Consider the following 41464-nt stretch of genomic DNA (forward strand, 5'->3'; position numbering starts at 1 on the left):
AAGCTCGCGTCAAAATTTTTGCAAAGTTTAAGCATTAAATCCGCGAATTTGCGCCCGCCAAACATCGCGCCGCCGAAGATCAAAACATCAAAATCCTCTTTGCGCTCATCCGCCAGATCGCTTAAAAAGTAGCCCAAACTATCGAAAAATCCGAACGCAAACAGCTTCTCATTGGCGCTTGCGAGCGCATAGCTCATCGCCGAGCGCAAAATTTTATCCGCTTGCAGGCAGCCGTGTTCGTCCGTGCAAAAATCAAGCCGCACCCCTTTGCCGCCCGCAAAATCCTCCGCAGCGGCAATCAAAAACGCCGCATCGCGCCCCCATATAAGCTGCGCGGCGACGCTAAAGATGGTGTGAAATCCCGCGTTTGCGCTTTTTAAAATTTCATCGATTTTTGCGGCGTTTACGTTAAATTTGGCGCTGAAATTTTCAAGCAGCTTCGCGCCCGTCTCATCCGCGCAAATTTGAGCCTTAAGTTCGTCGAAACTGCGCGACAGATTAAATTTCAGCAGAATTTTTTTAGAGCTTTCGCCGTAAATTGCGATCTCATCGTCTGCGCCCACGCCCAAAAAGCAGCGCAAAACGCGTTTTTTGGAGTCGTTCAAAACCCCCTTCTCGCGGCACGTAAGCGCAAAAAGAGCGGAGTTTTTGTCGTTTGAGTTTTTCAGATAGGAGCTCGCGCTGCCGCTTAAAAAATCCTCGTTTTGCACGATCAAAAAGCCGTTTTGCAGCGGCGCGACTTTAAAAATTTTATCTTTTTGCGCCGCGCTTTCGCATTTTGCGCTTAAAAAATAGATCCCGTCGCTTGCCAAAGCACGCCCAAGCGCAAACACGAATATATCGCCCGCAAGCTTTACGTCAAAAAATTTAGGCGCGTCCTCGTGGTTTTTTCTAAAGATCGCATTGGTTTTTAGGCTTATGAGCGGCTTTTCGAAGGCTGCGAGCGCAATTTTGCTCTTTTCGTCGCTCGCAAAAATCCCATCCAGCGCGCCCACTCCCGCGGCTATCAAAAAATCGGTGCTAAAATCCACATCCGCCTTGAGCGTGAAAGTTGCGCCGCCGCGCTTAATCTGCACCTGCTGAGCATGAAATAAGTTTATGCGGCAAAACTCCAGTAAGCAAGCAAAATTCTCCCTACCTACCGCTTCAAATTTTCCGTCATGAAGCACGCTGGCGCCGCTTATTATTCCGAATTCGTTTTGAGACGGCTCGGCGTGAGCGAGGTATTCTTTCATCACTCGCGGGGTAAAGTTATTAAATTTAGCCTGACTGGCTGCGTTTGAAATTTCATCCTCTAAAAATTTGCTTAAATCGCCCGAGGAGGCATCTTCAAACGTGCCGTTAAATTTCAGAGCTTTCGCTTCGGCGCCGCCCTCGTCCACCACTCGCACGGAGGATTTTGCCAAAAATATAGAGTTTGGAATCAGCGGCATCGCCTCGTCGCTAAATTTTAAAATTTCATCCTCGCCGCCGCGCACGAAAAGGCTTATTAAGCTCGCCTCTTTTTTCAGGCAAAACTCAAGTGCGCTTTTGCGAGCATAAAACAGCAAGAAGTGCGCTATTAGCGCATTTTCATTAAGGTAGTTAAACTCATATGCTACTATCATCTCGCCCCTTTTTTGCAAATCGATCCGCGATATCTTGGGCGCTGAGATCGGCGATTTTTTCATGCGCGAAACCAAGATTCGATAGGTACCTAAGCGCCGTTTTTTCCATGATTTTTGAGGACTGCAATATCACAGAACTTAGCTTAAAGCTTGCTTCCTCGATGCGGCGCGGCACGACCGCTAGAATTTTAACGTGAGGCAGATCGCCGCAAAGATCCATCATCTGCAGGGTTTGAAGCATTTCGACCTCGTGCGCCGAGCCGCTCCAGCTGATCTGCTTAGGCATCGCGTCGTAGTCGAAAAAATACACCTCGCCGCCCTTTGCGCCGTCCGCGTCTATGCAATCTACGAGCAAAATTTCATCAAATTCCGCCATCGTAGGCATCAAAAAGCTAGCCAGCGTCCCGCCGTCGATAAAGCTGATCTGATCCGCACTATCGCTCGGCACGGCGAGATTTTTGGCAACGAGGTTCGCATTGATAGAGCTTTGCGCTGCGGAATTTATGGCGGAATTCTGCGAAGTAGAATTTGAAGCGAAATTCTGCTTTGCGGAATTTTCTGAAGTAGAATTTCGGTCTAAATTCGCTGTCGCGAAATTTTGCTTAAAGATAGAATTCTCATCTGCAAAATTTTGCAAGGAGTTGCGCTCTATGGAATTTTGCGAGGTAGAATTTTGTATCGCAGAGACTTGGGCGGAATTTTGCATGAAATTCTGCGCCGCGAAATCCTCGCCCGCCTTAGAATTTCGTGCGGCGGCTTTAGGATAAAATTTATAGTTCTGCGCGAGCGCGCGGACGAAGTGCACGCCTATGCCCTCGTCCGCGTAGATGACGTTGCCGATACCCAGTACCAGCACCCTCAAGCGTGCTCTTCCTTTTTAAATTTATAGCCGCTTACGATCGCATCCATCGCGCCATCCCTGCCCTTGACGGCGTTAAAGACCGCCATATAGACGTGGATCGGCACGAAGATTATGATGATATTCATACAAAGATGATGTATCATTCGCACTTCGCTTAGATCGCCCATCGCAGCTTCTAGCGGGCGCAAGAGCCCGTATAGCGCGCCGCCGAGCCCTTCGTGATAGACGTGAACGTATAAGATCATACCCGTTAGGCAGATTACGAACAGCACTAGATAAAAGCCCAGATAGGAAATGAACTGTAGCGGGTTGTAAACGCCGCGAAGATGCGGGTGCTCGCCCAAAAAGATATAGTATTTGATCTGAGCGATCCAGACGCGCGGGCTAAAAAAATCCTTGATGCTTAAAAGCTCTTTTCTACTCTTTTTATCGAAGAAGAAAAGATAGGTTTTAAAGATCGCCGCACCGATCATCGCAAAGCCGAAGATCAGATGCACGAATCTAAATTTAGCCTGCATGAAAAGCACCGGCTCGGGACTCACCTCGGGCGCGGTGAAAACAAAGGCGATGTAATATCCGGTGATCACCAAAATCGTAATGCAAAGCGCACGCAGCCAGTGAGTGAGCCTAAGGCCGATTGAGAACTCGTATTCCGCAAATCTTTTTTTCATCGTTTATCCTTTGCTGGGATCTACCCTATAGCAGCCAAGCTCCGCCCCTTTAGCGTCCATCACGTGCACGGCGCAGGCTATGCAAGGATCGAATGAATGGATGCGGCGGATGATCTCTAACGGCTTGGAAAGATCGGCAAGCTTAAGTCCGATCAAGCAGGATTCGTAGGCGCCCATAGCGCCGTCTTTGTCCTTTGGCGTGGCGTTCCAAGTAGACGGCACGACCGCCTGCCAGTTTTTGATGACACCCTTTTCGATCCTGCACCAGTGGCTAAGTGCACCGCGCGGTACGTGGCCGATATAGCGACCTTTGTACTCTTTTGAGTTATCGATTACATATTTTGCGCAGGTTTCGGTATCGCCGCTTTTGATGTTTGCGATCAAATTTTCTAGCGCGATCAGTCCGTTGTCGGCTACGACTTTAGCCTCGATCATACGGCACGCCGTTCGTCCAAGCGTTGAAAATACCGCCTCAAGCGGCAAGCCGGCGTCTTTTAGGAATTGATCCACGACCTTTACTACGCGCTCGTTTTTCTTGGCGTAATTTACTACGATATTTGCAAGAGGCCCTACCTGAAGCGGTTTGCCGTCGTATCGCGGAGCCTTGATCCAGGTGTATTTGCCCTGAGTATCGAGCACCCTCGTATGCGCTTCTTTGCCGTGCGCGTCGATGCTCTGCCCGTCCTGAAGGCCCGTATAATTCGGCTCCTGTTCTCCGTCGTAAGGATGAAGCGCTGCATCGTTTTTATACCACGCATGCGTTGCCTCCTCAGTAATCTTGTTCTCATCAAGCTCCAAAACCTTGCTAATATCGCCGTTCATAATCATGCCGCTTTGAAATAGCCATTCGTTCTTTGAAAGCTGAAATTCTTGATGAGTCCATAAATTTGCCACGCCGATATCATTTAGCACGCTAGGTTCGTTACCGTAAGCTTTAGCAGCCATTACGAGATCAGGATAATAGGCGCGATTTACGAAGTCTGCGACCTCTTTAAATTTAGACATATATTCGCCAAGTCTCGCAGGACTTAGGATATCCATCACGCAGGTGACGCCACCTACGGTAAGGCTTTGCGGATGAGGCTGCTTCGCACCGAATATCGCCATCATCTGAGCCGCCGTACGCTGAATGCGCAAACACTCAAGATAGTGCGAAAGAGCGATCAAATTTTGCTCCGGGCTAAGCTTGTATGTAAGATGGCCGAAGTAGGCATTGGCAAAAGGCCCCAAAGCGCCCTTTTTAACAAAAGCGCCCACGCGATCCTGCACCTCTTTTAGCTTATCGGCACCGCACGCATAAGGGGTGTCGCAGTATTTAAACGCCTCTTCGCTTGCTTTTTTAGGATCGGCGCTAAGCGCGCTTACTACATCTACGAAATCAAGCCCGTGGAGTTGATAAAAATGCACCGGATGATCGTGTAAAAACAGCGCGTTAGCCATCAGCGTGCGCGTTAGCAAGGCATTTAGCGGCGGAGTGATACCGAGGGCGTTTTCTACCGCGACGATGCCCGCTTTGTAGTGCGAGAAGGTGCAGACGCCGCAAATTCTTTGCATAAAAAATCCCGCGTCGCGCGGATCTCTATTTTTTACTATGGTCTCAAGCCCGCGCCATAGCGTCGAGCTGCTATAGGCCTCGCGGACGACGTTTTCGTCATCCACTACGACCTCTATTCTTAAATGTCCCTCTATTCTGGTTATCGGATCTATTACGATTCTTTGCGACATGATTATTCCCCTTTATCTTTCTTAAATGACGCAATCGCCGCGTGTGCCGCTACCGCAACACCCGTGATCGCTAAAATTCCGACACCTATCTTATCTGCGGTAGCATCAGCGCCTAGCCCGCCAAAAACGCTTTCGTAAAGGCGATCCGCCAAAGGCTCCTCAAAAGGCCCCATATGATCCCAAAAATCAGGCTCTGAGCAGCCTATGCAGCCGTGACCCGCTTGTACCGGCCAGCTAGTGTGGGAGTTGAAACGCTCGCGCGAGCAGTTGTTAAACGTATAAGGACCCTTGCAGCCTACTTTATAAAGGCAGTATCCGTCCTTCGCACCCGCATCTCCGAAGCTTTCTACAAACTCGCCCGCATCGAAATGTCCGCGGCGCTCGCACAGATCATGTATTCGTAGCCCGTAAGCCCATTTAGGCCTATTATAAACGTCTAGGCTCGGAAGCGTGCCGAAAAGGATGAAATTTAGCACGTTGCCGACGATATTTTTTTCATTCGGTGGACAGCCTGGGATGTTGACGACAGGCTTACTTATGATCTTTTCTAGACCTACTGCGCCGGTCGGATTCGGAGCTGCGGCTTGGATACCGCCGAAGCTCGAACAGGTACCGATCGCAAATATTGCTGCAGCGCCTTCGGCCGCGTCTTTGCAGTGTTGAGCTCCGCTCTTGCCCTCAGGACCCACGGTTAGGAAAAATTCATTCTTGCCGCTTGGGATTCCGCCCTCGACCATTAAGATATAGCGCCCCTTGTATTTTTCGATCGCACCCTCTAAATTTTCCTCGGCTTGCCAGCCTGCGGCAGCCATTATCGTCTCGTGATATTCAAGGCTGATGTAATCAAATATTAGGCTGTCGATGCTAGGCGTCTCGGTGCGTAGCAAGCTCTCGCTACAGCCCGTGCACTCCGCCATATGAAGCCAGATTACCGGCAGGCGATCCGCAAGCTCCGCAGCTCGCGCCACGCTCGGTACAAATGCGGCCGGAAGACCAAGCATCGCGGTCATCGCTCCGCTCCATTTCATAAAATCACGACGCGAAAAACCTTTTCTCTTAAGCCTTTCTTGTATGCTTTCCTCCGCTTTTATTCGCGGCAAACGCTCAACGGCATCAAGTCTAGCCGAAATTTGAGCTAAATCAACCATATCGTCCTCCTGAAATTTAGGATATTTTTAAATGGCATTCTATCGAAATTTAGAATTCATGCACCTTAAATTTCATTAGATTTAATTAAAATTTTATATTTATTCATCGTCTAGCAGGTTTTAAATTTAAAAATAAAAGGCGGATTAAAATTTGATTCGCCGGGCGAAACGTTAAATTACGACAGAGAAAGCATTAAAATTTATGAAGCGTTAAAATTTATAAAGCAGTGAAATTTTATCCAAGAATTTTATAGTAGCGGAAAGTATTTTAGGATAAAGTAAGCGTAGGTCGGATGATTTTGTGCGATACTAGCAGGCGCACTGTTTGTGCGCCGCGGCGAAATATTTTTGCAAAATCATCCGTTAAATCTTTAGAAATTTCTCAAAGATCAGCTTACCAATCTCGTTGCATCTTGGATATTGATGTTTAGTCCGAGCTGTTCGTTGCTTAGCCCAAGTGCAAGGCCTACCAGCTGAGATAGGTGGATGATCGGCTTTCTTGCCTTTGAGTTCATCGCTTCTTGGTATCGCTCCTGATAGATATCAAGCTGCATCTGACATAGCGGACAAGGAGTAACTACGACGTCCGCTCCGTGCTCGGCAGCGTCATTTACGATCTCGCTTGACATTTTAGATACTGATTTTACCGCTGGATAGCTAGCGTGAAAGCCGCAGCAATCAAGGCGCTTTTCAAAAGGCACTATCTGAGCACCAAGTGCGCTAACTACCGCTTCAAAGCTTTTCGGATTGGTCGAGCTTTCTTTTTTAAGCTCGCGCTCCGGTCTTAATGAGTGGCAGCCATAAAATAGCGCTACTTTTAAATTTGAAAGCGGTCTAACAACCTTGGCTTTTAGAGTGTCTAAATTCTGATATAGCACCCAAAGCAAGCTCGTTATCTCGGTACTTCCCTGATACTGCATACCGCCCTCTTTTAAAAAGGTATTGATATAGCTTTTAGCACCCTTATCCAAAGTTAGCTTTGCTTTAGTTAGAGTTAGCATACAGGTGGAGCAGGTAGTTAGCAGAGGCATATTCATACCCTCGGCTAGCGCGATGTTTCTGGCATTGGCTACCAAGCTTGCCATAGGATCGACGCATTGAGCTTGACTAGCCCCGCAGCAGCTCCAACCTTTTATCTCGTGAAGTTTAATACCCAGTACCGGAGCGATCGCTTCAAGTGAAATTTTAGATTCCTTTGCGGCTTGACTTAAAACGCAACCCGGGAAAAATGCAAATTCGTTATTCATACTCTCCTCCTTATTCTATCTCGCCGCTAGCTTGAGCCTTGCGTGCGGCCTCTATCATCTTAACGAGCCCCGCATGTCCCTCGATCTCCTCGCCTCCGAATACGTGCAAAGGATTCATCTTACCCGCAGCCATTAAATTTGCCGCTACGTCCATCTTGCCCATATTTGCAAATACGCCTTCGCTTCTTAAAGCAAGCTTGATCTCGTTTAGCCTTCCGCTTCCCTCTACGATATCTAGCAGGAACGCCTCTGCGTGAGCTGGACCGCTTCCTGCGGTTAAGCCTTTTTTCATCGCTAGAGCGCGAAGTGCGGTGATGTCGCTTTGAGCGCTTATGCCTTTAGGGCAGCGATCGGCACACTCTTGGCAGTGCACGCATAGCCATAATCCGTTTAGTACCGCAGGCTTTAGATGAGGCATAGCATCCCTGCTTCTTGAATCAAACGCGGCGCGGTTAGCATGCGTAAAAACAAAAGGTTGCATATAATCGCTCGCATCGGCTCCAAGCTTATTGCATTCGCTAGCGCAGCAGCCGCAAAGGATGCAATCCCACTGCTTTTTGACGCGCTCCATCTGCTCCGGGCTTTGCTTACAGCCCTTATCGGCGCTAAATTCTTTCTTAGGGGTAATCGTAGGTTTGATCTTTCTTAAATTCTCGATACTAGGCTCCCAGTCCACCACTAGATCCGAAATCACTCGGAAATTATTTAGCGGCGAGATCGTAAAGCTATCCGGGTTCTCATACTCCGCAAGCAAAGCCTCCATCTTGGTATCGCAGGCGAGATATGAGTGCCCGTTTACCCTCACGGCACAGGCTCCGCATATCGCCATACGGCACGCTGCGGTAAAATTTAAAGTGATGTCTAAATTTTGCTTAATAAATTGCAAAACTCCAAGCAGGGTCTTTCCTTTGATCTGCTCCAAACTAAGCTCGTAGGCTTGCTTATAATTTTTGCTTCCGTCGAAGCGGTCTATGATAAATTTCATTGAGGTTTCCTTCCGTCAAGAGAGAATTCCGTAACGACAACCTCTTTGTAGCCCAAGCTTAGCTCGCCTGCGTCGTTCATCGTCACGATACTGTGCTTTAAGAAATTTTTATCGTCGCGCTTCGGATAATCCTCTCTGGTATGCGCGCCGCGGCTTTCCAGCCTCTTTTGCGCAGCCAAACACGCACAGCGCGCAAGCAGGATCAAATTTCCAAGCTCGACATAGTCGGTAAATGCGGTATTCATAACCGGATTTACATCCGCGACGTGCAGCTCGTCGTAGCGCGCTTTAATACCCTCTAAATTTTGCGAAAGCAGATCGAGCTTCTCGCCTGTTCTAAAGATGCCCATATTGTCCCAAAGCTGCGCGCCTAACTCTTCGCGTAACTCATACATCTCGTTTGCCTTGCCCGAGCCGTTTGCGATCTGCTTAAATTTAGCCTGCCATTTTTGCGCGAGCTCGCTCGCTCTTTTACCGTCACCAAAACCGCTTTGTTTTGCAGCATAATCCGCTGCGCCGAGCCCTGCGAGTTTGCCCGTTACGACGGCGTCGGTTAAAGAATTTCCGCCCAAGCGGTTTGCGCCGTGAATCGAGATACAAGACGCCTCGCCCGCGGTATAAAGCCCCGAAATTTTAGTGCTCATATCGTCAAATTTTGTGACTTCAATGCCGCCCATCGAGTAGTGTGCGGTAGGACGAATCGGAATCGGCTCCTCGATCAGATCAATACCCTCAAATAAAATGGCGGTGTGTCTGATCTTAGGAAGGGCTTTTAAAATTTTATCTTTTCCGAGATGTCTTACGTCAAGCAGCACGTATGCGCCGAGCCCCTCGCCGTAGCCCCTGCCCTCGCGAATCTCGGTTTCGATCGCGCGAGCTATGACATCGCGCGGCGCAAGCTCCATCTTTTCGTGGTAATTTTTCATAAAGCGCTCGCCTTTGTTATTGAGCAGATATCCGCCCTCGCCGCGCGCAGCTTCGGTAATGAGCGCGCCGCCGCTTTTGATACCTGTGGGATGAAACTGCACCATCTCGGGATCGCTAAATCCAAGACCTGCGCGCAGTGCCGCCGCAATACCGTCGCCGGTAGCGATATAAGGCACCGAGGTGCGGTTGTAAAACATCCTCGTGTATCCGCCCGTAGCGATTACCAAGGCTTTGCAAAGCACCGGATAAAAATCGCCGGTTTGGATATTTCGAAGCACGACGCCCTCGCATTTGCCCTCAGGCGCGCTGATCTCAAGCAGCTCATGATCGATTAAAAATTTCACGCCGTTGCTGACCGCATCGTCAAAACAGGCGTGCATCAAGATATGACCCGTCTTATCGGCGGAGTAGTTGCATCGTTTTTTAGACGCGCCGCCCATGAAGCGCTGCGCTACGCCGCCCGGGACGCCGCTTTCTTTGCCGTCCACGCCGCCGCTAGCGTTTCTGGAAAACAGCGTGCCGATGTAATCCATCTCGGCAATCGTAGGGCCCGCAAGCTCGCAAAATTTAATCGCGGCGTCCTGATCTACGAGATATGCGCCGCCCTTTACGGTGTCATAGGCGTGAAGTTTGTATGAATCGCCGCCACTGAAGCTCGTAACGCCGTTGATACCGCCTTCTGCCATACAGGTGGCGTTGCGCGAAGGCATCATCTTTGTAGCTACGACTACGCTGAGATTTGGATTACTCTTTCTTACCGCTACGGCTGCGCGCAGACCCGCGCCTCCCGAGCCGATAACGAGTACGTCCACACTAGGAAGGCCGCCTTCGTTGCCGCCGTCTGCGCTTTTACTCTTGTCGGTATCCACGCAGCCGCTAAGGCTAAGCGCGCCGACGCCGATACAGGCCGATTTTAAAAAATCGCGTCTGTTGAAATTTGATTCACTCATTTTCCTCTCCATTTGAGAAATTCTTAGCTTAAGTTTAAAGTTCTAAACTAAAAACGTAATTTTAGTTTCATTTTTAACATAAGTCAAATATTATTTAGTGTATCATTTCATAAGAATTAAATTATCAATTGGAGAGGCTAAATGAATTTGCATCGCATGGAGCTAGTATTAAAAGTAGCAGAATTCCGCAGCTTTACTAAGGCTGCCGAAGCACTTAAAATCCCGCAGCCGTCGCTATCGCAGAGCATTTTATCGCTGGAACGCGAGCTTGGAACGCAGCTTTTTAACCGCACGAGTAATCCCATTTCGCTTACGCGCGCGGGAAAAATTTATGCTAGTAAAGCCAAAGTCATTTTTGACGCCATAAACGACCTAAAAAGCGATATCTCTGAAATAAGCGACGTAAAAAATGATAAAATTCGCATTGGTTTTTCGCAGAACGGCTATAATCTACTGCCATCGCTGCTGCCGATGTTTTGCAAGAAATTTAAGGATTCGGATCTGCAAATTACGCAATTTTCTTCTGCGCTTAGCATTCGTGAAATGCTACTTCAAGGTGATCTTGATGTCGGTATGCTGATACTGCCCATCGATATGAGCGGACTTGACGGGGTTAAAATTCTAACGCAAAAAACCTATGTCGCTCTAAGCTCCGCCCATCCGCTCTCGCTTGAGTTTAAAAACGAATCTGTTCCCAAAATTGACATTTCGCGCTTAAAAGAGGAAAGATTTATCCTGCCTAATCAAAGCCTAAGGAGCGCCGAGCAGATAGATGCATTCTTTGCCGCCGCAGGCTTTGCGCCGAAAGTGCTATGCCGTACGGAGACTTTTGATATCGCCAATGCCATCGTCGCAAGCGGCGCAGGAACGTGCTTTAGCATACCGCAGATGATAAAAGAAGATAAGGCAAGTAGGATAAAGCTCTTTGACGTAGGCGCGCGCGAGCTCGATAATACGCTGATAATCGCCTATAAAAAAGGCAAACGCCTAAACCATCTAGCGCAGGCTTTTATCAAAACTGCATATAAAATTTCTAATGAAATTTAAAATTCATAGCTCGCAACGATAAATGAGAGATTGAGTTTTTGCGGCACTTTGCCTTTCTTTTAGCTTTTGCATAAAAATTTTTAGAGTAGATTTTGCTCAAGTTTAGGTAAAATTTCAAACTAAGCTTAAATTAGAATTTTGCCAATAGAATTTTTTGCTGCTAAAATTTCACTCACAATTTACGACGGAATTTAGCGCGAAATTCTAATTTTTACTCCGCTTAAAATATCCAAATCCTTGTTATACACCTTTGTATCTACTTCAAAAATTCCAAGCAGCGTGTGAAAAAGATTATCGTGCGAAAAAGCGTCGTCCTTATGCGATTTAAGCGCGCCTAGATCGTATCTTTCGCGCATTTTTCCCTCACCTAGCCAAACAATAGCACCGATATGCTTTTGCGCCTCGGGAGCGAAAAGATAGGGCATGCCGTGCAGATAAACGCCGCTCTCGCCGAGGCTCTCGCCGTGATCGCTCATATAGATCATCGCCGTTTCGTGCGTCTTAGAATGCGGCTTTAAAAAATCTATAACCTTGCTTAAAAAATAATCCGTGTATAAAATCGCGTTGTCGTAGGCGTTTGAAATTTCTTGCTGCGAGCAGTTTTCAAGCTCGTTATCGCGGCAAACGGGGCTAAATTTTTCAAATTCTTTCTTATAGCGCTTGAAATACGCAGGCCCGTGATTGCCCATCTGATGCAGCACGATTAATACGTCTTTGCCCGCGTTTTCGGCGACAAATTTATCAAGCCCTGCAAGCATCCCCTCATCCCTGCACTCTATGTCGCAGATAGGATTATTTTGCGGAATTTTAAAATCCTGATATTTTACGCGCAGCGCCACACCTTTGGAATCGGAATTATTATCGCGCCACAAAATTGCCATGTCATCAGCGCGGCTTAGTATGTCCAATACGTTTTGCTCCTCCGCAGCCTTTTCGACGCTAAATTCCTCGCGATTTAGCAGCGAAAACATGCACGGCACGCTTTGCGCCGTCGAAGTGCCGCAAGAATGGGTATTGCTTAGGCTTACGACGCCCTGCTCTTTGGCTAGTAGCGGATTAGTATCTCGCTCGTAGCCGTTTAGCGAAAATCTATCCGCTCTCGCCGCTTCGCCCACGACTACGACGACGAGTTTTTTTGGACTTGTGGAATTTTTATCGATATGCGCGTCCGTAGCGATTTGCATCAGAGGCTGCGAGCCTTGCTTTTTAGATTTTGCGATAAATTTAACGCCGCTGTAGATCCAATATCCGGGATTTGCGTAGCTACGTAAAATTTTATGCTCTCTGAAAAATGACGCGTAGTATTTGCTAAATCCAAAAAGCAGCGCCGCAATGATTATTATGCAAATGCCCGCTACTTTGAGCTTAGCTAAAATTTCAAATTTAAGCGGACGGTAGCTAACGCGCGCGCGAGCAATCAGCACGCAGGGCAAGACGCCCAGCACCAGCACGTAAATCGCTAGTCTCGGGCTAAAAAGATCCGCTGACTCGGCAAAGTTCGTCTGGGCTGCGTTACGGATCATCTCCGAATCGATTACGACGTTATAGCTATCCATGAAATACGCCGTAAACGACGAAATAAAAAAGCATATCATCAAAATCGGCTTTGTCGTATAGCGCGAGCTAAAAATCGTAAAAAATAGCGTCAAAAAAGCGATCAAAGCTGCCATGTCGCAGACAAGATAGATAAAATTTAGCCCCGAGATTCCGTAGGCATTTATGATATTTTTAAAAAACGAGAAGTTAAAAAACATCACAAAAGCAAGCGAGCTTAGAAAAATAAGCTTCTGCTGCGACGGATTTTTAAAAATGCTAGGCACAAAGCGTTCCTTGAGATAAAATTTCAAGTTGAAATTTTACGGCGTTTTGGTAAATGCTCGGAAATTCTGCGCTTCGTATCTCACAAATCGCAGCAAAATTTTTGTGAAATTTTAAAATTCTTCGCACATTCATCTTAGCTTCATCTTGAAGTTTTAAAATTGCGCCATCCAAAATAAATTTGGAAATAAAATTAAAAGGATTAAAGATGAAAAATCTTAAAGCTTTAGGCGCACTCGCCGCTACATTCGCCCTTGTGGGCGCATTAAACGCAGGAAGTTTTAGCGAAAAAGACGCTAAAGTTTCATTCGATCAAGCGATAGGGATCGCGCAGCAAAACTTTGGTGACGCGACTATAAAAAGCGTAGAAATCGACGATGAGCACGGAAGGCTCGTCTATGAGATCGAGTCGTATAAAGAAGGTAGCGAAAGCGAGATCAAAATCGACGCTCAAAGCGGCGAAATTTTAAAGACTCAAACGCAAAAGAAGCTAAAGCCTAATAAAATTGATTATTCGCAGGTCAAAATCAGTGCCGCAGACGCTCGCACTAAAGCACTTAGCGCAAACGCCGGCTGGGATTTTCGCGAGGTCGATTTGGAAAGTAACGGCGGTAAGCCTGTATACGAAGTCAAACTACGCCAAGGTATGAGCAAAAAAGAGGTGCTAATCGACGCCGCTACGGGCGAACAGATCTCGCAGCGTCAAAAATAAGCAAAGGCGTGAGATGAAAAATCAAAGCTTAAAGGGTGGAGCAGATAACTCCGCCCAAACTAGTGAGGCTTTGAACGCTAGGGATTTTAGCATAAACGAAAATGCTGATGCTATGACTTATGGTGCCCAAAATGCAGACGCGGCTAAAAATTTAGATGAAAATATGCAAGATTTTTCGGTAAATTTAGCAAGCGAAACAAGCGAGCGGAATTCTTCGCAGACGCAAGACTTATCAAGTGCGCAAAATTTCGCTAGCGAGCAAAATTTAGCCGATACGCAAAATTTTTCAGATACAAGTAATTTCGCAAGCGCGCGAGATTATGCCAGTGCAGCAAGCTGCGCGGAGGTTTGTAATTCTTGCAAGCCAGTGCTTTGCAGCCGCTGCAAACGCGAAATCGCTAAGCAAAATTTTAAGCTTGGCTGCGTAGGATTTGGGCTTTTTGCGCTAAATATCGCAGCAGGCGCACTAAATTTTTTAGGGTGGTTAGGAGGCGTAGCGGATAAAAAGGCAAGCGAGATTAGAGCTAGACAAAAGGCGCCTGCGAATTAGTGCAACTCCCTAACGCTACTGAAATTTAGCGGTGCGTAAAATGAGCGTGTTTACACATCCAAGGCACCGCAAAATTTATGCGTTTTTGGCTAAAATGGCGGATTGGAATTAGCAAAATTTTAAAGGAGCGCTTTGAAAATTTTACTTGTCGAGGATGAAAAAGATCTAAATAAAATCATCGCAAAATGTCTGAAAAAGGACGGCTACAGCGTAGATTGCGCCTTTTGCGGCAAGGAAGCACTAGAGTTTTTGGATGTCGCAAAATATGACGCTATCGTGCTTGATGCTATGATGCCCGTGATGGACGGCTTTGAGTTTTTAAAGGCGGCGCGGACGCGTGGACTGGGAACGCCGGTTTTATTTTTAACTGCGCGGGACGCCAAAGAAGATATCATCGCAGGGCTTGATCTGGGCGCAGATGATTATATGGTTAAGCCCTTTGATTTTCGTGAGCTTTTGGCGCGGCTTCGCGCAATTATTAGGCGTAAAAACGCTACTGCTGATAACGAAATTATCATAGGGCAAGTGCGCCTAAATCTAAGCAAAAAATCGGTCGTCTGCGCAGGCGAGGTAGTGGAGTTAACGGGTAAGGAATATAGAATTTTAGAGCTTTTGATGCTAAATCGCAGTGCGATTTTAAGCCGAGAACAAATCGGCGATAGCATTTGGGATTTTAGCGACGAAGCGAGCTCAAATGTTATCGATGTTTTAATCAAAAATATCCGCAAAAAGCTAGGCGAACACGGCAATATAATAGAAACGAAGCGAGGGCTTGGCTATGTCGTGGCAAGATAGCAAGATTTGGATTAAAATTTCAGCGATTACGAAGCAGATTTTTGCCGCTACGGCGCTTTTCATATTAAAATTCGTGCGAAATTTTAAACAGAATTTTACGCATAATTTTGCGTGTTTAAAGAAAAGCCGCAAGAAAAATCCCATGCAAAATATCGAGTTAAACCAGGCTCTAAATTCTACTCAAAGCCAGGCGTCAAATTTTAGAAGTAATTCCACGCAAAATCCGGCATCAAATTCCGCGCCAAATTTTTCTGCTACAAGCGCAAAGCCTGATCTAGCGCAAAATTCTAATAGCGTCCTCGCGCAAAGTCAAGGACAAAATTTCGCGTCTAAAATCGCGATAAGAAATTTTACTCAAGTCTTATCTAGAGTATTCGCAACTGCTAAAGAAAATTTTAGCTCGCGCGCGCTACCTATCAGCCTACGCGTGACGCTTTATTACAGCGTATTTATTTTGGTGCTTGCAGGCGCTATTATCGGCATTTGCGGCTATATTTTAGACGAAGTATCAGGAAGCTCCGTTAGCCAAAAAAAGCTTGCCCACCTAGTGCAAAAAGCCGCGCGCGAGGACAAGCTAAAAAGCTTTGATGACGGTGTATTTTTCTACGAACATGACGGACAGGGCGGCGTGATCGCGGGATTTGTGCCTAAAGGCTTCGATCCTGCGCTGCCGCTCTCGCCTCAAGGCGCGCGCGAGGTGGAGCTTGACGACGATGAGTTTTTCTATTACGACGCGCAGATCAAAGGGCGCAGCGCATGGATACGCGGCGTAATCGCAGTTAGCGAGTTTGAGCTTGCGATGAAGCGCGTGATGCTAATCGCTCTTATCCTATCGCCGCTATTTGTGGCGCTCGTCATCTACGGCGGCTATGCCATCATAAAAAGAGCGTTTAAACCCGTGCGCACTATGTCGCGTACAGCTAGCGAGATCGGAGCTAGCGGCGATTTTACGCGGCGAATAGAACTACCGCGAGGCAAGGATGAACTAAGCGCGCTTGCAGCTACGTTTAATGAAATGCTAGCATCGCTGCAAAGCGCGTTTGAGCGCGAGCGGCAGCTAAGCGCCGATCTTTCGCATGAGCTGCGTACGCCCGCTGCCGTTATACTGGCTCAAAGCGACTACGCCCTAGCCTACGAGCAAGACGCGAGCGAGGCGAAGGAGAGTTTCGCGGTCATCAACAATCAAGCGCGTAAAATTTCGGCGCTAATAGAGCAAATTTTAGAGCTTGCCCGCTTACAGCGTGGCGTGCGTTTGGCACCCGTAAGCTTAAGCAAAATCGCAAGCGAGTGCGCGCAAGACTTTCAACTTTTGTGCGCACAAAAGGGGCTAAGCTTTAGCTCGCAGATAGCCGAGGGCGTGCGCGTAAACGGCGATGAGCTGCTTTTGATCAGGCTGATTAACAATCTTTTAAGCAATGCTTTAAAATTTACGCGCAGTAGCGTCGCTTTAGAGCTTTGCGTCAGTGCAGACGCGTGCGAACTTAGCATAAGTGACGATGGAGAGGGCATAGAGCCTGCTTTGCAAACTAAAATTTGGGACAAGCTCTATCAAATCGAGCGTTCCAGAAATCGCGAGCAAAATAGCGGTGCAGGGCTCGGGCTAGCCATCGCCTCACAAATCGCAAAGATCCATGGCGCGCAGATTTCGCTGCGTAGCGAAGTAGGATGCGGAAGCAAATTTAGCGTGGAGTTTAAGAAGGTTTAGGCGGTTTTGTGGGCTTGGTGGCGTAAAGAAATGCTGGGCGGCGAAATTCTTAAAATTTTATCGCCTATCGTTGCTTAAATTTAACGGCTATAGCACAGTATATAGGGGCGATGGTGTAATTTTAAAATTAGGCCGGCGTCGCCAATAATATCGGATGATTTTTGCGATAGTCGTGCGCTTTTAAATTTAAATGGGCCAAATTAAATGGGCCAAATTTTAAAATTTAGTTTTACCGCGAAATTCCACGGCGAATTAATAAGGCAAGGCGCGGCATTTTGCCCTTGGGCGAATTAATAAGGCAAGCGCTTTAGAGCTTAAGTAGGCCGGCGCGGGTAATTTAAGAATTTTGAGATATGCGGTAAAATAAGCCTTCGCTGAAATTTCACGGCGCAGTATTGCAAAATAAACCTTTGCTAAAATTCTAAGACGCCACATTCGGCTCTAGAGAATTTAAATTTAGGAGTATCTAGCGACCGAGTAAAAATTTAAATACGGAGCAAAAAAGACGGACTGAGATTTAAGGCCGCTTACATAAGCGAAATTTCTCTTTTTGCCCGCCTCTCTCTTGCAGCTTACGGCGATATAGCCGTTTGCCTTACCTCGCCCGCCGTTTATTAGTATGACCCTACCGCGCTCGTCGGTCTCGTATCCGTAGCGAGTGCTGTAGCCAAATTTTACGAGGATCTTGCACGGCGGTAGGTTAAATTTTACTAGCTCGCGGCGAGTTACTTTTTTGCGCCATATTCGTTGCAAAATATCGCACCTTAGCCGTGCGAAGCGCTGTTAAAAAGTAAAATTTCCTCGCCCGTTTTCATGTATTTGATTGCGAACTTGCGAGGTATGAGCTCGCCCTCATAAGTCTGCGGCGATGGACTTTTCTAAATTTTTCGCCCTGCCTAGGATCGTAATCGCCTTGTGCTCGCATATATTTACGCACCTGTAGCAAAGCGTGCACTCATCGCCGAATTGCGCCTTTTTGCAAGCGAGCTTTATGTTACGCATCGGGCAGGGTTTGACGCAAGCCCCGCAGCCGCTGCATCGCGATGGATCGAGGCTCGGCCTGCGCTTAGCAAAGGGGCTTTTGTCCCAAATTTTCATCCAAAGCCGCTGTCCTAAAAACCCTGCGATACGACAAAGCGCACCTAGCCCCTCTTGCGGCGGACGGCCTGCGATAAGCGCCTCCGCAACGCGTCTGACTTTAGCGTCCGCCTCTTTGATTATGCGCTCGTTTTTCGCTTGCGAGTAGCTAAAAATCGCCACATCGAGGATGAACGCGGGCATTTTGATATGAGCGCCGCCCGTTATGTTTGCGCCGAATTGTTTTAAAACTCTAGCCGCGCACCCTGCCCCGTCGCCGCTGAAAATCTCCATCGTAGCGAGGATGAATACGTTTTTGCCGCTAAAGCTCGCGCCGTTTCGGTAGAGGAAGTCGCGCACGATACGCGGCAGGTCGCTAAAATAGACGGGATATGCCAAAATGACGTCATTGTGGTGCTTTAAAAGCTCATTGCAAGCCTTGCTCTCGATCGAGACGCAAACGCCGCCAAGATGAGCGATAAGCCTATCCACGCAGTGCTTCGTGTTGCCCGTGGCGCTAAAATAGATCGCTATCATGCCCGCCCCCCAAACTATGTGAATTTCGGTGAAATTTAACCCTTATCGAACGAATAGAATTTTACGTTTCTTTTGCATAAAATTTTAAAATTTAGACGCGACAGCGAAATTTAAATATGCCGTCGCACCCTAAATTCAGATATTTTCTGCCGCCACCATGCCAAAAACCATACAATCAGCCATGCTCATAGTACCGAGCCTACTTGCGCCGTGAACGCCACCGGTGATTTCGCCCGCTGCATATAGCCCTGCGATCGGCTCGCCGATAGCCGCGTCAATAACCTGGGCTTTGGTATTGATCTGCACGCCGCCCATGCAGTAAAGAATTTTTGGGCTTGTTTGGCACGCATAAAATGGAGCTTTTGATACGTCGATACCGCCTACATCGGCTTTTGTCAAAGGCTTGCCAAACTCCGGGTCGCTTCCTGCTTTGACATAGCCGTTAAAATCCGCGACGGTTTTTAAAAACGGCTCCAGCGGAATTTTATAAAATTTTGCAAGCTCTTCCAAGGTATTAAATTTTTTGATTGAGCCTGCTTCTACGCCTTTTGACGTATAGACCGGATTATTTGCATCAACTGCGGCTTGATCGCAGATATTTACGGGGTAGTTGTCGTTATTTTCGCTCTCCGCCATGCATTTAAAGATCGCTTCGGTTTTGATCTTGCGCCCGGCGTGCTCGTTCATAAAGCGTTTGCCCGTCTTTGGATCGACGGTTAGACCATAGTCGTTAGCGCAGTGATTTGAAAATAGCGCAGAAGTACCAAATCCCTTCTCGCTAGGATTGGTATAAGGATTTAGTTGAATCCAGCTGAGTTGCAAAGGATTCGCACCTAGCTTCATCGCCGCGATAAGTGCACCTGCGGTAGCACCAGGTTGGCTTACGGTTTCGATATTGTCTTTTAGATACGGCACCTGCTGCGCGCGAAACCATTTATCTGAGCTGTATCCACCCGCAGCCAGAACGACGCCATCTTTGGCTTTAAAAAATTTTACTTCGCCACTTTTGTTTTCCCTATCATCGCTAGCAAGCTACGGATCGAACTTATATTCTTCGCGACACTTCACGCCTACGACGCGACCGCTGTCATCTACGACAAAATCATCAAATTTAGTACGCTTCTTAATTACAGCATTTGCATTTTCCTCGATCGCCTTATGCATCGGCTGGATGTAGCCCGAGCCGCTAGCATTTTTGGCCTGTACGGCGCGCTTTAGCGAGTGTCCACTGGCAGATATCACCTTGCCCGAAAACTCCACTCCGATGCTTTTTAGGTATTCAAAAGCATCGCCTGCGCGGTCGTAGATGACGCCTAGCAAATCTACGTGATTTAAATTTAGCCCGTCTTTTAGGCAATCTGCAATGAAAGCCTCTTTGCTATCCGTGATGCCCGCAGCTTTTTGGAATTCGTTATTTGGCACCGCCATATTGCCGGCGTTAATGACGGAATTGCCGCCCGCACGGCCCATCTTTTCGATCATAAGCACCTTTTTGCCGCGCTTAAGAGCCTGAAGTGTCGCCATCGAGCCTGCAAAACCGCTACCGATAACAACAACGTCATATTCTTCGTCAAATTTTACGTCTTTGGCGTTTTGCGTTGCACTCGCACTGCTTGCAGCCAAAGCTAGGGCTCCCACCGCGCCAATTTTAATAAAATTTCGTCTTGAAATTTCTTGCATTTTTTGCTCCTTGCGTTGAAATTTTATAGATTATACACCCACGTAGCGAAATTTAAAATTTAACGTAAAGACTTAGTGATAGAATTTTAAAAATTTAGAAAAGAAATTTTAAAAGTGCAAATTTAAAGCGAATAAATTCCGCTCCGATAGCCGAAGTCTAGGCGTAAATTTTAAAATTTACGGCGCACGGATTTGCTCGCCGCCGTTGCGAAATTTTACTGCCGATATAAAATTTTAAAGTGCGCGGTATTCAAATTTAAAACTCGTGCGGCAGAATTTTAAGCGCTTTAAATTTTAAAACGCTTTGAAATGCTGCGGCACGCTTTGCGGCTCTACCTTGAAATTTTAAAGACTCGCACAGTATTTCGGCGCAAAGCACGTACCGCTACTTTGCGCCGAAATTTAATAAAGCGCGCGTTGACAACCGCTTTGCGCCGAAATTTTGTAAGCGCTAAATTTACGCTCCGATGCTCTCGCCAGCGATCATTCCGAAAACCATACAATCAAGGATCGCGTAGGTTCCGAGCCTGCTCGCGCCGTGCACGCCGCCGGTTACCTCGCCCGCAGCCCAAAGCCCTGGGATCGGCTCGTGAGTAAGGCTCGAGATTACCTGAGCTTTGGTGTTGATCTCAAGTCCGCCCATCGTGTGGTGCACCTTCGGCATCGTGCGGCTTGCGTAAAACGGCGGCTTGGAAACGTCGATGCCGTCTAGCTTATCTACCACTTTGCCGAATTCGGGGTCTTTGCCCGCTTTGACGTAAGAGTTATAATCCGCGACGGTCTTTAAAAACGGCTCCAGCGGCAAGTTATAAGCCTTCGCAAGCTCCTCTAGCGTATCGAATTTCTTCACGACGCCCGCTTCTAAAGGCCTTGAAGTATAGACCGGGTTACGCGCGGCGACGGCTTGAGAGTCGCAGACGTTTACCGGATAGTTATCGTTTTTCTCGCTCTCGCCGATGACCTTAAAGCAGGCGTCCGCCTTGATCTTGCGCCCTGCGTGCTCATCCATAAAGCGCTTGCCCGTCTTTGGATCGACGGTTAGACCGTAGGTGTTGCAGCAGTGGTTGGTGAAATTTACTGCAGCGCCGAAGCCCTTTTCGTCGGGCGAGCAATACGGAAGGAACTGAATCCATGACGTTAAAAGGGTAAATGCGCCGATTCTATTTGCCGCAAGCATCGCTCCCGCCGAGCTTCCCGGATGGTTGGTGCTGTCTATGCTAGGCACTACGCGCGGATCTTGGATCTGGCGGTACCATAGATCGCGTCCGTATCCGCCCGAAGCCAGCAAAACGCCGTCTTTGGCTTTATAGCTCTTTTTCTCGCCGCTTTTGTTTTCCAGATCGTCGCTAAAGAGTTTCGGATCAAATTTATACTCCTCGCGCGCTTCTATGCCCACGACGCGGCCGCTGTCACCCACGATGAAATCGTCAAATTTCGTGCGGGTCTTGATCGTGACGTTAGGATCGTTTTGAAGTTTACCCATCATCGGCTGGATGTAGCCTGAGCCCGAGCCGTTGGTCGATTGCAAGCTTCTTGCGACGCTATGGCCGCTCTCAAAGATCAGCTTATCACTAAATTCCGCTCCGCAGCTAGTTAAAAGATCCACGGCGTCGTTTGCGCGATCAAACATCACGCCCAAAAGATCAGTGTGATTGAGCCCAAGCCCGTCTTTTACGGCATCGGCGATAAAAAGCTCCTTGCTATCCTTGATGCCCTGCGCTACTTGAAATTTATTCATCGGAGCAGCCATATTTCCGCCGTTGATGACGGAATTTCCGCCCGCGCGACCCATCTTTTCAAGCACCAGCACCTTTTTACCGCGCCCGCTAGCTTTAATCGCCGCGGCAAGTCCCGCAAAACCGGTACCGATGATGACGATGTCGTATTCCTCGTCGAATTTTACGTCCTTGGCGTTTTGCGCTGCAGTCGCACTGCTAGCCCCCAGCGCAAGTGCCCCCGCACCCACTGCGCTAATCTTTAAAAAACTACGTCTTGATACATCTTGCATTTGCAACTCCTTTAATTGAAAGTGTATATTTAAAAGAAATGATAACTCGAATTTAAAGGTAAGTCAAATAGAATAACGTTATAAATAGATAGTAAAAAGCTATAAAATATGGGCGTTGATATAAAATTTTGAAATTCGGCTGACGGGCGGGATTGAAATTTTAAAATTTTATCAGGCATTCGTTTGCAAAATGCTTGTGAACACAAAAGCGCGCTCGGCGCGAAAATCGCAATAAATGCAAAATCCGTGCCGAGCTTTAAAATCGCTACGCCTTAGCGAGCGACTTTAAATTTAAGCGTTTGCAGATCGTAGTTATTTACCTGCTCGTATTGCATATCCTCAATAGAGATCGCAGGCAGCGCGCACGAACCCGCCATAATCACGTTTATCGGAGTATAGATGACGCCGCTGCTATTCTCTCCATCTCGCGGATCATAATAGAAATAGCCGCTTTTTGGGAAGCGAAGCACTCTATCATACAGATACTCCGTGTGCTCTAGTGCCACGCTATCTTGCATGCCCTCGACTCTAGCCTGCGCAGCCGAGCCTAGGCGCTCATTGACCGCTTCAAAGCAGCTAGGCATCGCCTCGTCGATTACGAAATTATAAAGATAATAATTCGCTCGCCAGCTGATCTTAGAGTAAATTTTCTGCCCCACTTTAAGCCTATTTAGATCGACTATGTTGCCGCGAGCATCTATAAATTCACGGTAAATTTCAATCCTTTTGCTATCTATAGAATGGGCGTTTAGGCTCTGTATGCTCAAAGCCTCATGCTTTAAAGGCGCGCTTTCATATCCAAAGCCAAGAGCGGTAAAAAATAGCTCGCCATTGCCGCTCATCGGCGTAAATTCTATCGCGCCGTCTTTGACCGCCAGTTTGGTATCTAGCGGCGAATTGAAATTTTTCGCCTCGCCGTCGTATTTTAATGCAAAATGGGCTTCTTTTTTCGAGTCCTTAAAATATGCATCAAATCCGCGTATTACGCTTGCTCGCTCCTGCGTGTTGTTTATATTTTTTAGATCGCGAATGATCGCATCGACCGTGCGAGCCGTGCTATCATCTTTTATGCCAGCCTTGCCGAATGCGTAGAGCTTAAAGGCAGCATCTCTTATGTCGCTAGCAAATGTTAAACCTGCTCCGTTATCAGCGTAATCGTAATTCGCCTCATCTATTTTTTCGAGCATAAATTCAAACTCAGTCGTCATATTGTGCTTCTTAAGTATCGCAGCCAAGGCGATACTAGCCATCGGCGAGTCTTTATAAAGATCGTTGTCGTAAACGAAATTTATCTCATCATCATCCAGTTTGCCATATTGATCTAGCACGAAATCCGCGTATATGCGGAGCGTATCCTGATCTTTGTAGCTTGATTTTAGCGCGCTAAAAATTAGCGATTTTTGCTTATTGCTAAGGAATTTATAGCGCGCGTCAAGCTCTAGTAAAACGTCGCTTGCGTAAATCGAAGCGTAGTAGTTAGTAACGCCGTGAGCACTCCAGTATCCAAAATCGCCGTTAGGTTTTAGGCGAGATAAAATTCTACTTGCATACTCGTTTACGCGGTTGGTTAAGGTTTTATTGGAGTCTTTGCGTGCGACATAATCAACCGCTATCATTCTTGAAGCAAGCTGTTCGGTGCAGCCGTAAGGATAGAGATATAGCTCGTCTGCTAGGCTAAAAGCATTAGGCGTAGCGCTGATGTGAGTATAAATTTCTTTATAGCTCGGATCGATTTTGAGCGTTACTGGCTTATCGCCATAGCTTACGTGAAATAGCTTCGAGCGCGGAAACTGGCTGATTATGTCAAATTCCACATCGTTGCTAAATTTTTGCCCATTTGCGTCAAGATCAAATTTAATATTTGCATCCGCGATATCAAGCGCGCTCGCGGTGAAGTTCGTGTGCTTGACCTCCAGCGGTTTAAGCGTGAAATTTGCCTCGCCGCCGCTTATAGCTACCGAAGGAGATGAGCTGATTTTTAAGACCGCCTTTTGCTCTTTGTCGGTGGTGTTGATGAGCGTTAGCGGCACAGAAATTTCATCGCCGCGTACCATGTAGGTTAGATCAGCAGGCTTTATGATCACGTCGTCTCGGACCTTGGCTTCGACGTTTGCAGAGCCAATCGTAGCCGCCTCTCCGATAACCATGGCACTTAGACGGATCGTGGAGTTAAAATTTTTCGGCATCGCAAGCTCAAATTTCGCCTCGCCGTTTGCATCCGCTTTTGCGATTAGCATTTTGATAAATTTTTTCTGCTTTTTATTTTCGACCGGGCTTAAATTTCGTTTAGCTTTCGCCATCACGCCGTCTCCGCCGAAGCTTAGCTCTTTTGCAGTAGTTTGATACACGCTAAGATCGTCGTAAATGTCAAAGTATCGCAGCGCAAAATAAGCGCTAACGTCAAACGCCTTAAATGCATCGAGCTCCTCTTGTGAGATGATATCTAAAATTCCAAGATCGACTGCATAGAGTATGACTTTTGAATTTGGCTCGCTTTTTACGCTGATCTGCGCGTTTTGCCCGTTTTTGTAGCTTTTCTCGGCTAAAATTTGCACGCCAGCCTTGTGCGAGCTCGCATCTAGCGCCACTGGCACGTTTGCATAGGCTCTAAGCGGCATCGCAGCGGGTGTCGCGGCGCGCGCGATTACAGCGTTGATGTGCCCGCCGACGAAATTCTCCGGCACGCTGAGCTCAAATTCCGCGCTACCGCCTTTGATGGATAGAATTTTATAGTCGTAAACCTGCTCGCCTACGAGCGAGATATTTAGCATGCCGCTTTCTACCGGAGAATTGATGACGCCTTTAATTTTATCTCCGGCTTTAACCTTGTCGCTTGCGAGTTTGATTTTAGCGCTTTGAACGTCTTTAGCGTTTACCCGTCCATAATATCCCCAGCCGCTTACATCCACGCGCACGCCAGCACTTGCGCCGCTTGAGTAATCGTTTGCGACGATTAGGTAATTGCCGCCGTTTTGGAATTTATACTCAAACTCGCGCGCATCGGTGCTAACGGCGCTTACGAGATTAAAGCTTTCTTGTTCGACGTATCTGTTGCCGTCATAAACGTAAGTAAAATCGTCGCGGTAAATTTCAACGTCGATCTTGCCTTTGACGTCGGTTTTGGTTTTGGAATCTAGCAGCGCAAAGCCGAATTTTACGCTATCTCCGCTTGATATGAAATCCTTACTCGCGCGAATTCCTACGATACGATCATAAGGCAGATAGCTCAGGCTGCGATATGCGTTTACGTTTTTGCCCTCCTCGGTTACGCTGAAATTTAGTAAAATATTTATGGCGTTAGAGACATTTAGATCAGCTGCTGCCGGCGAAAGTGCAAGCTCCTTTTTACCGGCGGAGCTTAGCGTAAATTCTGCTCTGCGAAGCTGCGTAGCGCCCTTTTTCTTTAAGCGATCGTTTAGAAACGAAAAGCCCTCGTAGCCTTTAATTTTTAGCTCTTTTTCATAGGCGTTTGCTTCCAGCGAGCCTTTTAAATCTCCGGCCGGCGCGCCTGCAAGATAGTTTGAGCTTAGCTTTAAAGTTATGATTTCATCTGCGCCATATTCGTCTTTGGCAGTGAGAATTTCATTTTTAATGCGGTTTGGGAGGAAATTTTCTACGCTGAAGCTTTTAGAAGCGATGATTTTGTCCTCATAGATGAGATCCAGGCGGTAAGTGCCGCTTTTCTCACCCATCAGCTCATCGATTTTAACGCTGCCGAACTCATCGGTGTTTTGCGCGCGCGTGATGATCACAGTGCCGCTAGGATCGTAAATTTTAAATTTAATCGGCGTATTTTTTAAAGAGCTAAAATCGCGATTTTTCATCACGATCGTGCCTAAAAGCCGCTCGTTCGGGCTTATTAGCTCGCTTGCGAGATAAACGAACGGACGCTTTGAAGTAATCGTTTTCTCGACGCTTGCTACGGCATTATTAAATAGCACGAACGCATGCCCATCGCCTTTACTAATCTCGATAGAGCGCGGGTTTTTAGCTAGAATTTCCATATTTTCTAATCTTAAAATTCCATCTCCGTCCGTTTTATCCTCTACGATTAGCTCGTTTTTATCGCTGTAAATTTTAACCTTCGCCCTGCTTAGCTCCTCGCCATTACTAAGCCTAGAAGTATAAATCAGTGCGCCGCGCTCAAGTAGCACCACTTGAGCCGTAATGTCGCTAAGATAGGCTACGCGCGAAACCTCTTGCATCTTTTCGCCCACTTTGTAAAACGCCGTGATTTTATAAATTCCATCCTCGTAGCCTTTAAAATCCATCGCGATTTTATGCTCCGCAACGGCGTTTTTAGCGCCTCCTATATCAAAGCTCTTAACCGCGATCTCGCTAGCTAGCCCACCTACACTATCTTCGTTGCTTTCAAAGTTTAAAAAATACCTAAAATTTTGCTCAGGGACTTTAGCAATCGAAATTTTAACCTCATTTACGTTTGAGCTTTTAAATGCCAACGAAGCGGATTTTGGGATAAAATTTTTCTCGTCGCTAAAGGCTACGAAAGGCAGCCTGTCGCCCATTTTTACGCTTTGTTTTATCTCGTCACGCAAAATATATGAGCTATCTCCGAAGCCCTTTAGCAGCCTAATCTCGTAGCTTTTATTCGGCATAAACTCGTCGCTAACTATATCTGCATAGTAGTAGCATGAAGGATCGTCGCTTTCGCCGCCCTCTTCATCTTCGTCGTAATAATAATATCGCGGCTGAGTGAGGCTAAATTTACTCACGCCTGCGATCCTTATGTATTTGGCAGACAGCTCGTCCATATAGTTAGGAAAACACACTCTAGCTGCGAGCGAGCCGTCTTTTAGAGCCGCAGGGCGGATCTGCACGCCGCTTAAATTTGAAGCGTTAATGCTGTCGTTAAAAGGCTCCTCGTCCGTGCGCAGCTCCACCGGATTTTGCAGCTTTGCGCCCGCTTTTGAGGTGAGGGATTCTATTTGCAATACGACGTTTTGCGCCTTAGGATCGAAGCTGAATAAAAAATTCCGATCATCGTGCGAGCTAAGCTCATAGGATATGTCGTTTTGGGCTAAATTCTGCGCGCGGTAAATTCTAGTCGCTTGCTGTAGCGCGTCCTTGCTAACCGCATCGTTAAATTTGATTGCCACTAACCCCGGACGCAGAAGCGCAATATGCTCGGTGCTAAAAGGCTCTGTCTCAAACTCAAAGCGCACCCCGCGCACCTCGCACGAATAATTAACCCCGGCGCTAAGCATCGGCTTTGGATAGAGCCTGATTGAGCTCTCGCTCACGCTTTCGTAGGTGCCTGTGATTTTGGGAGTGCATTTTAAGATCTGCTTTTGCGTGACGCTAAATCCACTGCCGTCCACCCCGCTAATCTCGTAAGCCCCGCTAGCGTATTTGATCTCTACGCCCGCGGCAAAGCTAGCCAAAGCGCAAAATAGCGCTGCGCTTAGTAGTTTTGTCTTCATAAAATTCCTTTGCAAAAATTTTACGAAATTATATACAAATTAACCTTTTATTTTCTTTCATTTACTCTAAAATTTGCTTTAGCGAAATTTGCATTTTCATCCAAGCAGCCAAGCTCAAAATCCCCTGCTCCGAGACTTAGCGTAAAAGCCTCACCGTTAGTGCGCGCAAAATATTCTCCCGTTTTAACTTTAGAATTTGCAGGCGCTAGGCTTTGCGTGGTAAAATCTCGTGCCGCGAAATTTTGCTGCGAGGAATTTTGATCTGTGAAATTTTTCGCTGTGAAATTTTGAGCCTCCGAATTCTGCTGCGCAAAATTTTGCTCTGTAGAATTCTGCAAGATAGAATTTTGCGACGCCAAATTCCGTGTGGCTGGATTTTTAGCTATAAAATTCCATTCTACAGAATTTTGCTTCGTAAGATTTTGTGATTTTAAATTCCGTGGCGCTAAATTTTGTCGCATAGAATTTTGTACTGTAGAATTCTGTTCTGCAAAATTTTGCTTTAAATTATCTTGCTGCGCCGTGCTAGAATGCTTGGAATCCAAATTCGCGGAATTCTCCCCCGTAAACGCAGTGGAATTTAGCGCTATAAACTCCCGCGAACCGCCGCTTAGCCTGATATATACCCGCTCGCCGAAAACCGCCGTGCACTGCACCTTTAGCCGCAAAAAGCCGTCCGCGCCGGTCTCGTAGGTTTTGGCATTGATGTCGTTTAGCACGGGCTTTACGGCGGCAAATTTAGCCGCACACCTTCCTGCGCGTACCTTTTGCGGATCGAGTAGTCCGTGTTTTAGCAGATAAAAAAGCTCGCTCGTGCCGTAAATTTCGCACTCCTCGTTGGGCTCAACCCCATCTATAGTAAGATCATCGGCACTTTGCGCACACTCCTTTTCGCGGTACGCGTCGGTGCATACCCGCCGCAAGCTCACGCCCGCGGGACGCGCAAACTCCACTTCGCCTAGCATGCCCGATTTATCGAGGAAGGCAAACATATTAAACGCCACTTTTGCGGCACTTACGCCGCCGCTAAGATCCCTGGTCTTGGAGCCGTCGAAGTTGCCGAGCCACACGCCGAGGGTAAATTTCGGCGTCAGAGCGACGGTGTAGAGATCGCGCGCATCGGCGCTCGTGCCCGTTTTAAACATCAGAGGCGGCGCATTTAGGGTGTTTTGCCACACCGAGCCTAGGTAGGAGCGCGGCGCGTTTCTTAGCATCTGTGTTACGATGTAAGCGCTCTGCGGGGTTAAAATTTGCGCCTCATCGCCGATCTTTGCGCCCGCTATTTCGAGCTTTCGTAGCTTTCCGCCGTTTGCAAACGCGCTGTAAAGGCGAGCAAGATCCATTAGGCTCATCGAAATGCTTCCCAGAGCGATACCTGCGCCGTAATAATCCTTGTTAAACTCCGCCAGATGCACGTTTGATAGCATCTCATACAGCCCGTCGCCCTCAAGCATCAAATTTAGCTTCACCGCAGGGATATTCAGGCTCAGACTTAGCGCATCAGTCGCACTCACCGCGCCCATGAAGCCCTGGTTGTAGTTACGCGGCACGTAGCCCGCGAAGATTATCGGCGCGTCAATCAGCTTTTTTGAAGGAGTGATAAGCCCGTGCTGCAGGGCCTTGGCGTAGATGAAGGGCTTGAGCGTAGAGCCTACGTTTTTTTGCGAGCGCACGCCGTCGTTTTGCCCCTCATTGGCACTTAAATCGTGGCTGCCGACGTAAGCAATAACGCTCATGCTTTCGTTATCGATCAATACCGCAGCGCCGTTTCTAACGCCCTTATCGCGAAGGGAGAGGATCTCGCTTTTCAAAAAGCCCTCAAGCGCGATTTGGGTTTTCAGATCCAAGCTCGAATAAATTTTGCCCTCGCTAAGGCGCGCAAGCTCCTGCGCTCGCGCGGTTTGCTCCTGAGGCTGCGAGCTCCCTTTAAAGTTTTTGAAATTTTCCTGCGTCTTGGCGTTCGGATAGGAATTTATCTGCGCCTGGGCGGCTAAAGCGAAATTTTGCGACACCTTGGCGTTGGGAGCGGAATTTGCCTGCGATTCGGCGCTTGCAGCAGAAGCCGTCTGCATTTTGGCATCCGAAGCGGAATCAGTCTGTGCCCTAGCGCCTGAAGCGGAATTTGTCTGCGCAATAAAATTTACGTGCAACCGCTCGCCAGAGTTTGCATCTGCCTGCAAATTTTGCGGCAAACGCGCAGCTACTCGTTGCTCGTTTAAATTTAGACTTTGAGTATTTTGCGACGGGCGGGTGGCATTAATTAAATCTCGCCACTCATCCAAATTTGCGCCCTCTGGTTTATTTGGTTTTACGCTTTTTGATTCATTCGGTTTCGCGCCAATCTGTGATTCTGCGACTTCGCGCTCGTTTAAATTTAAGATCGTTCCGCCTAAATTTAAATTCTTTGGCGCATCCGTTTTAAAATCCGCCTCTTTGGGATTCATTTCTTTCAAATTCACTCCCGCCTGCGTGTTTGTGGCGCTAGATAAATTCTCCCCAACCTTCGCCGCAGCCGTAAAATTTGTTTCGGCACCAGCCGCGTCCGAAAAATTTGACTCTGCCCCCGCCGCGGCTCTGTGTGCAGACGAGCCTGCTTGCCCCGCTGCCCCGCCGGGTGCACTGTTAGAATCAAAATTTTGAGTGAAATTTGCGTCATCTTTTGCAGTAAAATTTTGCATTTTATAATTGCTAAAAGCTAGCAGTGCGTAATGCGGCGCATAATTGGGCGCTGCGTAGCGTCTGGGCGAAAATGGCTCCGCAAGAGCGCGCTCATACTCGCTTTGGGAGATCACGCCGCCCTGCCGCAGCTGCGAAATTAGGCGGTTTTTAAGCGCGTTGATGTTTGATCTGCGGTCCAGGCGGTTTTTGTTCGGGTTTTTCGGAATCACGCTAAGAAGCGCAATTTGAGCGTTGCTAAGCTCGCGCAGGTCTTTTTTGAAGTAAAAATACGCCGCCGTTTTGACCCCCTCGATATTGCCGCCATATGGGGCGAGGTTGAAATACATTCCTAAAATTTCATCCTTGCTGAAGTGCCACTCAAGCTGAAAGGCATTGAAAATTTCGATGATTTTGTTCTTGTAGCTGCGCTGTTTGGGGCGCATCATACGCGCGACCTGCATCGTGATCGTGGAGGCTCCGACGCGCTCGACGTTGCCCTCGCTTTTTTTAGTAAAATTTTGTGTAAAATTATACGTAGCCGCGCGCAGGATCGAGGCTGGATTGACGCCGAAATGGTAGTAAAAATAGCGGTCTTCAAAGTAGATCGCGCTTTGTTTCAGCCGCGGCGGTATCTCGTCTGCAGCTGCGTAAAAGCGCCAAATTTGATCGTCGCTGATCTGCATATTTAAAATTTCGCCGTTTCGGTCATATAAAATTCTACTCTTCTGCTTATTTAGCATATCCAAATTTAGCGGATAAAGCGCGTCCAAGATCAAAAACAGAGCGAATGCAAATGCGCAAAATAGCGCGATTTTTAACGTAAATTTTAGAAATTTCATCGCGCAATTATATCAAAGAATTTTAATGATTTTAGGCTATAATGGCGCCTTTTTGCAAAGGAATAATCTTGGACGCTCTAGCTAAGCTCAATACCGAACAATACGCCGCCGCAACCGCTCCTACTGGGCACAATCTAGTAATCGCAAGCGCAGGCACAGGCAAAACCAGCACCATCGTCGCGCGCATCGCTCATCTGCTAAATCTCGGCACGAGCCCTAGAAAAATTTTGCTTCTTACTTTTACGAACAAGGCCGCGAGCGAGATGGTAGCGAGGCTGCAGCGGCATTTTGATAAAAAAATCACCTCCGCAATCGTCGCGGGCACCTTCCACGCCGTATCCTACGCCCTACTTCGCGAGCTGGGCAAAGGCGTGATCCTAAAGCAGCCTGCCGAGCTCAAGACGCTGCTAAAAAGCCTCGTAGAAAAGCGTAAATTTTATCACGTAAGCGACGCGCGCCCCTACGGCGGGGCGTATCTGTACGACGTGTACTCGCTGTATCAAAACAAGGAGATGAGCGCGGATTTTGCGACGTGGTTTAGCAAAAACTACGAGGATCAGGCGGAATTTGCAGAAATTTACGCAGATATTTTGCGCGAATTTGAGGAGGAAAAGGCGAAATTTAACTACGCCGATTTCAACGACGTATTGTTAAAAATGCGCCATGAGCTGCGAAAGGGCGCGCCGCTGCGGTTTGATGAAATTTTAGTGGACGAGTATCAGGACACTAACTCGCTGCAAGGAAGCCTCATCGATGCCTTCGCGACGAAAAGCCTTTTTTGCGTCGGCGATTTCGATCAGAGTATCTATGCTTTCAACGGCGCAAACATCGACATCATCGGCAGCTTCGGCAAGCGCTTTGCGGATGCTAAAATTTACGCGCTGAATATCAACTACCGCTCAAGCTCGGCGATTTTAGCGCTTGCAAACCGCGTCATCGCGAACAATCCGCGCCTTTACGAAAAGAAGCTGATCGTGGGGCGCGAGGGAAAATTTAGCGCGCCTAGGCTGCATGTTTACGACGATACGGCGGCACAATACGCCCACGTAGCCGCACAGATCGCGCAAAGCGGCACTCCGCGCGAAAAGATCGCCGTCATCTTTCGCAACAACTCCAGCGCCGACGGCATCGAGGTTGCGCTTAAGGAGCTCGGTATCGGCGCGAAGCGAAAAGGCGGCGTGAGCTTTTTTGAAAGCCGCGAGATCAAGGCCTTTACGGATATCTTCGCGATGATAATAAATCCAAAAGATATGATGGCATTTATGAGCACGTGCGAATACGCAAGAGGCGTCGGCAGCGCGCTAAGCAAGGAGCTTTTCGACGCACTAATCGCGCTTGGACACGGAAGCATCCACGCAGGGCTTTTGCGTCCCGACGAGAGCGTTAAAATTTTTGAAAAAAAGAGGAAAAACTACCAGCTCGGGCTCTTTGACGATGTGGATATAATCGGCTCGGTATCGCGCTTTGAGGCTTTAGAATTTGACGAGTTTTTTCGCTCGCATCCAGTGCTAAAACACAATAAAATCACCGAGGGCGGCGCCGTATTTTTGCACGAAATTTATAAAATTTTTAAAAAAAGCGGCTCAGCTGCAAGGTCTGCCACGCTCATCTCGCAGATCAAAGGCTCGCGCCTTTTCGCGCTTGTGGCGGATTTCATCGCGACAAAGCGCGCGACGCTAAAAAACGGCAAGATAGACGATGAGCGCAAAAAGGATGAGATCTCCCGCATCTACGATAAATGCGGCATTTTAGAGCAGATCGCCGGTAAATACGCGGATCCGCAGAGCTTTTATAATTTCATAACTCTGGGCGCAAAGGAGATGAGCGAGGGCGAGGGGGTAAATCTGCTCAGCGTGCACGCAAGCAAGGGGCTTGAGTTTTGCAGTGTCTATCTCATCGATCTGGCGCAAAACCGCTTCCCGAACCTTAAGCTAATGGCGATGGGCGGCAGCCTGGAGGAGGAGCGGCGATTATTTTACGTGGCGGTTACCAGAGCGCGCGACGAGCTGGTGCTAAGCTACGCGAAATTTGATAAGATCAGAAAAGTTAGCTACGAGCCGAGCTGCTTTTTAAGGGAAGCGGGGCTGGTGAAGTAAGCAAATTTTGCTCGCTAAATTTGAAATTTTATTTTAGCGCGGGCGGATCGTTTGGGTAAGAATTTTACTCCTCGCGTACGCCTGGTGCGCCGCCCAGGCCTCTTTGACGGATTATTATGGCAAGAATTTCGCTGCATGATTTTGTAAATTTTGCGATTTGTAAATTTTTGCGATGCGGGCGCTACGACGATATTTTGCGGCGGGCTAAAATTTGAAATTTCGATTACGCTCCGCCGCCGTGTTCTATACATCGCGGAGCTCAAATTTTATTTAACAAATTCCAAAAATGCCGCAAATTCCACGACGAGTTAAAATTTTAAAGCGCTTCAAATTTACGGCGCTGCGAAATTTAAAATTTCACTACGTATTGCGCGCGCTGTAAAAAATACGCGCCCTACTAAATTTATTACAGCGCAAAATTCCGAGTGGTGGCAACCCGCATATTTATAAATAGATTTCGCATCGCGTAAAATTCCATTGCCGGTAAAGTTTACTGCCGATCAATTTATCGCCGCATAAAATACTATCGCGCAAATTTAACGCAACACAAAGTCCTTCGCCGCGTAATTTACATCGTATTAAACACCCTATCTCCCGCGTCTCCAAGTCCGGGCACGATATATTTTTGCTCGTTTAATCTCTCGTCGATCGCTGCGGTAAAAACCTCGACCTGCGGGTAGATCTCGCTAAATCTATGAAGCCCCTCGGGCGCTGCGATGATGGAGATAAATTTGATCTTTTTGACGCCGTTTTTCAGCAGAAATTTAACCGCATCGATCGCCGTACCGCCGGTCGCAAACATCGGATCGATGATGATTGCGGTGCGCTCCGTGGCGTCTGTGGGCAGCTTGGCGTAGAAAAACTCCGCCTGCGCGGTCTTTTCATCGCGCTGAAAGCCCAAAAATCCCACGCTAGCGTCCGGCATGAGCTTAAATACGCTATCCAGCATCCCCAGTGCGGCGCGCAAAATCGGGCAGATCATGATCTTTGTGGCGAGCTTATACGCACTGGTTTGCGCCACGGGCGTGTGCACGCTCACCTCCCGCAGCGCCAGATCGCGCGTCGCTTCGAACATCATCAGGTAGCTGATCTCATCGACGAGCATGCGGAACTGAAACGGATCGGTCCCCCGATCGCGCAGGATCGTGAGCTTATGCTCGATCAGCGGGTGCTTGATCAGCCTCACGTTAGGCAGCTCGCACGCGGTTTGGTGCGTACATTTTTGGCTTTGGCTCATTTTCTCTCCTTAAATTTACTAAATTTTGCGCCCTCTTGGGCATTTTAATTATCTGTTTTGGTGCGAACTCCAGCGCCGTGGCGCTAAAATTTTGCCGATAACGGCGGCTCGCTTTAAATTTAGCTCATTTTCACTCGCAATGCACGCGTTGCGACGTTTAAATTTAGCTCGGCAGCTCACTTTAAATTTAGCGCTTTTAAAAACGCAACGCTTTAAATTTGCCCGCTCGCGTCGCCTCTAATTTAGCCGCTCTTTAAATACGGCACGCCTTTTAAGGCACCTAGCGTTTTAATACGGTGGGCGCTTACGGCGTAAATTTCATCTGCGAAATTATCGTCTGAGGCGGCTTTAAATTTACTTAATGCTCGCGCTTGTGAGCCAAATTTTAAAATTCCCCGCTATCTTGCACGCCGATAAAATTTTAATTTCATGCATGCGGGCGCTGCGCAAGCAAGCTCAAACAAACCGAGCGTATCTTTTAATTTAACTCGCCGCAAGCTGTTAAATTTTAACGTGCCACCACCTGCCGATCAAATTTAACAGAGCCCTACTCCTTCACCACGCGCAGGAACGAATACACGTCCTGAACTCCGGGCGCGTGCGTCGCGTACCAGATCGCGTGCTTTTCGTGCTCGATGTCCGTTACTACGCCGCTAAATACCACGTCGCAGCCCACAATCGCCACGCGCACCGCAGTGCCCGAAACGTCGGTATCGGAAAAGAGATTTTTCTTTAAATTTGTAAAAATTTCAAACGAATTGCACGGATATTCGGGCTTTTTAACGCGCAGATAGGTATGCACGCGCCGCACGCCTTCGGTTTGCCGAGCCAAAGCAAGCAGCGGCTCGCGCATCGCCTCGCTCTCAAGCAGTCCGATGAGATAGACCTCGCCGTAGAAGCACTCGACCTCCAAATCCCAGCTACTAAGGCCTTTGGTAAATAGAATTTTGCTTTGAATTTTAGTCTGGATGAGCTTGTCGCTAGCGACCTCGCTGACGCTGCGGCGGTCGCGCGCTACGGAGTAGATGTCATACACGCTAAGCGCGTTGCCAGCGGGCGCAAGCGGAGCCGCGCACGAGCTAAATAGCGCCGCGCAAGAGAGCAAAAACACCGACAAAAATGCCAGAAACAAAACCCTCAAACCCTCTCCAATCTTGTTTAATTTCTAATTATCTCAAACCAGCTGCCGGCGCCGCTTTTTTAAATTTAGCCCCGCAGGTGCCGTTTCGCCGCGACCTGAAATTTTACGGCGCGAAATTTCACGGCGTAAAATTCCGAGCCGACGCACCGCAAAATTTTACAATGAAAATTTTAAAATTTGCGTTGTAATTCGCACGGCTTGCAGAATTTTGCGCTTTCGCCACGGCGGAATTTCGCGAGCAGTATTCGTCGCCGTAAAATTCTACGCGGCTAAATTTTCATTGTAAATTTGCCGCTGCGAATTCTACGAAGTAAAATTTCTCGCGGCGGAATTTGCCTCTGTAAAATTTTATATTTCAAAACCCGCGCCCAAAATTTCGCCCGCCCGCGGCTAATTCGTCGTAAGCCCACCGTCTATCGCAAATATCGCGCCGCTGACCCACTTCGCCGCATCCGACGCCAAAAACACCGCCGCATCGCCGATGTCCTGCGCGCTGCCGATTTTGCCAAGCGGATAGATATTTTGTACCATTTGCTCAAACGCCTCGCGTCCCTGCGGGCTAAGCGCGCTTAAATTTCGCTCAAACTGCGGCGTCAGCACGCTTCCGGGCGCTATGGCATTGACGCGAATGCCGAGTTTGCCGACCTCAAAGGCAAGCGATTTGGTGAAAGAATTTAGCGCGCCTTTGGTAATCGAATACGCCGTCGTGGTGCGCCCCACGAGCATTCGGTTCGCAAAATACGACGAGATATTGATCACGCAGCCCTTGCTAGCCGCAAGCGCGCCCAAAAGCCCCTGAGTAAGCAGATATGGCGCTTTGACGTTTAGGTTTAGATGGGCATCCAGTAACGCTTCGTCGGTCGCCTCAAACGGTACGAATTTTCCCAACCCGGCGTTATTTACTAGGATATCTATCTTAGGAGATTGCGCTAAAATGCGCTCGCAAAGGTCTTTTATCGTTTTGCTTTGCGCCAAATCCGCCTCTATCGCGTAAGCTTTCACGCCGTAACCGCCCAATGCCTCCTGCGCGATTTTTAATTTCTCCTCGCTTCTGCCGAGCAGGATCAAATTTGCGCCCTCTTTGGCGAAACACTTTGCTATGCCAAGCCCTATGCCGTCGCTTCCGCCAGTGATTACGGCTGTTTTGCCCTCTAATCGTTTCATACTTTTCCTTTCAATACGTAAATTTACGTTCTAAAAATTTGAGCGAGATTTATGGATCTTGCAAACTTCGAAATTTTGCAGGCTTTGAAATTTTATTAACTTTAAAATTTCGCCCGCTTTAAAATTTCGCGGCGAAGCGAAATTTCGTCGATAAAATTTTACTAACTTTAAAATTCTACCGATAAAATTTCACGGCAAAATTTCATCGTAAAGCTCGCGACGGAATTTCATCGGGAATTTTATCCGTAAATTCCACCCAAACTGCGCGTTGCTTGGCTTACAACACCTGTTTTACACTACTAGCCGTGATTTCAAGTAGCCTCGTAGCAAACGGAAATTTCGCCTTCGTTTCTTCAAACTCCGCGCCACTATCAATAAAGCGCGCCGTGCCCTTCACTACAAAGCCGCGCCCTGCGCCGAACCTGCCTGCTAGCTCCTTTGTAGCGACGCTAAGCTCGACGTTTGGATTTGCCTCCACGTTGCTTTGCGTCTTTTTCATGCCCGCAGCTGGGATGAGGATGCGATCACCTTTAATGACTAGATATCTGTTCCACGTGTTGCTGATATGAGCCTCGCCGTGCGCGCAGGTAGCGATACCCACGGCGCATTCATAATTTAAAATTTCTAAAAATTCCTTGCTAAACATTTTCTCTCCTTAAATTTACATTTTAAAGCTCGCGATTTTGGTTGACAAGCCCCGCGCGCAACTGAAATTTTAACTACCTCCGCCGCCTTTCGCTGCGGTTAATTTTATATTTCAAAAGCGCGTCTTTTTCGGCCTTGCTTACGCGAAAGCTATCGCGGATCTTCGATATCGCCTTGTTTTGGATAAATTTAACCGCCCGCTTGCTCTCCAAAAACGCAAGCGTGATCTCGCGCTGTTTGATAAACATCTCGGCTATCGCCCACGCTGCGCCCATCTGCACATAGTACCGCTCGTCGCTTTCGGCGGCGCAAATTTCAAAAAATTCCTCGGGCGAGATCGCGCTCATATTTTGCATAAAATAAACGTAGAAAAATCGCCTCTCAAACTCGTCCGCGCCGCCCTTAGCCTGCTTTAGCAGCGCGTCCGCGAAAGCGGCGCCCCTGAATTTCGGAGCGAACATATCGCAAACCGCCCAATTAGGCATCGTTTTGATAAAACTGCTCGCAAGGGTAAATTTCGCCTCATCCTGCTTTAAAAGCATGATGAAAAAGCCTTTTAGCACGAACTCCTCGTGAAAAATGGGCTCGTAATTTTGCAGCTCGTCCGCCCCGCCCAAAGCGGCGAGGCTTTTGTGAGCAAGTGCGCGCAGTGCGGGAGTGCGCACGCCCAAAATCTGCGGCGCGGGTATTAGGCGCTGCGAAAATTGTGCAAACTTCTCCTCGCTTAGCGCTCGTAGCTGCCCTAGCATCTTTTCTCGTAAATCCATAGCTTTCCTTTAAATTTTGATTGCGGATTTTACCAACCCCTGCACGCGAGCTGATCTCGGCGCGCCAAAATTTCACCGCATGGGTTATCTATTTAAACAGATCGCGCCACATGCTTAAACTAATCGCCTATTGGGTCGCGCCACTTTATAAATTGCCCGCCCCACTCGCTCAAAGTCTTTTGCTCAAAAAACACGACTGCCAAATCGTGCCGTATGGCGTCAGGCAAAGCAAGCCGTGCCGCTAAAGCCGCTTAAATAAAGCTCGGCGCGTCGTTTGAAAATAAAATCAGATCGCCGCTGTGCGTATTTTCGCTCAAAACCCGCTGCAAATCGCGCTTATCTTTCAAAACGATAGTCTTTGCGGGGTCGATCCTGCTTTGCAGCACCTCGGAATTTAGTTCGCCCGTAATGATCGCGAGATCAAAAATTTCATCGATCTTAGCGCCTAACGTCTCGTTGTCCTCGCGCGTACTCTCGACGATGCCCGGCGTGATGATGACCTTGCGCCCGCCGTAGCTTCGCATCAGCTCGTAGCTTTGCAGCATGCCGCTTAGATTGCCGTTGAAGCTATCGTCGATGATGATCTTGCCGCCCGCATTGAGCCGCGCGAGGCGGTGCTCGACGGCGCCGACGTGCGCGACGCGACTTTTGATCTTATCTGCGCTAAGCCCTAAAAATCGCGCGATCTTTATGCACGCAGCGAGATTTGCGGCGTTAAATTTACCCAAAATCGGCGCGAAAAACTCATGTCTCTTTCCTTGTTCGCTACGCCCGTTTGAAATTTTACACTCGTTTGCGGCCTCTTGCGTGCCCCGCTCTTTGTCGCTGCAAATTTTATCGTCGTTAGCGGCACGGGCGGCTTGTTCGTAAAATTCTTGCTCACTTTGTTCGGCGCAGGATACGGAATTTGTATCGTTAAAATCGGCGCCGTAATTTTTAGAATTTTTGTCTTTTTCCGCGCATGCCGCACTGACTGCATCTAGGCTCAAATCGCCCTGCCCTTCGCCACTTGCGGCGGATGTTTCTGCATGCGGCGTGGAATTCTCGCCGCTAGCACCGCTTTCATCATCGCTTAAGCAAAGGCTAAATTTTATTCCGTCCAGATCCGCGCCGTGGATTTTTAGTCCCTCGTTGTAGATTGTGACGCGCTCGTCCGCGCTTTTTTGCGTGGAGCTGTGCAAAAACGCATGCTTTAGCCGCGCGCTTGTGAGCGCTTCGAGCTTGGTTTTGCGGATGTTTTCGATGCTTTTAAAATACTCGATGTGTTGCGCGCCGATCTCGCCCACGACGACGATCTGCGGCGCCAAAAACTCGGTGATTTCGGCGATATCGCCGCTTAGCCTGGCGCCTGCTTCGGCGATGTATATCTGCGTATCTGCGGGTAGCGCCTCGTTTACGTCGCGCACTAGCCCTGCTAGCGTGTTTACCGAGCGCGGCGTCTTGTAGCAGCGAAAGTCATTTTTTAAAATTTGATACAAGAAGTTTTTAATGCTCGTCTTGCCGTAGCTCGCGGTGATCTGAATGATCGTAAGAGAGGGCATCTGGGCTAGTTTTTTGCGTGCGGCAGCCTTAAATTTCGCAGCCTGCGCCCGCTCATAAGCAAAACTCGCCGCAAGGCCCGCGCCAAGCGGTAAAAATATCGGCAAAATCGGGCCTCCCACGGCATAAAACGCGGCGTTAAAGCTAAACACACAAACCGCCAAAATCGCAAAAAATCGCTTCACGCGCGGCGTAAAGACAAGCTTTTTATCAAGCCCTCTTTGCCAAAAATAAAGCGCTAGCGCATAGACCGCGACGATTAGAATTTTAGCGGCGTGCAAGGCATAGAGGGACGCGGCTCCGAATTTAGCCGCGCCTGAGCTTGCCGCAATCTCGCAGCCAAAATACGCCGCCAGCGGCAAAATCAAAAAATAAAGGTGCCACGCGGGCTTGGTGAAGTGAAAGATGATGCGCGCGGGCTTGTACAAAAACCACTGCAGGCAGGTGATCAGATAAAAGCCCAGCAGTAGGACGAATGCCGCGTGCGCGATCAAAAATATTATATTCATCTTTTAAAATTCCTTTTTATAAGTTTAGGCGCCTGTTTTGCGAGCCTGTGCGGGCAAAAACGCGGTGAGCTCGGACTAACCGGCATTAGACTTCATTTGCAACTTTTACGAATTCTCGCTTTGCAAATTCTATTTTTGCAAACTTCGCTAGCTCGTAAATTCACGCTCTCGCGAAGGCTGCGCGAGCCGCGCTAGATAAATTTACACTGCTGCGCGCCGTCTGCGTTCTCGATACCACGCCGTATCTATCTTTCGCGATCTGAAATTTTCGCACGCTGCGTATTTTGCGACATTGCGCCCTATCTCGCGCGATGATTTGCATTATTTGCGGCACATAGGCCTTATGTCGCGGTAAATACATGACGCGGTTATGCGACTAAATTTAATTACTCGCCTTGCGGTGCACGCATGCGGTTTTGTCGTCTATTGTACGGCTGCCGCAAACACAGAGAGGAAACGATCCGCTACGGCGTAAAATTTTAAAATTTAACGCGGCACGCCGCAATTTGAGCTTTGCGTTTTATACTACGCGCCCAAAGAGCTGATTTTACGCCGCTAAATTTTAAATATGTGCTGCGTGCTCGCGACTTTGTAATCTAAATTTACGCTTCGGTTTGGGGTCTTTGGCGCAAACAGATTGTAAAATTTTAAAACGCGGGCGAACTGCACTAAAGCGCCGCATTGAAATGCTTTTTAAAATGCACTAGCTGCCACCCCGCTTTTCGCGCGATCTGTTTTTTGCATCTAAAGCGCGATTTTCGCGGTGCGCCGCTAAAATTTCGCGGCTAAATTTTAAAATTTACACCAAATCACGTTTTGTTTTAAATTTAGCGCGGCGCCGAATCTTTAAATTTAGCTGCCGCTAAGCTCCTTTTCAATCTGCTCGCCGATAAAATCCGCGCTCTGCAAAAAGAAAAAGTGATCCCCCGCCAGCGGATAAAATTTGCTATTTTTAACGAGCGAGTGGATCAGCTCGCCGCTTTTTAGGCTAGTGGCGCGATCGTCCTTGCCCCAAAAAATGAGCGCATTTTGCGGGCTTAGCGCGGAAAAAATATCGCGAAAGTCCTCATTTACGACATTTTTTAGCGTCTCATACATCGTCTTGCTCATACCTGCGGCATCCTTGCTCGCAAACGCGCGCCAAAGCCCCGCCAATCCAAGTCTTTTTAAAATTTTAAAAATCGCGATTTTAGCGCACACCGCAAAGGGCTTGGGTTCGATGATACCGGCGCTGCTTAGCAGTATGAGATTGCGCGGAGCCAGCAACGCGGCGATCTTGCCGCCGAAGCTGTGCCCCATGATCGCTGCGGGCTGCCTGCCAAAAGCCGCGATAAAGGCGCGCATAATCTCTGCGTAATCCTCGCTGCCAAGGGCGCG

26 protein-coding genes and 4 pseudogenes (1 of these 30 running past the window's edge) are annotated in these 41464 nt (G+C 48.0%); 6 read left to right on the forward strand and 24 right to left on the reverse strand.

Annotated elements, in window-relative coordinates; genetic code table 11:
• The 9 genes and pseudogenes from Q0460_RS03390 to sdhA all read right to left on the reverse strand — a co-directional run.
• Nucleotides 1-1607: the 5' portion of a hypothetical protein gene (locus Q0460_RS03390; RefSeq protein ID WP_299084878.1), read on the reverse strand. It extends 31 nt beyond the left edge of the window; the window shows 1607 of its 1638 coding nt (coding positions 1-1607); it begins with the start codon at nt 1605-1607; the stop codon falls past the left edge of the window.
• Nucleotides 1591-2313: a hydrogenase maturation protease gene (locus Q0460_RS03395; RefSeq protein ID WP_299084949.1), complete on the reverse strand. Its 723-nt coding sequence runs from the start codon at nt 2311-2313 to the stop codon at nt 1591-1593. Before Q0460_RS03395 ends, Q0460_RS03390 begins: the two co-directional genes overlap by 17 nt.
• Before the next feature lie 60 nt (nt 2314-2373).
• Nucleotides 2374-2469, reverse strand: a pseudogene (locus Q0460_RS03400) (hydrogenase expression/formation protein); the annotation flags it as partial.
• Nucleotides 2466-3140: a Ni/Fe-hydrogenase, b-type cytochrome subunit gene (gene cybH / locus Q0460_RS03405; RefSeq protein WP_299084881.1), complete on the reverse strand. Its 675-nt coding sequence runs from the start codon at nt 3138-3140 to the stop codon at nt 2466-2468. The gene cybH and the pseudogene Q0460_RS03400, both read right to left, overlap by 4 nt.
• Nucleotides 3141-3143: 3 nt before the next feature.
• Nucleotides 3144-4865: a nickel-dependent hydrogenase large subunit gene (locus Q0460_RS03410; protein ID WP_299084884.1), complete on the reverse strand. Its 1722-nt coding sequence runs from the start codon at nt 4863-4865 to the stop codon at nt 3144-3146.
• A 2-nt stretch (nt 4866-4867) separates the two neighbouring features.
• Nucleotides 4868-6013, reverse strand: a complete 1146-nt coding sequence (locus Q0460_RS03415) for a hydrogenase small subunit (protein ID WP_299084887.1) — start codon at nt 6011-6013, stop codon at nt 4868-4870.
• Between the two features lie 389 nt (nt 6014-6402).
• Nucleotides 6403-7260, reverse strand: coding sequence for an 8-methylmenaquinol:fumarate reductase membrane anchor subunit (sdhE, locus tag Q0460_RS03420; protein ID WP_298954883.1), 858 nt, complete (start codon nt 7258-7260; stop codon nt 6403-6405).
• Between the two features lie 10 nt (nt 7261-7270).
• On the reverse strand, nt 7271-8245 hold the full coding sequence (sdhB, locus tag Q0460_RS03425; protein WP_299084890.1) for an 8-methylmenaquinol:fumarate reductase iron-sulfur subunit: 975 nt from the start codon (nt 8243-8245) through the stop codon (nt 7271-7273).
• Nucleotides 8242-10122, reverse strand: coding sequence for an 8-methylmenaquinol:fumarate reductase flavoprotein subunit (gene sdhA, locus Q0460_RS03430; protein ID WP_299084893.1), 1881 nt, complete (start codon nt 10120-10122; stop codon nt 8242-8244). The genes sdhB and sdhA overlap by 4 nt, the downstream gene beginning before the upstream one ends.
• Before the next feature lie 156 nt (nt 10123-10278).
• Between sdhA and Q0460_RS03435 the strand changes: the two genes are divergently transcribed.
• On the forward strand, nt 10279-11169 hold the full coding sequence (locus Q0460_RS03435; protein ID WP_299084897.1) for a LysR family transcriptional regulator: 891 nt from the start codon (nt 10279-10281) through the stop codon (nt 11167-11169).
• 191 nt (nt 11170-11360) lie between these two features.
• Here Q0460_RS03435 and Q0460_RS03440 read toward each other — a convergent pair whose 3' ends face one another.
• On the reverse strand, nt 11361-12989 hold the full coding sequence (locus Q0460_RS03440) for a phosphoethanolamine transferase (protein WP_299084899.1): 1629 nt from the start codon (nt 12987-12989) through the stop codon (nt 11361-11363).
• A 206-nt stretch (nt 12990-13195) separates the two neighbouring features.
• Between Q0460_RS03440 and Q0460_RS03445 the strand changes: the two genes are divergently transcribed.
• The 4 genes from Q0460_RS03445 (at nt 13196) to Q0460_RS03460 (ending at nt 16749) form a co-directional block, all read left to right on the forward strand.
• On the forward strand, nt 13196-13699 hold the full coding sequence (locus tag Q0460_RS03445) for a PepSY domain-containing protein (protein WP_299084902.1): 504 nt from the start codon (nt 13196-13198) through the stop codon (nt 13697-13699).
• 13 nt (nt 13700-13712) lie between these two features.
• Nucleotides 13713-14249: a hypothetical protein gene (locus tag Q0460_RS03450; protein ID WP_299084905.1), complete on the forward strand. Its 537-nt coding sequence runs from the start codon at nt 13713-13715 to the stop codon at nt 14247-14249.
• 132 nt (nt 14250-14381) lie between these two features.
• Nucleotides 14382-15044: a response regulator transcription factor gene (locus tag Q0460_RS03455; protein ID WP_299084908.1), complete on the forward strand. Its 663-nt coding sequence runs from the start codon at nt 14382-14384 to the stop codon at nt 15042-15044.
• Entirely contained in the window at nt 15028-16749 is a 1722-nt protein-coding gene (locus Q0460_RS03460) for a HAMP domain-containing sensor histidine kinase (RefSeq protein WP_299084912.1), read from the forward strand. Before Q0460_RS03455 ends, Q0460_RS03460 begins: the two co-directional genes overlap by 17 nt.
• A 456-nt stretch (nt 16750-17205) precedes the next feature.
• Here Q0460_RS03460 and Q0460_RS03465 read toward each other — a convergent pair whose 3' ends face one another.
• The 7 genes and pseudogenes from Q0460_RS03465 to Q0460_RS03490 form a co-directional block, all read right to left on the reverse strand.
• Nucleotides 17206-17502 carry a hypothetical protein gene (locus Q0460_RS03465; RefSeq protein WP_299084915.1) on the reverse strand — a complete coding sequence of 99 codons (297 nt, stop codon included), beginning with the start codon at nt 17500-17502 and terminating at the stop codon, nt 17206-17208.
• A gap of 99 nt (nt 17503-17601) precedes the next feature.
• Entirely contained in the window at nt 17602-18363 is a 762-nt protein-coding gene (locus Q0460_RS03470; RefSeq protein ID WP_299084918.1) for an EFR1 family ferrodoxin, read from the reverse strand.
• A 135-nt stretch (nt 18364-18498) separates the two neighbouring features.
• Nucleotides 18499-20043: pseudogene (locus tag Q0460_RS03475) on the reverse strand (flavocytochrome c).
• A 457-nt stretch (nt 20044-20500) separates the two neighbouring features.
• Entirely contained in the window at nt 20501-22051 is a 1551-nt protein-coding gene (locus Q0460_RS03480) for a flavocytochrome c (protein WP_299084921.1), read from the reverse strand.
• Nucleotides 22052-22323: 272 nt separating this feature from the next.
• The gene (locus tag Q0460_RS03485) at nt 22324-27492 is read right to left on the reverse strand and encodes an alpha-2-macroglobulin family protein (protein WP_299084924.1); all 5169 of its coding nucleotides are present in this window, start codon (nt 27490-27492) and stop codon (nt 22324-22326) included.
• A gap of 189 nt (nt 27493-27681) precedes the next feature.
• Nucleotides 27682-27774 (reverse strand): annotated as a pseudogene (locus tag Q0460_RS10610) (hypothetical protein); the annotation flags it as partial.
• A gap of 854 nt (nt 27775-28628) precedes the next feature.
• Nucleotides 28629-30989 (reverse strand): annotated as a pseudogene (locus Q0460_RS03490) (transglycosylase domain-containing protein); the annotation flags it as partial.
• 41 nt (nt 30990-31030) lie between these two features.
• Here Q0460_RS03490 and Q0460_RS03495 point away from each other — a divergent pair.
• The gene (locus tag Q0460_RS03495; protein ID WP_299084931.1) at nt 31031-33085 is read left to right on the forward strand and encodes an ATP-dependent helicase; all 2055 of its coding nucleotides are present in this window, start codon (nt 31031-31033) and stop codon (nt 33083-33085) included.
• Nucleotides 33086-33653: 568 nt separating this feature from the next.
• Here Q0460_RS03495 and upp read toward each other — a convergent pair.
• The 7 genes from upp to Q0460_RS03530 all read right to left on the reverse strand — a co-directional run.
• Nucleotides 33654-34280: a uracil phosphoribosyltransferase gene (gene upp / locus Q0460_RS03500; protein WP_299084952.1), complete on the reverse strand. Its 627-nt coding sequence runs from the start codon at nt 34278-34280 to the stop codon at nt 33654-33656.
• Nucleotides 34281-34869: 589 nt separating this feature from the next.
• Nucleotides 34870-35463 (reverse strand): BON domain-containing protein, encoded by a 594-nt coding sequence (locus tag Q0460_RS03505; protein ID WP_297961645.1) that lies wholly within the window; start codon nt 35461-35463, stop codon nt 34870-34872.
• 390 nt (nt 35464-35853) lie between these two features.
• The gene (locus Q0460_RS03510) at nt 35854-36627 is read right to left on the reverse strand and encodes an SDR family oxidoreductase (protein WP_299084935.1); all 774 of its coding nucleotides are present in this window, start codon (nt 36625-36627) and stop codon (nt 35854-35856) included.
• A gap of 277 nt (nt 36628-36904) precedes the next feature.
• A complete protein-coding gene (locus tag Q0460_RS03515; protein ID WP_005870391.1) occupies nt 36905-37273 on the reverse strand; it encodes a pyridoxamine 5'-phosphate oxidase family protein in 369 nt (122 codons plus the stop codon).
• 73 nt (nt 37274-37346) lie between these two features.
• A complete protein-coding gene (locus Q0460_RS03520) occupies nt 37347-38039 on the reverse strand; it encodes a DNA alkylation repair protein (RefSeq protein WP_299084937.1) in 693 nt (230 codons plus the stop codon).
• 251 nt (nt 38040-38290) lie between these two features.
• On the reverse strand, nt 38291-40087 hold the full coding sequence (locus tag Q0460_RS03525) for a Mur ligase family protein (protein WP_299084940.1): 1797 nt from the start codon (nt 40085-40087) through the stop codon (nt 38291-38293).
• An 852-nt stretch (nt 40088-40939) separates the two neighbouring features.
• A partial coding sequence (locus Q0460_RS03530; protein WP_299084943.1) for an alpha/beta fold hydrolase occupies nt 40940-41464 on the reverse strand: 525 nt, incomplete at its 5' end.

Source organism: uncultured Campylobacter sp., from assembly GCF_937980635.1.
Lineage (GTDB): Bacteria > Campylobacterota > Campylobacteria > Campylobacterales > Campylobacteraceae > Campylobacter_B.

What these genes read in the sequence shown, in the direction of transcription:
- Q0460_RS03395 (WP_299084949.1), bottom strand. Translation starts at nt 2,313, where the DNA reads ATGCAAAATTCCGCCCAAGTCTCTGCGATACAAAATTCTACCTCGCAA.
- cybH (WP_299084881.1), bottom strand. Translation starts at nt 3,140, where the DNA reads ATGAAAAAAAGATTTGCGGAATACGAGTTCTCAATCGGCCTTAGGCTC.
- Q0460_RS03410 (WP_299084884.1), bottom strand. Translation starts at nt 4,865, where the DNA reads ATGTCGCAAAGAATCGTAATAGATCCGATAACCAGAATAGAGGGACAT.
- Q0460_RS03415 (WP_299084887.1), bottom strand. Translation starts at nt 6,013, where the DNA reads ATGGTTGATTTAGCTCAAATTTCGGCTAGACTTGATGCCGTTGAGCGT.
- sdhE (WP_298954883.1), bottom strand. Translation starts at nt 7,260, where the DNA reads ATGAATAACGAATTTGCATTTTTCCCGGGTTGCGTTTTAAGTCAAGCC.
- sdhB (WP_299084890.1), bottom strand. Translation starts at nt 8,245, where the DNA reads ATGAAATTTATCATAGACCGCTTCGACGGAAGCAAAAATTATAAGCAA.
- sdhA (WP_299084893.1), bottom strand. Translation starts at nt 10,122, where the DNA reads ATGAGTGAATCAAATTTCAACAGACGCGATTTTTTAAAATCGGCCTGT.
- Q0460_RS03435 (WP_299084897.1), top strand. Translation starts at nt 10,279, where the DNA reads ATGGAGCTAGTATTAAAAGTAGCAGAATTCCGCAGCTTTACTAAGGCT.
- Q0460_RS03445 (WP_299084902.1), top strand. Translation starts at nt 13,196, where the DNA reads ATGAAAAATCTTAAAGCTTTAGGCGCACTCGCCGCTACATTCGCCCTT.
- Q0460_RS03450 (WP_299084905.1), top strand. Translation starts at nt 13,713, where the DNA reads ATGAAAAATCAAAGCTTAAAGGGTGGAGCAGATAACTCCGCCCAAACT.
- Q0460_RS03460 (WP_299084912.1), top strand. Translation starts at nt 15,028, where the DNA reads ATGTCGTGGCAAGATAGCAAGATTTGGATTAAAATTTCAGCGATTACG.
- Q0460_RS03470 (WP_299084918.1), bottom strand. Translation starts at nt 18,363, where the DNA reads ATGATAGCGATCTATTTTAGCGCCACGGGCAACACGAAGCACTGCGTG.
- Q0460_RS03480 (WP_299084921.1), bottom strand. Translation starts at nt 22,051, where the DNA reads ATGCAAGATGTATCAAGACGTAGTTTTTTAAAGATTAGCGCAGTGGGT.
- Q0460_RS03485 (WP_299084924.1), bottom strand. Translation starts at nt 27,492, where the DNA reads ATGAAGACAAAACTACTAAGCGCAGCGCTATTTTGCGCTTTGGCTAGC.
- Q0460_RS03495 (WP_299084931.1), top strand. Translation starts at nt 31,031, where the DNA reads ATGGCGCCTTTTTGCAAAGGAATAATCTTGGACGCTCTAGCTAAGCTC.
- Q0460_RS03510 (WP_299084935.1), bottom strand. Translation starts at nt 36,627, where the DNA reads ATGAAACGATTAGAGGGCAAAACAGCCGTAATCACTGGCGGAAGCGAC.
- Q0460_RS03515 (WP_005870391.1), bottom strand. Translation starts at nt 37,273, where the DNA reads ATGTTTAGCAAGGAATTTTTAGAAATTTTAAATTATGAATGCGCCGTG.
- Q0460_RS03520 (WP_299084937.1), bottom strand. Translation starts at nt 38,039, where the DNA reads ATGGATTTACGAGAAAAGATGCTAGGGCAGCTACGAGCGCTAAGCGAG.
- Q0460_RS03525 (WP_299084940.1), bottom strand. Translation starts at nt 40,087, where the DNA reads ATGAATATAATATTTTTGATCGCGCACGCGGCATTCGTCCTACTGCTG.